49 protein-coding genes and 1 pseudogene are annotated in these 57,671 nt (G+C 50.0%); 47 read left to right on the top strand and 3 right to left on the bottom strand.

Annotated features, from left to right (window positions below; all coding sequences use genetic code 11):
* The first annotated feature begins 476 nt into the window (after positions 1 to 476).
* The 10 genes from D328_RS0109170 (at position 477) to D328_RS0109125 (ending at position 13,059) form a co-directional block, all read left to right on the top strand.
* Positions 477 to 1,940, top strand: coding sequence for a PTS mannitol transporter subunit IICB (locus D328_RS0109170; RefSeq protein WP_018884696.1), 1,464 nt, complete (start codon positions 477 to 479; stop codon positions 1,938 to 1,940).
* A gap of 9 nt (positions 1,941 to 1,949) precedes the next feature.
* On the top strand, positions 1,950 to 4,028 hold the full coding sequence (locus tag D328_RS0109165; RefSeq protein ID WP_018884695.1) for a BglG family transcription antiterminator: 2,079 nt from the start codon (positions 1,950 to 1,952) through the stop codon (positions 4,026 to 4,028).
* Positions 4,025 to 4,459: a PTS sugar transporter subunit IIA gene (locus D328_RS0109160; protein ID WP_018884694.1), complete on the top strand. Its 435-nt coding sequence runs from the start codon at positions 4,025 to 4,027 to the stop codon at positions 4,457 to 4,459. The genes D328_RS0109165 and D328_RS0109160 overlap by 4 nt, the downstream gene beginning before the upstream one ends.
* A complete protein-coding gene (locus D328_RS0109155) occupies positions 4,456 to 5,607 on the top strand; it encodes a mannitol-1-phosphate 5-dehydrogenase (RefSeq protein WP_018884693.1) in 1,152 nt (383 codons plus the stop codon). Before D328_RS0109160 ends, D328_RS0109155 begins: the two co-directional genes overlap by 4 nt.
* 287 nt (positions 5,608 to 5,894) lie before the next feature.
* On the top strand, positions 5,895 to 6,536 hold the full coding sequence (locus D328_RS0109150) for a hypothetical protein (RefSeq protein ID WP_018884692.1): 642 nt from the start codon (positions 5,895 to 5,897) through the stop codon (positions 6,534 to 6,536).
* Positions 6,537 to 6,694: 158 nt separating this feature from the next.
* Positions 6,695 to 9,205: a type I pullulanase gene (pulA, locus tag D328_RS0109145; RefSeq protein ID WP_018884691.1), complete on the top strand. Its 2,511-nt coding sequence runs from the start codon at positions 6,695 to 6,697 to the stop codon at positions 9,203 to 9,205.
* A gap of 73 nt (positions 9,206 to 9,278) precedes the next feature.
* Positions 9,279 to 9,752, top strand: a complete 474-nt coding sequence (locus tag D328_RS0109140; RefSeq protein ID WP_018884690.1) for a GNAT family N-acetyltransferase — start codon at positions 9,279 to 9,281, stop codon at positions 9,750 to 9,752.
* A gap of 221 nt (positions 9,753 to 9,973) precedes the next feature.
* Positions 9,974 to 10,606, top strand: coding sequence for a 50S ribosomal protein L25 (locus tag D328_RS0109135; RefSeq protein WP_018884689.1), 633 nt, complete (start codon positions 9,974 to 9,976; stop codon positions 10,604 to 10,606).
* 229 nt (positions 10,607 to 10,835) lie between these two features.
* A complete protein-coding gene (gene msrA / locus D328_RS0109130) occupies positions 10,836 to 11,348 on the top strand; it encodes a peptide-methionine (S)-S-oxide reductase MsrA (RefSeq protein ID WP_025679782.1) in 513 nt (170 codons plus the stop codon).
* Positions 11,349 to 11,571: 223 nt separating this feature from the next.
* Positions 11,572 to 13,059, top strand: coding sequence for a CAP domain-containing protein (locus D328_RS0109125; protein ID WP_018884687.1), 1,488 nt, complete (start codon positions 11,572 to 11,574; stop codon positions 13,057 to 13,059).
* Positions 13,060 to 13,559: 500 nt separating this feature from the next.
* Here the strand turns inward: D328_RS0109125 and D328_RS0109115 are convergent, their stop codons facing one another.
* A complete protein-coding gene (locus tag D328_RS0109115; RefSeq protein ID WP_018884685.1) occupies positions 13,560 to 13,916 on the bottom strand; it encodes a DUF1304 domain-containing protein in 357 nt (118 codons plus the stop codon).
* Between the two features lie 300 nt (positions 13,917 to 14,216).
* On the opposite strand from D328_RS0109115, the gene D328_RS0109110 reads away from it, so the two are divergent.
* From D328_RS0109110 to D328_RS0109050, 13 genes are all read left to right on the top strand, one after another.
* Complete coding sequence (locus tag D328_RS0109110; protein WP_026281090.1) at positions 14,217 to 15,140, top strand: proline dehydrogenase family protein; 924 nt, start codon at positions 14,217 to 14,219, stop codon at positions 15,138 to 15,140.
* A gap of 14 nt (positions 15,141 to 15,154) precedes the next feature.
* Entirely contained in the window at positions 15,155 to 16,345 is a 1,191-nt protein-coding gene (locus D328_RS0109105; protein WP_018884683.1) for an ornithine--oxo-acid transaminase, read from the top strand.
* A 147-nt stretch (positions 16,346 to 16,492) separates the two neighbouring features.
* A complete protein-coding gene (pruA, locus tag D328_RS0109100; RefSeq protein ID WP_018884682.1) occupies positions 16,493 to 18,040 on the top strand; it encodes an L-glutamate gamma-semialdehyde dehydrogenase in 1,548 nt (515 codons plus the stop codon).
* Positions 18,041 to 18,259: 219 nt separating this feature from the next.
* A complete protein-coding gene (locus D328_RS0109095) occupies positions 18,260 to 19,234 on the top strand; it encodes an ABC transporter permease (RefSeq protein ID WP_018884681.1) in 975 nt (324 codons plus the stop codon).
* A gap of 34 nt (positions 19,235 to 19,268) precedes the next feature.
* Positions 19,269 to 20,168: an ABC transporter permease gene (locus tag D328_RS0109090; protein WP_018884680.1), complete on the top strand. Its 900-nt coding sequence runs from the start codon at positions 19,269 to 19,271 to the stop codon at positions 20,166 to 20,168.
* Between the two features lie 12 nt (positions 20,169 to 20,180).
* Complete coding sequence (locus tag D328_RS28695; protein WP_018884679.1) at positions 20,181 to 21,152, top strand: ABC transporter ATP-binding protein; 972 nt, start codon at positions 20,181 to 20,183, stop codon at positions 21,150 to 21,152.
* Positions 21,142 to 22,008 (top strand): ABC transporter ATP-binding protein, encoded by an 867-nt coding sequence (locus tag D328_RS0109080; protein WP_018884678.1) that lies wholly within the window; start codon positions 21,142 to 21,144, stop codon positions 22,006 to 22,008. The genes D328_RS28695 and D328_RS0109080 overlap by 11 nt, the downstream gene beginning before the upstream one ends.
* Positions 22,009 to 22,138: 130 nt before the next feature.
* Positions 22,139 to 23,740 carry an ABC transporter substrate-binding protein gene (locus D328_RS0109075; protein ID WP_018884677.1) on the top strand — a complete coding sequence of 534 codons (1,602 nt, stop codon included), beginning with the start codon at positions 22,139 to 22,141 and terminating at the stop codon, positions 23,738 to 23,740.
* 14 nt (positions 23,741 to 23,754) lie between these two features.
* A complete protein-coding gene (locus D328_RS0109070) occupies positions 23,755 to 25,179 on the top strand; it encodes a M14 family zinc carboxypeptidase (protein WP_018884676.1) in 1,425 nt (474 codons plus the stop codon).
* Positions 25,180 to 25,432: 253 nt separating this feature from the next.
* Positions 25,433 to 27,091, top strand: coding sequence for a sensor histidine kinase (locus D328_RS0109065; protein WP_018884675.1), 1,659 nt, complete (start codon positions 25,433 to 25,435; stop codon positions 27,089 to 27,091).
* A complete protein-coding gene (locus D328_RS0109060; RefSeq protein ID WP_018884674.1) occupies positions 27,088 to 27,858 on the top strand; it encodes a LytR/AlgR family response regulator transcription factor in 771 nt (256 codons plus the stop codon). Before D328_RS0109065 ends, D328_RS0109060 begins: the two co-directional genes overlap by 4 nt.
* 231 nt (positions 27,859 to 28,089) lie before the next feature.
* Positions 28,090 to 29,337 carry an L-lactate MFS transporter gene (locus D328_RS0109055; RefSeq protein WP_018884673.1) on the top strand — a complete coding sequence of 416 codons (1,248 nt, stop codon included), beginning with the start codon at positions 28,090 to 28,092 and terminating at the stop codon, positions 29,335 to 29,337.
* A 433-nt stretch (positions 29,338 to 29,770) separates the two neighbouring features.
* A complete protein-coding gene (locus D328_RS0109050) occupies positions 29,771 to 30,676 on the top strand; it encodes a serine/threonine protein kinase (protein ID WP_018884672.1) in 906 nt (301 codons plus the stop codon).
* Between the two features lie 217 nt (positions 30,677 to 30,893).
* On the opposite strand, the gene D328_RS0109045 is transcribed toward D328_RS0109050, so the two are convergent.
* Entirely contained in the window at positions 30,894 to 32,972 is a 2,079-nt protein-coding gene (locus tag D328_RS0109045) for a VWA domain-containing protein (protein WP_018884671.1), read from the bottom strand.
* A 504-nt stretch (positions 32,973 to 33,476) separates the two neighbouring features.
* Here D328_RS0109045 and D328_RS0109040 point away from each other — a divergent pair.
* From D328_RS0109040 to D328_RS0108935, 22 genes are all read left to right on the top strand, one after another.
* On the top strand, positions 33,477 to 35,645 hold the full coding sequence (locus D328_RS0109040; protein ID WP_018884670.1) for a hypothetical protein: 2,169 nt from the start codon (positions 33,477 to 33,479) through the stop codon (positions 35,643 to 35,645).
* A 116-nt stretch (positions 35,646 to 35,761) separates the two neighbouring features.
* Positions 35,762 to 36,187 carry a hypothetical protein gene (locus tag D328_RS0109035; protein WP_018884669.1) on the top strand — a complete coding sequence of 142 codons (426 nt, stop codon included), beginning with the start codon at positions 35,762 to 35,764 and terminating at the stop codon, positions 36,185 to 36,187.
* A 108-nt stretch (positions 36,188 to 36,295) separates the two neighbouring features.
* Complete coding sequence (locus tag D328_RS0109030; RefSeq protein WP_018884668.1) at positions 36,296 to 36,724, top strand: J domain-containing protein; 429 nt, start codon at positions 36,296 to 36,298, stop codon at positions 36,722 to 36,724.
* 149 nt (positions 36,725 to 36,873) lie between these two features.
* Positions 36,874 to 37,416: an FHA domain-containing protein gene (locus D328_RS0109025; RefSeq protein WP_018884667.1), complete on the top strand. Its 543-nt coding sequence runs from the start codon at positions 36,874 to 36,876 to the stop codon at positions 37,414 to 37,416.
* A gap of 36 nt (positions 37,417 to 37,452) precedes the next feature.
* Entirely contained in the window at positions 37,453 to 37,977 is a 525-nt protein-coding gene (locus D328_RS0109020; protein ID WP_025680709.1) for an FHA domain-containing protein, read from the top strand.
* 12 nt (positions 37,978 to 37,989) lie between these two features.
* The gene (locus D328_RS0109015) at positions 37,990 to 38,853 is read left to right on the top strand and encodes a PP2C family protein-serine/threonine phosphatase (RefSeq protein WP_051091123.1); all 864 of its coding nucleotides are present in this window, start codon (positions 37,990 to 37,992) and stop codon (positions 38,851 to 38,853) included.
* A 109-nt stretch (positions 38,854 to 38,962) separates the two neighbouring features.
* A complete protein-coding gene (locus D328_RS28690) occupies positions 38,963 to 40,738 on the top strand; it encodes a PP2C family protein-serine/threonine phosphatase (RefSeq protein WP_018884664.1) in 1,776 nt (591 codons plus the stop codon).
* Between the two features lie 57 nt (positions 40,739 to 40,795).
* Positions 40,796 to 42,247: a hypothetical protein gene (locus tag D328_RS0109005; protein ID WP_018884663.1), complete on the top strand. Its 1,452-nt coding sequence runs from the start codon at positions 40,796 to 40,798 to the stop codon at positions 42,245 to 42,247.
* Positions 42,244 to 42,933, top strand: a complete 690-nt coding sequence (locus D328_RS0109000; protein WP_018884662.1) for a hypothetical protein — start codon at positions 42,244 to 42,246, stop codon at positions 42,931 to 42,933. Before D328_RS0109005 ends, D328_RS0109000 begins: the two co-directional genes overlap by 4 nt.
* 46 nt (positions 42,934 to 42,979) lie before the next feature.
* Positions 42,980 to 45,619 (top strand): Hsp70 family protein, encoded by a 2,640-nt coding sequence (locus tag D328_RS0108995; RefSeq protein ID WP_026281087.1) that lies wholly within the window; start codon positions 42,980 to 42,982, stop codon positions 45,617 to 45,619.
* A 67-nt stretch (positions 45,620 to 45,686) separates the two neighbouring features.
* A complete protein-coding gene (locus D328_RS0108990) occupies positions 45,687 to 46,262 on the top strand; it encodes a hypothetical protein (protein WP_018884660.1) in 576 nt (191 codons plus the stop codon).
* Between the two features lie 62 nt (positions 46,263 to 46,324).
* Complete coding sequence (locus tag D328_RS0108985) at positions 46,325 to 47,203, top strand: hypothetical protein (protein ID WP_018884659.1); 879 nt, start codon at positions 46,325 to 46,327, stop codon at positions 47,201 to 47,203.
* Positions 47,204 to 47,241: 38 nt separating this feature from the next.
* Positions 47,242 to 47,955, top strand: a complete 714-nt coding sequence (locus D328_RS0108980; protein WP_018884658.1) for a hypothetical protein — start codon at positions 47,242 to 47,244, stop codon at positions 47,953 to 47,955.
* Positions 47,948 to 49,366, top strand: coding sequence for a type VI secretion system Vgr family protein (locus D328_RS0108975; protein WP_018884657.1), 1,419 nt, complete (start codon positions 47,948 to 47,950; stop codon positions 49,364 to 49,366). The genes D328_RS0108980 and D328_RS0108975 overlap by 8 nt, the downstream gene beginning before the upstream one ends.
* A complete protein-coding gene (locus D328_RS28685) occupies positions 49,363 to 50,286 on the top strand; it encodes a hypothetical protein (RefSeq protein ID WP_018884656.1) in 924 nt (307 codons plus the stop codon). Before D328_RS0108975 ends, D328_RS28685 begins: the two co-directional genes overlap by 4 nt.
* A complete protein-coding gene (locus D328_RS0108965; RefSeq protein WP_018884655.1) occupies positions 50,268 to 50,807 on the top strand; it encodes a hypothetical protein in 540 nt (179 codons plus the stop codon). The genes D328_RS28685 and D328_RS0108965 overlap by 19 nt, the downstream gene beginning before the upstream one ends.
* 383 nt (positions 50,808 to 51,190) lie before the next feature.
* Positions 51,191 to 51,583 carry a DUF4280 domain-containing protein gene (locus D328_RS0108960; protein WP_018884654.1) on the top strand — a complete coding sequence of 131 codons (393 nt, stop codon included), beginning with the start codon at positions 51,191 to 51,193 and terminating at the stop codon, positions 51,581 to 51,583.
* Positions 51,584 to 51,603: 20 nt separating this feature from the next.
* Positions 51,604 to 54,147, top strand: a complete 2,544-nt coding sequence (locus tag D328_RS0108955) for a deaminase domain-containing protein (RefSeq protein ID WP_018884653.1) — start codon at positions 51,604 to 51,606, stop codon at positions 54,145 to 54,147.
* Between the two features lie 5 nt (positions 54,148 to 54,152).
* Complete coding sequence (locus tag D328_RS0108950; RefSeq protein ID WP_018884652.1) at positions 54,153 to 54,617, top strand: SMI1/KNR4 family protein; 465 nt, start codon at positions 54,153 to 54,155, stop codon at positions 54,615 to 54,617.
* Between the two features lie 192 nt (positions 54,618 to 54,809).
* A complete protein-coding gene (locus D328_RS0108945) occupies positions 54,810 to 55,133 on the top strand; it encodes a hypothetical protein (RefSeq protein ID WP_018884651.1) in 324 nt (107 codons plus the stop codon).
* 167 nt (positions 55,134 to 55,300) lie between these two features.
* The gene (locus D328_RS30220; protein WP_018884650.1) at positions 55,301 to 55,795 is read left to right on the top strand and encodes a hypothetical protein; all 495 of its coding nucleotides are present in this window, start codon (positions 55,301 to 55,303) and stop codon (positions 55,793 to 55,795) included.
* Between the two features lie 11 nt (positions 55,796 to 55,806).
* On the top strand, positions 55,807 to 56,229 hold the full coding sequence (locus D328_RS0108935; RefSeq protein ID WP_018884649.1) for an SUKH-3 domain-containing protein: 423 nt from the start codon (positions 55,807 to 55,809) through the stop codon (positions 56,227 to 56,229).
* Positions 56,230 to 56,511: 282 nt separating this feature from the next.
* On the opposite strand, the gene D328_RS0108930 is transcribed toward D328_RS0108935, so the two are convergent.
* Positions 56,512 to 56,862, bottom strand: coding sequence for a hypothetical protein (locus tag D328_RS0108930; RefSeq protein WP_018884648.1), 351 nt, complete (start codon positions 56,860 to 56,862; stop codon positions 56,512 to 56,514).
* Between the two features lie 121 nt (positions 56,863 to 56,983).
* Here D328_RS0108930 and D328_RS0108925 point away from each other — a divergent pair, with 121 nt between their 5' ends.
* Together D328_RS0108925 and D328_RS28675 are read left to right on the top strand one after the other, a co-directional pair.
* Positions 56,984 to 57,202, top strand: a complete 219-nt coding sequence (locus D328_RS0108925) for a helix-turn-helix domain-containing protein (RefSeq protein ID WP_018884647.1) — start codon at positions 56,984 to 56,986, stop codon at positions 57,200 to 57,202.
* A 61-nt stretch (positions 57,203 to 57,263) separates the two neighbouring features.
* Positions 57,264 to 57,671: pseudogene (locus tag D328_RS28675) on the top strand (hypothetical protein); the annotation flags it as partial.

Below are 57,671 nucleotides of genomic sequence, written 5' to 3'. Positions count from 1 at the left end.
TTAAATGTGAGTAAAGGCCCGCTGTAAGCGGGACCCTGTCGACTGCTAGACGCTATATCAAGCGTGTTGATTCCCCTTCTAAGGAAGGGAGTCAGCACGCTTTTTTGCGATGTGCAAAATTTGTCGTTTGTCTCAAATGAGCTGCTTGTGAAAAGGGCATACTTTCAGTCAGATAGGTACTGCTCCCTACAGGCTGATGTCCGGAAGTTATGCTCTTTGATTTTGAAAATGAAATCGGCTCAAGCTTAATTGATCCTTATGTATCAAGGCTTTGTGCTCCATATTTAAATGATGTCATCAAGGTTCATGACGGCAGTTGGTTTTCATTTGATTGTAGAAGATACCGTTTTCATCTACCATGAATTTAAGAAGTTAAGCATTTAGCTTTTTATTTCATTCATCTGGCACGACGTAATACCTAGTTCAAAGGTCATGATGTTGGAGCACAGATTTTACTTTTTGAGGAGGGTATCAATATGAGTTCAGTGGACGCAAAGTCCCAAAAAAGCGGAGGCATCCGAGTAGGGGTACAGAAGTTCGGCCGTTTCTTGAGCGGTATGGTAATGCCGAATATGGGGGCCTTTATTGCCTGGGGTCTGATTACGGCCTTGTTCATCCCGACAGGATGGATTCCGAATGAGGAGCTTGGCAAGCTTGTAGGCCCAATGATTACTTACTTGCTTCCATTATTGATCGGTTATACCGGTGGTACCATGGTGCATGGTCAGCGTGGTGGTGTAGTCGGTGCAATCATGACCATGGGTGTCATTGTAGGGGCAGACATTCCAATGTTCCTCGGCGCAATGGCAGCTGGTCCATTTGGTGCTTGGGTCATCAAGCAATTTGATAAGGCTGTAGATGGGAAGATCAAGTCTGGCTTTGAAATGTTGGTTAACAACTTCTCGGCAGGTATTATTGGTGGTCTGCTGGCATTGGCAGCGCACGTAGCGATTGGACCTGTCATTCAGGCCATCAGTCAGTTCTTGTCTGCTGGTGTAGCAATCCTGATGAATGCAGGGCTTCTGCCACTGGTCAATCTGTTGATCGAACCAGGTAAGGTTCTGTTCCTTAACAACGCAATCAACCACGGTATTCTCACGCCACTGGCTACAGAGCAAGCAAGTCAGTTGGGCAAATCAGTTCTGTTTATGCTCGAATCCAATCCAGGTCCTGGTCTGGGAATTCTGCTGGCTTACTGCTTGTTTGGCCGCGGAACTGCGAAATCCTCAGCTCCCGGTGCGGTTATCATCCACTTCTTCGGCGGGATTCATGAAATCTACTTCCCTTACATTCTGATGAAGCCGATCCTGATCATCGCTGCAATGGCTGGTGGTATCGCAGGTACAGCTACATTCATGATGACAGGTGCTGGTCTTGTAGCGGCTCCGTCTCCAGGTAGTATCTTCGCTTACTTCCTGATGACGCCAAAAGGCGGATATCTTCCAATGCTGGCTGGTGTAGCTGTAGCTGCAGTCGTGTCCTTCCTGGTTGCAGCGGTTCTGCTGAAGACAGGTAAGCAAAAAGAAGAGGATCTGGAAGCAGCTTCTGCAAAAATGAAGGAAATGAAGAACCAAGGCAAATCCGACAACAAGATCGTAGCAAATGATAACAAAGAAGCAGATCGTGCAGCAGGCATCGCTGCTGACAACATGAAGGCCGAAGTGAACAAGATTGTGTTCTCCTGTGATGCAGGTATGGGCTCCAGTGCGATGGGTGCATCGATTTTGCGAAAAAAAATGAAAGAAGCTGGCGTCGATGTAGTCGTGACGAATACAGCGATCAGTGAGATTCCACAGGATGCGGATATCGTCATTACGCAGCAGACGCTGACAGATCGTGCGAAGACGGTTGCACCGAATGCTGAGCATATCTCGATTGATAACTTCTTGAAGAGCCCCGAGTATGAGGCACTGGTGGAGCGCCTCAAATCCGGTTCCTGATGAGAAGCGATGAATATAACCAAGAGACAACGTGAAATTCTGGAGTTCCTGCTGCAACAGACAAAAGAAGTAACGGCTGGAGATATTGCAGCCCGTATCAATGTCAGCACAAGAACAATTCTTCGAGAACTTAGCGCAGTCGAGAAAAAGCTCGTATCCCACGGGATCGAGCTCAAAAAGAAATCCGGGGTCGGTATCTATCTAGATGCCGATCCCTCACGGCTTTCTCAGCTCAGGCAACAATTGTTTCAGGTTGAGTCTGTAGAATGGACGCCGGAGGAACGAAAGATCTATGCATTATGCGTGCTGCTAGACGACCCAGAGCCGATTAAGCTCCTGTCGATCGCTTCGGACCTCAAGGTAACCGTGGTCACGGTCAGTCATGATCTGGATGAATTGCAGTCCTGGATCGAGAAGCGAGGACTTACGCTTGTGCGCAGACGCGGATACGGAGTCGAGATTACAGGCAAAGAATCCGATATCAGGCGGGCCATGGCGGAGCTAGCTCTGGAGCATCTGGATGAATCGGATCTGTTCAGTCCAGACCAGATTGGGCAGGAATCTCCGGCGATGGAGAAGCTCATGGAGATCATCGGGCGCGAGCATCTTCTTACGGTAGAGAATGCACTATGGCAGCCGCATAGCCCGTGGCTCGACAGTATGGTCGAGAGCAAATATATGGAGCTGTTGATCCAGCTATCCGTCTCCATTGCCCGCATTCGAAAGGGCTGCCGGGTAGAGACGCTGGAGCTGAAGATCAAGCAGGAGCATGAGGCTGAAGAGGAACGAGTTCGTTCTGCAATGGTCGAACGCATGAGTACGGAGCTATCGGAGGCCCTGGGAGTGGAGCTGTCCGAGACGGAGCGAAAGTATTTCAAGCAGCTGTTCCGATTTGCAGAGAATGACTCGACGCGCTTGCTGCCGCTGGACGATCTGGAGGTGCTGGAGATCGTTGGAGAGCTGATCCGGCGAGTGGAGATATTGACGGATACGCATTACAGCGAAGACCGGCTACTGCGTGAGGGATTAATTGCCCATGCTGAACCAGTGATTAAACGCCTGAAGGAAGGGAATGCCATCCGCAATCCTCTCCTTCAACAGATCAGACGGGATTATGAGGAGCTATTCGAGGCCGTGAAGGAAGCGGCTGTTGGAATGACAGATGTGCTGCTACCGGATGAGGAGATCGGATTTCTGGTCATGCATTTCGGTGCTTCGGCGGAGCGGCTACGTCAGCTGCAAAGGGATGTAAGAGCGATTGTGGTATGCACAAGCGGTATTGGCTCATCGCGGCTGCTGGCGACTCGGCTTGGCAAGGAGCTGCCACAAATTCGCATTATTGACCGCGCTTCATGGTACGAGGCGGCCCGGATTCCTAAGGAGGACTACGATCTGATCATCTCAACCGTGGATCTTCCTCTGGAGCCAGACCGATATCTCAAGATCAGCCCGCTCCTCACGCAGGAGGAGAGCGATCGACTGCGACATTTTATACAGCATATTACGCTCAGTAAGGAAAATGGCAAGCCTAAGGCAGCAGCGGAGCCTACTCAAGGATTGGGATGGTTAATGGGGCTACGTGACAGTCTACAGGAAATCGTAAGAATCATTGAGGACTTTCAGATCTATCCGGTGGATAACCGGAACTTGGCGTTGAGGGAACTCATGCAACAGCTGTGTACCTCCGAGGTGGGGAGGGGAACCGTTCGTAATCCAGACGCTGTCGCAGAGCTTCTGCTAGAGCGTGAACGGCACGGAAGTCAGGTAATTCCTGATACGCCGTTAGCCCTCTTCCACACTCGAAGTCCGGATGTACAGCGGCCTACTCTTGCACTGTACCATCTGGAGGAGCCATTGCTGCTGGATGAGGCGCGTGATCCTGTTACGCAGATTTTGCTGATGCTGGGTCCGCGCGAGCTACCCAAGGAGAGCCTGGAGGTACTAAGCGAGATCAGCGCATTATTACTACAAGAAGAATTAATTATGCTTCTGGAGAAGGGAAGCCGGGAAGAGATCTCATCGTATTTATCTGATCGCCTGGCTGAATTCTTCCGCAGCAAACTAGAGACAGGGAGGACCATACTATGAGCATTATGACAACAGATAAGGTGAAAATGAACGCTACGGCGACTGACAAATACGAGGCGATCCGCATGGCAGGACAGATCCTGCTTGATGCGGGACATATTTCGGCAGAGTACATCGACAAAATGCTGGAGCGTGAGGAGATTGTCTCCACTTATGTAGGCAATGGGCTTGCCATCCCTCACGGCACGAAGGAATCCAAGTCCTTCATTCATTCCACAGGTATTTCCATTATTCAATTTCCACAAGGCGTTGATTTTGGTGAAGAGAAAGCTTATATGGTTATCGGGATTGCCGCCCAAGGTGGAGAGCATATGGAGATTCTGACCGGAATTGCCGTTGTCTGCTCCGACGATGAGAATATGAACAAGCTGCGCTCTGCAAGTACACCGGAAGAGATCATTGCGCTCTTCGAGAGTGAGATGGAGCTATGAAGGCCGTCCATTTTGGTGCCGGTAATATCGGCCGTGGCTTCATTGGCCTGTTGCTGTCCCGAGCGGGTTATGAGGTCATTTTCTCAGACGTCAATGATACGCTTGTCTCTGCGCTTAGCAGTCGTCATGAATATACAGTGGAGCTGGCTAATGATGCGAAGGATACAGAGCAAGTCACTAACGTAACAGCCATCAGTGGAAAAAATGCTCAGGAGGTAGCTGCAGCGGTAGCTGGAGCAGACATCGTGACGACGGCGGTGGGCGTTAATATCCTCAAAGCGATTGCGCCTGGCATTGCCCAAGGCATCTCACAGCGCTTGAATGCTGGAGCACAGCCACTGCACATTATCGCTTGCGAGAATGCGATTGGTGGCAGTCAGCAGCTGAAGGAGCATGTGTACGCCTTGCTGGATGAGGAGACACGCACCAAGGCTGAAGGTGTCATCTTCTTCCCGAATGCAGCGGTGGATCGGATTGTTCCGATTCAGCATCATGAGGACCCGCTATACGTGCAGGTTGAGCCTTTTTATGAATGGGTGGTTGATCGTTCGCAAATGTCGCCAGACCACGCAGAGATTGGTGGCGTACATTATGTAGACAATCTGGAGCCTTACATTGAACGCAAGCTGTTCACCGTTAATACCGGGCATTGCGTAGCAGCCTATCTGGGCTATGCGGCAGGCTTCTCGACCATTCAGGAAGCCATCGCGGATGAGCAGGTACTCGCGTCTGTGAAGGGTGCGCTGGAGGAGACTGGTGCGGTACTGGTGAAGCGATTTGGCTTGGATCAGGCAGAGCACGACAAGTATATCCTTAAAAATCTGGAGCGATTCCGTAACCCGAACTTGACCGATGAAGTATCGCGTGTCGGCCGTTCGCCGCTACGCAAGCTGTCACCGAATGATCGTCTGGTGCGCCCTGCGCTTCAAGCTTATGAATACGGTATTCATCCGAAGCATCTCTTGCAAGGAATGGCAGCGGCCTGCATCTTCCAGAATGACGAGGACCCGGAAGTAGCAGAGCTGCAAGCAGTTATTCAGAACGAGGGTATTGCAGCCGCCATTACGCGCTACACAGGCATTGCTGCGGATCATCCTCTGCATCAGCAGATCGTGGCGGAATATGAGCAATTGAAGCGCACGAATTAATTCATTTAAAAAAATAACATGGTTAGTCTCAAGTGACTATAGAGCTTGTGCCTGACCAAGATTTCAGCAAGCACTCTGTATGGCCCAAGCGGCATACAGGGTGCTTTTTTAATCTGAATAATCTGGTAAAGGTAATTTTAGGGAATGGGAATCAGGAAAGAAAGTCTTCAGATAATTGAGGGTAAGGAGTAGTGCAATGTGCTGAAAATAACAATATAGACACTTCATATTTTGGAATTATGCCATAATGAACGGTATAATATGGAGAATTATAGGAGGGGTCCTTATTGTTACAGCAATGGTATGATAAAATAATACGAAATCTGGCAGCGCCCTACATAGTATTATATGCACTCTTTCGATTCCTGAATGTATCCTGGATGTGGCCGGTGCTCGATACGGTATCTACTGTGCTGTACATAGCTTTGTGTACGGCCTGGATGTGGCGGGTAAGAAAGAATACGCTGCGGCGTGTGCCACAGCTATGGCTTGCCCTGATCTACTTGATGCTGCTGTTTGGGGTCATATCCTACCCATGGATGGTGCTGCCTTGGATTCTACTGTATCCACTATTGAGAAAGACTTCTGAGCATCGCTTGAAGAGGCTGGGTGCAGGGCTGGTGTATGGGGTATTTGTACTTATGATGGTTCTGGTACTGCTCGTCCATCTCCTGGCCTCGGTTATGGTATCTATTCAGGATGTTGCTGAAGCAGCATCCCCCGACGGCATTCACCTGGTTACGGTGACGCAGGTGGATCAAGGGGCACTTGGGGTCGACTTCAAGACAACATTGGGTACGAGAATACTGTATGTGTTCCGCCAATCGAGAGTGATCTCCAACGAGGATTACTATGGGGGCAAGGTGTGGTGGGAGGATCATGACAGCTTCCACGTGGAGGAACGAACCTACCATCTGTCCGAGCTGTGATGGGCTGGTGCTGAGGAGTTCGGTATAGTCCATGCATAAGTTGATGATAGGGTAATGTGTAAATACGGACTTACAGCTCGGTAGACGAGTAGCCGCTTGAAGGATTATACACGGAATTTGTTCTTTTTAATGTAGACAATTTTCTTGGTGGTGATACGATGACAAGCAATTTCTCTCTGGCTACGGCCTATACAGACCGCAAGCTGGGTCTATCCTATACAAGACAGATGAGCCATTTTAGCCTGTGGGCACCGACGGCAGATCAGGTCCAGCTCGTCATCTATGCGAATGCAGGAAGCTATGATGAAGAGGGGCAGGTAAGACAGGATGAGGGTGGCCTGGAATGGTCCATGCATCGACATGATGATGGTGTGTGGGAGGCTTGCGTTGATGGGGATTGGGCTGGCCATTACTACATGTATAAGCTAACCTTCGGCAAGCATGATATTCGTTATGCCGCTGACCCTTATGGGCGGGCGGTCACGGCGAATGGACAGCGATCTGCTGTACTGGACCTGCGCTCTACCGACCCTGCTGGCTGGTCTGAGGATCGACGTCCTGACTGTGCACATCCTACAGATGCTGTTATTTATGAGCTGCATGTCCGGGATTTCTCGGCTGATCCGGATGCGGACTTTGAAGGGGATCGTGGTCGGTTTTCCGCTTTTACAAGGACAGGTCTATGCAATAAGGATGGAGAGGCCATTGGCCTGGATCACTTGAAGGATTTGGGTATTACTCATGTACATCTACTTCCGATAGCCGATTGCCATACCATTGATGAACTGGCGGACCCTGCCCATTCTCCGCAATATAACTGGGGGTATGATCCCCAGCATTACAATGTGCCAGAGGGCTCTTATGCTAGCGACCCGCGTAATCCAGCTGTACGAATCAGAGAGTTCAAGGAGCTCGTGCTGGCTCTGCACAGGGCAGGGATTGGTGTCATATTGGATGTGGTCTACAACCATACGTATGCTTTGGAGGAAGGTCCCTTCGAGCCGATCGTACCGGGTTATTATTATCGTCAAAACCAGCATGGTGAATGGTCTAACGGCTCTGGTGTCGGTAACGAAGTGGCCAGCGAGCGTCCAATGGTACGCCGATATATTAAGGATTCGCTTCGCTACTGGGCAGAAGAGTATCATGTTGACGGCTTCCGCTTCGATCTGCTGGGGCTGATAGACACTCCGACCGTGGCAGAGCTGACCAAAGAGCTGAGAGAAGAAGTCTACGCGGGGATGCTGATCTATGGAGAGCCATGGACAGGCGGGGAATCACCACTTCAGGAAAAGACCTTGAAGGGGAGCCAGCGAGGCAAGGGTTTTGCGGTATTCAACGATCATTTTCGGGGAGCGATCAAGGGGGATAGTGATGGAGAAGGGTCCGGCTTTGCTACAGGTGCATGGGATAGAGAAGGCGAGATTATGCAAGGAGTTCGGGGAGCGATCTATGATTTTACGAAGGCTCCTTCCGAATCCATCAATTATGTCACAGCTCATGATAATTTGAATCTGTGGGACAAGATTATTACGGTGCGGCAGCTGCGCGGGCACTGTGCCTTCCCGGATTGGGATCAGGGTGAGCCGAGAGATGGCCGCTCTGCTGAGGAAGCCGTTCGGGATGCGGACCCTTATGCACTACTGGATCAAAACCAACTGATGGAGGATGAGACAGTGCGTCGCTCTTTACTCTCGAATGGCATTGTCTTGACCTCACAGGGCATCCCCTTCATACATGCAGGGGATGAAATACTGCGCTCCAAGTACGGTGATCATAACAGCTATCGCAGCGGGGATGCCGTTAATTGTATTCGCTGGACCCATAAGACGCGTTTTCGTACTGTCTTTGACTACTATGCAGGTCTGATCCTGCTTCGGCGCAGTCATCCGGCATTTCGATTGCAGTCAGCTGAGCTGGTGGAGCAGCATCTGGAGACGCTGCGTGAGAGCGATCATACCGTGGCCTACCGGTTGCACAGCTACGCTGGTGGGGATACGTGGCGAAATATTGTGGTCATCTATAACGGGTCGGATCGTGAGCAGACAATGTTCCTGCCGGAAGATTCGGAATGCTGGCATATTGTTGTGAATGAGCGGCAAGCGGGCACAGACACTTTGGACATCGTATGTGGTGATCGTGTTACGGTGCCGCGTTGGTCGATCATGGTGCTTCATGATGCGATGCCTTCTACTGATCCTGTCACCGTCGAGGAACAGGAAGGCCAAGTGCAAGTTGCCTTGTCGGCAGAAGTCCGTGTTGCTGACCCCGTTACGATAGAAGATAGAGGGCAGGATTGTCATTCCATGCTGCACCCATCTGAGAATCCACACCTCGATCTAGACCCATGCTCGTACTCGTCACCCCACCCCTATCGAACAATAACTTTGTACTACGAGCGTCCTGATCAGTCTTATGAAGGCTGGAATGTCTGGGTGTGGGGAACCGGGCTGCAGGATGGGCAGATCTCGCTGGAGAGGATCGAAGACGGGCGGGCAGTGGCCCATATCCGAGTAGCTCCTCATGTGCGCAGAGTCGGTTACATTCTCAGACTGAAGCAGTGGGAGGCCAAGGATATCGAGATGGATCGTTACATTGATATCCGACCCGATGAGCAGTATATGCAGGTGCTTGTTCGTAGTGGTATCGTACGAGAGACCGCAGTGTAATATGGGTCATAAACGGATTGTAGAATGCTAAGAACAGTCTTCGAAAGCTGTTGTAGAGGAGCGAGGTTACAGGATGAACGTGTCTTACTTGGCAGTGCAGGCAACCATTCATGATCTGGATGATCTGGTGCCATTATTCGATCATTATCGGAGTTTCTACCACCAGCCTTCGGACGTGAAGGCAGCACGAGAATTTTTGCTGGCGAGGCTGGAGCATGCGCAATCGATGATCTACATTGCCAGAGATTCGGCTACTAGTCAAGCAGTAGGCTTCGTGCAGCTCTATCCCAGCTTTTCTTCTATCTCTATGAAGAGAGTATGGGTGCTAAATGATCTGTATGTACAAGAGGACCGTCGCCGCCAAGGTGTCGCAGAGCTGCTACTGGAGCAGGCTAGAGGCTTCGCGGTGAAGACAGGCGCCAAAGGAATTGAGCTATCCACTGCTCCAGACAATGCAACAGCCCAAGCGCTGTATCATAAGCAAGGGTATACAAAGGACGATGAATTCATACACTATTTTCTAGACCTGACCAAAAAGTCGCACTAGTGCGGCTTTTTTTCGTTAAGTAGGGACTGACAAAAGCGTTCTTTCACCTCGTAAAACAATATTTTTAGGCGAATAAGGGGTCAATTTTTGAAAAAAGGGTAAGTATACTTATGGCTTGTCATGCTTATAATGCTAGCAGGCTTGCTTATAATAGCTACTATGCTGTCCTGTTACAGGATGGCGATGATCCATGTAAGGGATACCTAAGGAGGTTCAATACCATGGCTAATCAAGGAAAGAGCAATCAACTGACGGCAGAGAACAGAACCGAGACTAAAGGAGCAGCATTACGCCAACTAAGATTGAGCGGTCGCGTTCCGGCAGTGGTGTATGGTTCAGAGATGGACGGAACACCGGTTAGTGTCGATGCCAAGGATTTCAGCAAGATCATGCGTACAGGTCGTACGGAGATGTTCGATCTGGAGCTGGGTGGCAAGAAAATTCCCGTATTGATTAAGGATTATCAGGAGCAGGATGGAAGATTCCTGCATGCTGATTTCTTGAAAATATCTAAAAATAAACCAATTCGCGTAAAGGTAGCGATCGACTTCCAAGGTACGGCAGCAGGCACCAAGACCGGAGGAATATTGCAGGTACAGGAGACAGAGATCGAGATCGAGGCACTGCCAGCGGATCTTCCGTCCGCAATTGAAGTGGATATCTCGGGTCTCGATGTTGGTGACAAGCTGAGCGTAGGTGATATCAAGCTACCTGACAGAGTTACCTTGATGGCAGATGAAGCCGGGGTAATCGCTTCAGTAATCGTACCGCGCATTGCCGAGACGGAGGAAGAGTCTGAGCCTGAAGCTTCGGCAGAAGGCACTGAAGCTGAAGCGAAGCAGTCAGAAGAATAATGACTTTCCATCGCTTAAGCTCTATTGTGTAAAGGCCGGCCGGCCAGGGAAATGCTCCTTGACTGGCCTGTCTTTTTGCTATGAATGAGAACGGTCAGCTTGGAATTATGAATGGAATCCGCTTATAATGATGAAGCCGAACGGTACAATGATGAAGCCAAATGGTACAATAGTGTCCAAGCAGAATAAATACCATATCAAGTTGGAACTGAAGGAGATCGATCGTATGATACAAAAGGCAACCTTTGCCGGCGGATGCTTCTGGTGCATGGTAACTCCATTTGATGAGCTGCCAGGCATTCATGGGATCTTGTCTGGATATATGGGAGGCACTACCGATAACCCTACATATGAGGAAGTAAAGACAGGAACGACAGGCCATCTTGAGGTCGTAGAGATTACTTATGATGATGAAGTTTTTCCATATTCGAAGCTGTTGGAGCTGTATTGGGTGCAGATTGATCCGACGGACGCAGAGGGGCAATTTCATGATCGGGGAAGTCAGTATCGCACAGCCATATTTGTGCACAATGAAGAGCAACGCGTGCTTGCCGAGCAATCCAAACAAGAGCTTGTGGCCAGCGGTCGCTTCGATCAGCCGATAGTGACAGAAATCCGGCCAGCGGAGGTCTTCTACCCTGCAGAGGATTACCATCAGGATTATCATAAAAAAAATCCGAAGCATTACAAAGAAGACCGGGAGAAGTCAGGCCGTGATTCGTTCATTCAGAATCATTGGTAATCTGTAGTCAACCTATTAAAACACAGTGCTATCTACTCAGGATGCAGCTGTGTTTTTTTGCATGTCGGAGCTTGCTCAGAGCTTTGAGCGTGATGTGAAGCAGTATGTAGCATGATGTGAAGCAGCACCCAAGAAAATAAAATTTTAAAGATAATATAACAAATTTTCCCTTAAATGTCGATATACACTTAGTATTGACATAATGAAGGGAGATTTGAATTACATGGTTCGACTCAAAACAACATTTCGTCTATTGCTAGGGCTGCCGCTGGTCGGCATGCTGCTTCTGCTCTGGAACTCTTCAGTGGCACAAGCCAGCTCAGTAGACAGCCTGCTGCCTGAGCGCAGCAAGCAAGAGATTATCCAGCAGTGGAACTTATGGATGGATGATAATGTGTCTGGTCCTTTGTATACAGAGGAGCCTTCCACACGTTATCCTTTCGTTGCAGGTGCTGTTAACGAGCGTTACTTGGAGCAAGCATTGAATGCATCCAATTTCTATCGTTTTCTTACAGGGCTACCAAGTGATCTTGTGCTTGATTCCGCTCTGAACCGTCAAGCCCAGCATGGAGCTGTTCTTGTCTCTACTGCTGATTTCCTGACCCATTTTCCTCCGCAGCCAGCAGGCATGACTAAGGAATTTTTCGATCTGGGTGCCAAATCAGCTTCGACTTCCAATCTGTATGCTTCTTACAGCTCTAGCAAAAATCTTGCAGTGGAAAGCGTGCATGCCTATATGGATGATTCCGACTCCAGTAATATTGCTAATCTTGGCCATCGTCGGTGGGTGTTAAATCCACAACTGAAACAGGTTGGATTCGGTATTGCGTCGCTGATTAGACCAAACAACTCGTACGCAAGCCATTACAGTAGCATGCAGGTATTGGATACCAGCCGTTCCGGAAGGGTTAATTACAATTACAGCTTGTATCCGAACAAAGGGGCTTTTCCTATTGAAGCCTTCAATGGTAATCAAGCCTGGTCTGTACAATTGAACCCGGATGTCTTTGCGAAGCCGTCCAATAACAGTGTACAAGTAGAGATCGTTCGTTCCTCGGATCAACGCACCTGGGTTTTGGGAGCACAGCATCAGAATGGAACGGGTCAAGGGAAGGCTTTCTTTAACGTGAGCCCCGATGGATATGGCTCTGGTTATGGAGTTATTTTCCGTCCGGATGGAATCAAATCCTTGAAGGATGGGGATACGTTCAATATTCGTATTACTGGCTTGAAGAAGAAGAACGGTTCGTCCGCAGAAATCGCGTATCAGACTCGTTTCTTCTCAGTTGAGAATGGTAGTCCGGACCCTGGAGAGGAACAGCCTCCGGGAGAAGAGCAGCCACCAGGAGAAGAGCAGCCTCCGGGTGAAGAACCTCCAGGTGAAGAACAACCACCGGGCGAGGAGCAGCCAGGAGATCATCTGCCGAATCCACTGGTTCAGGTGGAGTATACAGGAGACCATACCTTGAAGATCAGAGGTACAATCACTAAGTATGCCAATGAGACATTCACCCTGCGCATTCACGGTGCTGCCCCTGAGGAGCCGTTCATTCAGACGACACGTGTTAAGCTGGATCAACAGGGCCGCTTCAGTCTGACGGTTCCTAATCTGGGTGCTCCTGAGCTCAATGTGTACCTGTCTGTTAGCGATCAATTGACATATCTGCTTAATATGACGAGCAATTCTGACGTTACGTATTCGTTCGAATAAGTATTGCTTGAATAAGTATTTGCTCAATACGGATCAGACGTTATATCGTATCTACGAATAAATATAATTTACAACAATAGCCATGAAGCTCTAAGCGCTTGCCATGGCTATTGTTATTCATGTGAAGTCTGTTAATTCAACGGATATCAGGCTTCAATCTGAAAAGGACGAGATATCTGTTGACAGATATCCCAAGACAAGTTAAAATCCTTCTAAACAGGTTGGAATTATGGTCATAACAAGTCTAAGATGTTTAAGGTGAAGGAGAGGGATTGGATGAACTGGCTTGTTCATTTTTTTGAATGGTGGGGCTCCACAGTATGGTCTAAGCAACATGAGGAGCTGGATCATAATGCATATCTTTGCTATGATCTGCTAGGTCACTCGTTTCATTAATCTCTTTCACGTCATTAAATTTCATACTAGTCTTGTATAAATTACACAGGCGTCAGACCAGCTACCAAGCTGTAGATCTGACGCCTGTTTTATTGTCTAGGGCTTTAGGTGAGCCAGACCAACAGCAATGTAATCAGTGCAGGCATTGCCTGTACGAACAGAATGGACCGCTTGGAGGTCAAGCCTCCGAACAAGCCGGCCACAAGCACACAAAGCAAGAAGAAGACCTGTATCTGCTGTCCAGTACTAGCTACCGGATGAGCCAGCCCCCATATCAGACCTGCCGCGAGAAAAGCATTATATACCCCTTGATTGGCAGCAAGCGTCTTGGTCTGCGCTGCGAACTCTGGAGTCGTTGCGAAGGCCTTGCGTGCCCGCGGTGTCGTCCAGAAGAAAGTCTCTAACAGAAATATGTACACATGAAGCGCTGCAACAAGACCTACGAATATAGCTCCCAACATACAATGATTCCTCCTATTCTTATTAAGCTTACAACATAAATCTAATAATCCTTATGGATTGCTAACAAATGGATTGCTACCAACTCATCTTGTATATATTACTCTCAACTTATATTGAATACAAGCATTAAGCTCCACAATAAATCCATGCAGCAATGACAAATAACAGAAGGCTGACAAGCCTGGTCTGCAATAAATCGGCATGAAGCCTCATATGCTGTAAGGCATAGGCTATCGCAATACGGTGATGGGCTGACACCAGTTGATAGATGGATGAACAGATGAGGGAGAAGAGGTGATCTGGAGAGCATGCTGCGCAATACGCTGCTATATTTGTCCAGAAGTGAAAGAGCCAACCGTCTAGCCAGAAGTCATGGACTGCGGCTAGGGGCAGATCGTTTTGTCGCAGGAGAGACATTGGAGGATGCTTTACAGAAGGTGTGGGAATTGAATGAACAGGGGATACTGGCGACCCTGGACCATTTGGGAGAGTTCGTGGCGAGTGAGGAAGAAGCAACAGCAGCCGCTGCGGAGGCAATCCGGAGCATCCAGGCTATTGCCGGGACGGGAGTGCAGGCCAATCTATCCGTCAAATTAACACAGCTGGGGCTTGAACTGCCGGGAGAGGTCTGCATCGCGCACATGAGGAGAATTGTCGGAGAGGCGAAGCGCTGCGGGGGCTTTGTACGCATTGATATGGAGGACTATGCACATAACGAAGCTACTCTCGCCATATTCGAGCAGCTATACGAAGCGTACGGAGGAGCTCATGTCGGACTGGTGCTACAGGCATATCTTCGCAAAACGGCTGAAGATATGGAACGATTGTCCCGGCTTGCCCCGAATTACAGGCTGGTCAAGGGAGCTTATAAGGAGGCTGCAGAAGTCGCTTACCCTGATAAGCAGGAGGTGGATGATCAATTCAAGCGGATTATTCGCCTGCAACTGGATCAAGGGCATTATGCCGCAGTGGCTACTCATGATGAAGGAATTCTGGAGTATGTTCGCACCTATGTCCACGAGCAAGGGATCTCTAACCAAGCTTTTGAATTTCAAATGTTATATGGTATTCGTCCGCAATTACAGCAGCAGTTGGCTGCAGAAGGATACAAGGTTCGAGTATATGTACCTTATGGAACCGAATGGTATGGGTATTTTATGCGCCGAATGGCCGAGCGGCCGGAAAATCTGACGTTTGTGCTCAAGTCGATATTCAGGCGTTGAAAGGAGTGGGTGGCATGGGGCGGGCAAGACAGATTATGGAGCAGACAGAGCAGCTTGGAGCACATAATTATCACCCTCTGCCCATCGTCATAGCGAAGGCCGAAGGTGTATGGGTCGAGGACCCGGATGGTCGGCGCTACATGGATATGCTAAGCGGCTATTCAGCACTGAACCAGGGTCATCGGCATCCACGAATCATTGAGGCACTGAAGCAGCAGGCGGAGCGTGTGACACTCACCTCACGTGCTTTCTACAATGAGCCACTTGCAGAGCTGCTTGCTAAGCTGACAGCCTACACGGGCAAGGAAATGATTTTACCCATGAACACAGGTGTGGAGGCTGTTGAGACAGCGATCAAGGCAGCTAGACGTTGGGGGTATCGGACGAAGGGCATAGCGGATCAACAAGCAGAGATTATTGTATGTCATGGGAATTTTCATGGCAGGACATTGACGGCAACCTCTCTATCCTCGGAAGCAGCTTATCGTCAGGATTTCGGCCCGTTCATACCGGGCTTCAAACCCATCCCTTATGGAGATGCACGGGCTCTGGAGCAGGCGATCACGCCTAATACAGCTGCTTTTTTGATGGAACCCATTCAGGGAGAGGCAGGGATCATCATTCCACCGCAGGGCTACTTGCAGCAAGTTCGCAAGCTCTGCACCGAGCATGGGGTTCTGTGGCTGGCAGATGAGATTCAGACGGGCTTCGGACGTACTGGCAAGCGTTTTGCCTGTGATTGGGAGCAGGTAGAGCCTGATGTGTACATGTTAGGAAAAGCGCTGGGAGGCGGCGTGCTCCCTGTCTCGGCGGTAGCAGCCAATCGGGACATTCTGGAGGTATTCGAGCCAGGCTCCCATGGTTCTACGTTCGGCGGGAATCCACTGGCGAGTGCCGTAGCTGTGGCTGCGCTGCAGGTCATCGAAGATGAACAGCTCGCTGATCGCTCGTTGCGGTTGGGAGAGCTGCTGCTGAAGCGATTAAGACAGATCCAGCATCCTGAGCTGGTTGAGGTACGTGGTCGTGGGCTGTTCATCGCAGTGGAGACCAAGGGGCCTGCAAGACCTTACTGTGAGCGACTTCAGCAGACAGGTCTGCTGTGTAAGGAAACGCGTGAACGGGTCATTCGTCTGGCTCCTCCGCTAGTGATTACGGAGGCGGAGATGGACTTCGCAGCCAAACGTGTGGAGCAATTATTTAGGTAGGAAGAAGCCCGGAAGTCAAGGGCTGTATAAGCAGAAATCCTGCTGGCAAAAAGCCGATTGTTCGAGCAGGAATGCAGGTATGCTCGTAGATAACGGGGACCTGCTATCATTTTGTAATCCATATTCATGGAAAGGTGGTTATAAGCAATGATCCCCTATCGCCCAGAACCCTTCACGGATTTTACGCTATCCGCACAACACATGGCCCTCGAAGAAGCCGTCAGGCTGGCACGAACAGATATAGGTCAGGTCTATCCGCTGATCGTGGGGGGCAGGCGCATTGAGACAGAGACCTTCGATTCGCTTAATCCTTCCCGTTCGGCAGAAATCGTAGGCCGTGTCTCCAAGGCTGATGCAGGACTAGCGGAGGAGGCACTTCAGCATGCAGCTGTAGTATTCGAATCCTGGTCCCGTGTGTCTGTGGAGCAACGGGCTCGACTGCTGCTGAAGGCCGCGGCAGCTCTGCGTCGTCGCAAGCATGAGTTCACAGCCTGGTTAATGCTGGAGGCGGGCAAGACCCGTGCCGAAGCCGATGCGGATACTGCGGAAGCCATTGATTTCATGGAGTACTATGCACGGCAGGCATTGGACATGAATGCGTGGGCTACGGCGAGATTGATCCCGTATTCTGGTGAGGATAACGAGCTACAGTATATTCCGCTTGGTGTAGGCGTAGTGATCTCACCGTGGAATTTCCCGCTGGCAATTATGGCTGGCATGACGATGGCTGCCGTCGTGACGGGTAATACGGTCGTGTTGAAGCCTGCCAGCGCGACGCCAGTAGTCGCCTATAAGTTCGTGGAACTGCTTGAGGAGGTGGGAATGCCGTCAGGGGTCGTGCAGTATCTCCCCGGAAGTGGCGCGGAGATTGGTGATCTGCTGGTATCTCATCCTTTGACTCGCTTCATCTCTTTTACAGGCTCCAGAGAGGTGGGGCTACGGATATTCGAGCAATCCGCCCGGACAGGGCCGGGGCAAAAATGGCTGAAGCGGTTCGTGGGCGAGTTGGGTGGCAAGGATGCGATTATCGTGGATGACTCAGCTGACCTGGAGGCTGCCGCACGTGCAATTGTGGCCTCGGCCTTTGGCTTCTCGGGTCAGAAGTGCTCCGCTTGCTCACGGGCCATCGTACATGCTGACGTGTATGATGTGGTGCTAGCACGCTGTACGGAGCTTACACTGGCCCTTCAGGTAGGAGATGCTCTGGACGCTAGCAGCTCGCTGGGTCCTGTTATTGATGCTGCGGCCTACAACAGCATACTGAAGTATATTGAGCAGGGACATATGGAGGGAAGGCTCGTTGCAGGTGGGGGCAAGGCCGGGGAGGGTGGCTATTTTGTAGAGCCTACGATCTTTGCCGACGTACCTCCGACTGCTGCGCTGATGCAGGAGGAAATCTTCGGACCGGTATTAGCCTTTAGCAAGGTAGATAGCTTCATGCAAGCCCTTGAGGTTGCTAATGGGACAGATTATGGACTGACTGGGGCCGTATTCTCCCGTAATCGCGACCATCTGGAGCTGGCACGCAGGCAGTTCCATGTGGGGAATCTATACTTTAATCGCAAATGTACAGGGGCGCTGGTCGGCGTACACCCTTTCGGCGGCTTCAACATGTCAGGTACAGATTCCAAAGCGGGTGGACCGGATTATTTACTGCAGTTCACCCAGCTTAAGCTGGTATCCGAACTATTATAGGGATGTAAAAAAGTATTGCGTCTACTCGGGTGTGTAGAGTAACCGAGAATGGACGCTTGCCTTTCTGCAAGTGTATATCTTCATACAATGAAATCTCCGGCAGCCCACAATGTCGGGGATTTCGCTATGCACAGAAAAGGCTGCTGCAGACGACCCTCGCAAGGGCTGCGCACTGAACCTTGTCGTTATATCCATTTCGGATCGTAAGGAGGAGAACACTTGGTTACCTATGTATCAAGAAGGCTGGCGACTGGAGCGCTGGTTGTGGTCGTTGCCATCGTATTGAATTTTATACTGACCTACTTGGCTCCTGGAGACCCCATCCGTATCTTGTCCGGAAAGGATAACCCATCACCGCAAGCCGAAGCAGCTCTTCGCGACAAATATGGATTGGATCAGCCCATTACGACACAACTGGCATATTATGCCGCCAATCTGCTACAAGGTGACCTTGGGGAATCTATGCTTAGCGGAAGGCCTGTAGCTGAGATGATTCGTGAACGTGTGGGACCAACGCTGCTGCTGACACTTACTACAGTGATATGCTCGCTCGTGATCGGTACTGTCCTCGGCATGTATTGTGCGCGTAGGTCAGGCTCAAGACAGGATTCTGTCATTTGTGCCTTAACGTATGTATTCGATGCTATCCCCACATTTTGGTTAGGCATGATGAGTATTCTATTGTTCGCATCCACACTGCAATGGCTACCAACGGCTGGAATGGTGGATATGCGGACCGAGCATGAGGGCTTCACATATGTCTTGGATGTATTACGTCATTTATGCTTACCTGCCTTGACCCTGATTTTGGGTAATGTGCCGTATTTCTTTAGGATTGCCCGTGCTTCCGCTCTTCAGGTCATGACCGAAGATTATGTCCTCATGCTGCGTGCAACAGGGATGAAGGAGAGTCGGATTTTTCACAAATATGTATTGCGGAATGCTCTTCTTCCTACTATTCATCTCTTTGGGATGAGTCTGGCCTTCATTGTTACAGGAGTAGCTATGGTGGAAATCGTTTTTTCTTGGCCAGGTATGGGAAGCTTCATGATGAACGCCATTTCACGCAGGGATTATCCGTTGCTGATGGGCTTATATTTGATATTGTCCATATCGGTCGCCGTCTCCATGCTGCTGATGGATATTGTAAGCGCGTGGATTGATCCCAGAATACGTTACAGTCAATCCATATGAAGAATGAAGGAGGGAAGCATGACATGCGGGCTGTATGAACTGCATTGCTGCCTCTCAGCGAAGTGGACAAGCTGGACCTCCACAGGGTTTGCATCGCAGAGTGCTGTTGCAATTTCGTCGTATACTGCAGCTTCGACTGGGGCTGATGGGTCTGAGCATCATTCTGTGCATGGCAGCAGGTGCGCCATGGCTGGCCACACATGATCCATTTGCTCTAGCTGATGAACTGATCGCTCCCCCGGGACGTGAGCATTGGATGGGTACAGACGGACTAGGACGGGATATCTTTAGTATGCTTTTGTATGGCGCACGAACCTCATTACTGATTGGGCTAGTGGCGGCATCCGTCTCTGCTGTAATCGGAACCGTCGTTGGAGGGTTAGCAGGCTATTATGGAGGACGGATCGATATCGTGCTGTCGGAGCTGAACAATCTGGTTCTGATGCTTCCAACCTTCTTCCTCGTGTTGATTGTGGTTGCGATGTTCGGTGGAAGTATGGTCCATTTGATGCTCGTTATCGGTCTCACTAGCTGGGCCAGCAATGCACGGATCATGAGGGCGCAGACCCTGTCGCTAAGAGAGCGAACCTTCGTGTTGAGCCTGATAGCCATTGGGAAGAGCCGTGCTGCCATTCTCTTCAGACATATTCTACCCAACGCTATAGCTCCTGTCCTGGTCAATACCACCACAAATATTTCTGTAGCCATCGTTATGGAATCGAGCCTGAGCTTTCTGGGGCTAGGGGATGCTGGTGCCATAAGCTGGGGACGGATGGTGTATAGCGGACAAGCCTATTTGACTACAGGCTGGTGGATTTCAATAGCTCCAGGTCTGATGATCATGCTGACAGTCTTATCCTTTTATCTGATCGGAGATGGTCTTCAGCGGCTGCTAAATCCGAGACAGGAGAGCGGACCGTGGGGCGAAAGATAGGGGAGGAGATGAGTGACATTGCTGCAGCTAAAGGATGTGTACGTGTCCTATCACATGGGTACCAGGGCAAGTACTGCTGTGGAGCAGGTCTCGCTCAAGCTGGACGAACAGGATTCCATCGGAATCGTGGGAGAATCAGGTTCAGGCAAAACAACACTAGCCATGGCCGTGCTGCGTTTACTACCACAAAAATCCACGCAAGTAGAAGGAGATATACGGTTCCAAGGAATGGATCTTCTTAGAATGTCTGAGGAGCAGCTGGCTCGTATCCGTTGGAAGGAGATCGCTGTTGTGCCCCAGCAATCCATGAATGTGCTTAGCCCGGTGCATCGCATTGGATGGCAAATGTCAGATATTCTACGGCAGCATGAACCCGGGTTGAGCCAAAAACAGCTCAAAGGCAACATCATGGATTTACTGAGTCTGGTACGGCTGTCCAGCTCAGTCTATTACCAATATCCCTACGAGCTATCTGGAGGGATGCTACAGCGTGTCTCCATTGCACTTGGTCTTATGCACAGACCGAAGCTGCTCATTATGGATGAAGCCACTACGGCGCTGGATGCAATTACGCAGGAGTATATTCTGCAGATGCTATTGCAAATGGAGCGGGCGCACGGAATATCCCGAATGATGATAACTCATGACATGTCGGTCGTGGCGACATCCTGCAACAACATAGCTGTGATGTATGCTGGACGGCTTGTGGAATACGGATCTGTGACCGAGGTGCTTCAGAGACCCCTTCATCCGTATACACAGGATTTGATAAATTCACTGGTTTTCGCTCACGGCATAGACGAAGAGTGTACTCCACGTACAATGCATGGGGCTATGCCTGAAATACTTACTGACATGGATTCATCACCTCGTGGCTGCGTATATGCTGGACGCTGTTCGTATGTAACTTCCACATGTCTAGAATATCAGCCGAAGGACCGGTGGTATTCCAGCACAAGGCGGGTGGCTTGTCATGGAATATAACGAGCCGACATTACAAGATACAGATCGACGAGTCATTTTACAGGCATTTCACATCACGAAGGTTTTCCGATTACGTAATAAGAATAGTCTGCTGTCGTGGGTGGGTGGAGGAAGCAGGGAGAGCATGAAGAAGCTGCTATGGAAGAAGGCTTTGGAAGGGGTTAGCTTCTCGCTGTACGAGGGAGAGATTCTTGCCTTGATCGGGGAGAGTGGGAGTGGCAAGTCTACACTTGCCAAGCTACTGGCTAGACTTGATCATCCCAGCGCGGGCTGGACTGAGCTGGGAGGTGAACCCGTACCAGTCGTCTATCGCAGAGATCGACTGGCGTTCCGACGCCGGGTACAGCTGATTTTCCAAAATCCATTTGATACCTTCGATCCGCGGCTTAACATAGCTGCTATTCTGCTAGATGCTCTAAGGCTTCACCAAATCGGTGCCAGTGATGACGAAAGGCTTCATCAATGTATTGACCATATGAAACGATATGGATTTAACCCTGCTCATGAGTATATATACCGTTACCCCCATGAGTTATCTGGCGGTCAGCTACAGCGTATCTCCATTTTACGCTCTATGCTGCTTCAGCCGCAGGTGCTGCTTGCAGATGAGCCATTCTCCATGCTCGATGTATCCATCCGGGCGGATATGATGCGAATGCTTGTGAACCTTGTCCGCAGTCAGCAGATGAGCATGATCTTCATTAGTCATGATATCCGAGCTGCCCGCTGGCTGGCTGATCGCGTGGGAGTCATGAGCCAAGGCCGGATCGTGGAGATCGGCTCTACCAAAGAGGTGTTTGAGACGCCGAAGCATCCCTATACGCAAGCGCTGCTGTCTGCCGCTGGACTTGGATGAGCTTGAGCTCACAGATGGAGCAGGAGCATACGATCATGTGACGATGCGACCGCTGTACTGCAACTTTTTTCAGGATGGATAGCCTTGAATGGCTCTATGTAATGCTAATAAAAGGAGTGAGGTCTTGAGGATGGGAGCATTGACGATTCGCAATTGGCTGGTAATTGGCATGCTTGTGCTTGTGGCAGGCTGCAGTAGTGGGGGCCCAAATGATGAAGCTGGTGAAGTTAGACAAGATGAAAAGTTAGCTGGACCAGGCCGGAGTAACACCGTGGTTGTTGGGATGCCGGGAGAGCCACAGACGTTCAATCCAGATGCGCGTCCAGATGACTATTTCTATGCTCCTGCTCAAAATATCTACAGCCGTCTTATTAAATTGAATAATAATCAAGAAATCATTCCTGATCTGGCCAGGTCATGGACGGTATCTAAGGATGGCAAAGAAATCACTTTCGAGCTGCAGGAGGGAGTCGTCTGGCATGATGGACAGCCGTTCACCTCGCAGGATGTAAAATTTACGCTGGACTCGATTATGGAGCAAAAGGGTGCAGCGGTTGACAATCTGAGTAGCCTTCAATCGGTCCGTACACCAGACCCACACACAGCTATACTCACCCTGAAGCATCCAGATGCAACCTTTCTCGGCTATCTGGCATGGTATGCTACATTCATTATGCCTGAGCATATTTATCAGGGCGAGCAATGGGATTCAGGTACCCGCATTTCTCCTATCGGTACAGGGCCGTTCAAATTCAAGGAATATACGCCAGGAGTCAAGCTGATTCTGGAGCGCAATGAGCAATATTTTGGTCAAATTCCGTCCGTTGACCGTCTGGTATTCTCCATTATGCCTGATCCTAATACTATGGTACAGGCGTTCTACAACGGTGAGCTAGATATATTCGGTACAGATCCACCCATCACGGAAGTCACACGCATGGAGGAACGCGGGGATATTAACATTACCAAGAAAGTCTTCCCTTCCAGGTATTATCTCGTCTTCAATACGGCAAAGCCTCCGTTTGACCAGCCAGAGGTCCGTCAAGCTATAGCATACGCCCTGAATAACGAGGAGATTGTTAACAAAGCAATGAAAGGACAAGGGCAGGCATCGAGTTCCTTCCTGTCACCTGTGTATGCATGGGCGCTGAGCGAGCGGTATAAGCTCCCTGAGTACGATCCGGCAAAAGCACATCGAATGCTGGAGCAGGCAGGTCTGAAGCCGGATGCGGAAGGCAATTACTTAACAATTAGCTTTAAGCTGTTTCAGGACGGGACATTTTCGGATATGGCGATGGTTATTAAGGATCAGCTTCAGCAGGCAGGCATTCATGTTCAGATCGAGGTGAAGGAGTATGCTGCTTGGCAGGAGGAAGTGGTTCAAGGCCGCAATTATGATATGAGTATGCTGGGAGGCTATCAAGGTCCGGATGTAGGGGCCATTGCCAATCGTGTCAGCACTAGTGGCTCGAACAATATTATGGGATATAGCAATGCAAAATTGGATGAGGCACTCCAACAGGCGGCATTGCTCACTGCTCCAACGGCACGCAAAGTTCATTACGAAGAGGTACAGAGGATATTGTCTGACGATATGCCGATCTATCCAGTCTCGGAGTGGATAAGCATGAATCCGGTGCATGAATACGTCAAGGGAGATCCAGCTTCTGCAGAGGCAGTAGGATATACAGGGTTCAGTGAATACAACTATGTGCGCATGATACAAGATTAAAGGAGACGGACCGTATGGTGGATATGAAGCGGATTCTGGAAGGTGTACCTGATTATCAGGCCTTTATGACGGTGGATGAGCTGGACGCGAGTACCCGTAGGTTAGCTGAGGAATACCCAGATGTGGTCAAGGTTTTCGAGGCGGGCGTGTCAAGACAAGGTCATCCCATTCTCTGTATGCGCATTGGGAACGGGGGACTGAATGCACTATGCTTCGCATGCCCTCATCCTAATGAACCCATTGGGGCCATGAGCATAGAATATTTTTCACGTCTGCTGGCAGAGGATCAAGAGCTGCGGGAGGAACTGGGGTATACGTGGTACATGATCAAATGCATTGATCCTGATGGGACAAGATTGAATGAAGGCTGGTTCAAGGGTCCCTTCAATCTGTACAATTACATGCGCCATTATTTCCGCCCAGTCGGCACCGAGCAGGTGGAATGGACCTTTCCGGTGAAGCATAAGACCTTGGACTTTGACAGCCCGTTACCTGAGACAGAGGTGCTCATGAGACTTATAGAGGAAACACAGCCCAAATTCATGTATTCCTTGCACAATACAGGCTTTGGGGGCGCCTATTGGTATTTGTCTGAGCCTATGCCGTCTATATTCGAAGCTTTGTATGGGGCAACTCACAGGCAGCAGGTACCCATTAGTATGGGGGAGCCCGAATCGCCCTCGGTTATCGAGTATGCGCCTGCGATTTATCATCATTTAAGTGCCGGACAGGCCTACGATTATTTGGAGCAATATGGCGGCGATCCTTCGGCGTTTGATTGTGGTACGAGCAGCGCAGATTACGTTCTGTCGCAAACAGGAGATTGTGTGACGCTCCTAACAGAGCTGCCTTATTTTTTTGATCCACGGATAGAAAATGTGAAAGATAGCGAGATCACAAGGGTTGAGGCCATCCGACAGCATGTTGAACAGAGTCAGAGGGAGCAGCAGAACCTGGAGGATATTCTTAGGAATGTACGTCGATTGCTTCAGGAACACAATCCATTCGCGAAGCTGGTGGAGCAAATATTGCTGCAGGGTGGTCAAGACGGTGCGGCCAAGCTGAAATGGGCCGAGAATCTCCCGGATGCCTATCGTCCCGCGACGGTATCACAGCTGTTCACTAGCCTTGAGGTGGCCTCCTTTTATTACGGGCTTGCTCTCGGTCTGGTTATTCGTGCCTGTGAATTCGAGCTAGAGCACCTATCTCGTGGCTCCTTAGAATCTTGTGCAGATGAGGCAGCTCTTCGGGCACTAACGACAGCGAGGCAGAAGGGGCTAGAGAAGCTATGTGAGCTGTGCGAGCAGCTGGAGCAAGCTATGGATTACACAGTCATTCCGATTCAAAAGCTGGTTCGCATTCAGATTGAATGCGGTCTGATTGTATCAGCAGAGGTACGGCATAAGCATGAAGGTTGGAGCACCCAAGAGTATAAGTAATTAATAACATATCGTCAGAAGCTCTTCACAGTGAGCAAATATCGAATATACTCTAAGGATAATACTAGAATAGTAGAAGGCTCTCACTTTTAAACAAAAGTCATCATATTAGCATAGCTATAAAGCATAACTAAAATAGGCTGGTCCCTAGCGTTCTGTTCATGCTATGCTTGAGTACGGAAGAAGAAGCCCGTTCCCGACACTACTGGTCAGGGACGGGTTATTAATTGTTGATCCGGGAGGCATCCTTGTAGTGAATGATACATTGGAAATGCTGCTGAAATTGTTCGAGCGGGCCGCACTGCTGCTCATTTGCTTGTTCTTCATGACCCGTATTCCGCGATTCAAGGAGACCCTGCAACGGGACAAGCATTCGCCTGGGGAGCTTGCGATTCTGACGGCTATCTTTTGCGCGTTCGCCTTGTTCGGTACCTATTCAGGCATTGAAGTAGAAGGCTCGCTCGTGAATGTCAGAATTATTGCAATCATGTCGGGTGGTATTTTGTTCGGTCCTTGGGTGGGAATCATGACTGGACTTGTCTCTGGAGTGCATCGTTACTTGATTGATATTGGAGGAGTGACCTCGATCCCCTGTCTGATTACGAGTATCATGGCCGGTCTGGTGTCTGGTGTCATTAATCGACGTGTCCCAAAAGAACGACGCTGGATTGCAGGAATCGCAGTAGGGATGGTCTGTGAGGGGCTGACTATGCTGCTGATCCTGATGATGGCAGAGCCTTATTCGTTAGGTCTGGACATTGTGTCCAGAATTGGTCTACCGATGATTATCGGTCAGGTTAGTGTGGGTTTCATCGTGCTCCTCGTGCAGAGTGTGGAGGGGGAGAAGGAGATGATTGCGGCGAGACAAGCCAAGCTTGCTCTGGATATCGCGAATAAGACACTTCCGTATTTCCGGTCCATCAACAGTGAGTCACTGCGAACCATCTGCAGTATCATTAAGCAGGATATCATGGCTGATGCAGTGGCCATCACGGATGCCCATAATGTATTGGCTTATGTAGGCTTCGGAGAGGAGCGCTACCAGAATGGTCATCAGATCGGCAGCGACGTGACCAAAGCGGTCATTCGCAGTGGTCAGATCGCTATCCATAATCATATTGCCGACGATCAGACTCCGCAAATCCAATCGTTGCTGGTCATTCCGCTGCAGGAACGAGGAGAAGTGACGGGCACACTCAAAATTTACTACAAGAAGGCTTACCGTATCACTTATCCGCTGCAGACGATGGCTGTGGGTCTATCCCAGATCATATCGACCTTGATGGAGGTATCTCGTGTGGAGCAGATCAAGGCGGAAGCGAACAGAGCGGAGCTGAAGGCGCTGCAGACGAAGATTAATCCTCATTTCCTGTTCAATGCGCTCAATGCCATCGCTGCGACGACTCGTACGAGACCAGACAAGGCCCGTGAGCTCATTATTAATTTGTCTGGGTTCCTGCGCTATAATCTGGAGCTGACGGATGAGCGCATTGACATTCAGGTTGCGCTGCAGCAGGTCAAGGATTATGTAGAGATTGAGAAGGCTCGCTTCAGCAGGCTGGAGGTTGAGTACGACCTGGATGAGGTGCATGTCCAGATCCCGAGTCTGCTTATTCAGCCGCTCGTGGAGAATGCCATCAATCACGGGATTCTGAAGAACAGAGGACCAGGATCTGTGAAAATATCCGTCAAGGAGCATGAGAATCATGTGCGCATCAGTGTTCAAGATACAGGAATCGGCATCCCAGAGGAGGTCATCACCAACCTCTATCAGGAGCAGGTGCCTACACAGCAGATTGGACTGTACAATGTGCATCAGCGGGTGAAGCTCATGTATGGGGAAGGACTTGCCATTCGACGTCTATCGCCTGGTACCGAGATTTATTTTGACATTCCAAAGGAGAATTCATGAGAGCGATTATTGTAGAGGACGAGAGACCAGCCCGCGAGGAGCTGGAATACCTGATCAAGACGCACAGCAGTCTGGAGATAACCGCCTGTCTAGAGGATGGGCTTGATGTATTGAAATACCTGCAGGATCATGACATCGACGCCATATTTCTTGACATCAATATTCCCTTCCTCGATGGAATGCTGCTGGCAAGCCATATCAGCAAATTCGCGAAGAAGCCCTATATCATTTTTACTACTGCATATAAAGAGCATGCGGCCCAAGCCTTCGAGCTGGAGGCCTTCGACTATATTCTGAAGCCTTATGATGAGAAGCGAATCGCAGCGATGCTGGCGCGACTGGAGAGTACCTATGCACGTGACCATGCCCTCTTGCCTGAATCAACAGCCGAGGCGGCTCTGAAAGGAACGGCTCAACCTGAGAAGGGCGGAATGGCATCTGCCCGCATGAATCTGTGGAAGAATGAGAACATCATTGTGACGGACATTGATGAGATCTATTATGCAGTTGCTAGCGAGAAGGTCACGCTTGTCTACACCCGGAACGAGGAATTTACAATGCCGATGAGCATTTCCGAGTTTCATGGACGATTGCCACAGGGAGTCTTTTTTCGCTGCCATCGCTCCTATTCCGTGAATCTATCCAAAATCCGTGAGATCGTACCCTGGTTCAATCATACCTATCTGCTACGACTGACAGATCTGAAGGCGGAAATTCCGGTGAGTCGCAGCAAGGCGAAGGAGTTCCGGCAGTTGATGCAGCTCTGAGTGCATTTCATTCCTGATTTGTGGCATTTCATGCGTCAGACAGTCGTAGCTCTTGCTTCAGCGTTATACTGCGAAGGTAAGAGGAATTCGGATACGTGATGATGCATCATCCAGGATAAGCGATGATTGACGAGATTTTCACGGGAAATGATACCGCATTCAGCAGTCATGCAATCAGGGATGGAAGCATTCCTCTTACGAACCGAATTTTGTCGGAAAGAGGAGATGGCTATGACATCCAAGCAAGACAAACGCTGGTTGATAATACTTGGGACGATTATTGTGCAGATGGGTCTGGGCACCATTTATACGTGGAGCCTGTTCAATCAACCGCTCGCTGACCAATTCGGCTGGGAGCTTAGCTCCGTGGCCATTACATTTTCCATTACGAGCTTTGCCCTGGCATTCGCAACGCTGTTCGCTGGCAAGCTTCAGGAGCGTTGGGGACTGTCACGTCTGATTCTCACGGCAGGACTGGTGCTTGGTACCGGACTTATGCTTAGCTCGCAGGTGTCCTCACTGCTCGGCTTGTACCTGCTGGCAGGAGTAGTCGTAGGCTATGCCGATGGAACCGCGTATATCACGACCTTATCGAATCTCATCAAATGGTTCCCGGATCGCAAGGGACTCATCTCGGGTGTATCGGTGGGGGCTTATGGCACAGGAAGTCTGTTATTCAAATATATTAACGGATCCCTGCTACAGCAGGTGGGACCTTCGCAGGCCTTCTTGTTCTGGGGGCTGATCGTGACGGTGATGATTGCAGGCGGTTCATTCCTTATTCGCGAAGCTGCTGTGGCGCCTGCAGGTGCTCCGGGTCAAGCCGCGGTCGGTCGGAATTATACGGTTAAGGAAATGCTGCAGACGAAGCAGGCTTATCTACTGTTCGTCATCTTTTTCACAGCCTGCATGAGCGGCCTGTATCTCATTGGTGTCGTGAAGGACATCGGTGTCAGTCTGGCGGGTCTGGATGTGGCGACTGCTGCAAATGCTGTAGCTATGGTAGCTATTTTCAATACCTCAGGTCGCATCATTCTGGGTGCATTATCTGATAAGGTTGGTCGTATGAAGGTAATCGCAGGTACGTTACTCGTTACCGCCATTAGTGTAGGGATTCTGAGTACCGTACAACTGAATTTCGGACTGTTCTTCGGCTGCGTGGCGGCTATCGCCTTCTGCTTCGGTGGTAATATTACCGTCTTTCCAGCTATCGTGGCAGATTTCTTCGGCCTGAAGCATCAGAGCAAAAATTATGGCATTGTGTATCAGGGCTTCGGACTTGGCGCACTGACGGGGTCTTTTCTGGCAGCCTGGCTTGGTGGCTTCGTGCCTACCTTTACAGTAATTGCAGTACTATGCGTGATATCCTTCGTCATTTCCCTATTTTTACAGCCTCCAGGTCAGCGAATACAGCCTAAGGAGAGCCGGGGGAAATCTGGAGCCCTGCGCCGGATGAGACCCGATACGAAGCTGGGATAAGGCAACTAGAGATAGAATAAGCGACAAGAGTAATATGTAGATATATAGATGGAGAACATAACAAGTATGTCGAATGAGCGGAAGTGTGGAAATTCAGGAGCTGCTCCCGGAGGCTTTAAGCCCGAGGGTGTAGCTTTTTTGTATACTAGTGGAGGTTGAGGCACAAGCTGTCATCATGCTACAGACTTCACCCCCACTAAAAAAATTAGCTTAAACTGCCGAAAAAGAATAAGGATGAATGGTTCCATTTCACACCAAAATTGTACCAAGAAAATTTATTGATATGGCAATGCGTTTATTTATGAAGCGGCGATTGTCAGATAGTATTGCTTCCGCTGTAATTTTCCCTCTTGACTTCCCGGAAGCTGGATGAAAGAATTTGAGATAACATCAACGGAGGTCAACATCAAATCGCCAAGCGGGAGGACGTGGAATGAATCTGGAGTTGGAAGGGAATGCACTTCCCCGAAATACAAAGCTTCGTCATACATACCAAATACGCTCGGTGCTGTCAGTCAGTGAGTTGTCGATCATTTATACAGCTAGAAGGCTGAAGGATCGGGAGAAGGTCATTGTCAAAGAATTCTATCCGAACGCTCTGGCTGTTCGAAGTCAGGACAAGCGTACGGTCAGCTGTCCCTCACTGCTGCTGAAACCGAAATATGCTGAGTTTCTGCAGCACTTCCTGCAGGAGCCTGAAATTCTGCATAGCCTGGAGCATCCGGGAGTTGTCCAATACATCGACCATTTTGAGGAGAACGGTACGGCCTATTGTGTCATGGAATACTGCCCGGGTCATACACTGGATGAATTGATTCGTCTGCAAGGCAAGCAAGCTGATGGAGCCTTCCTATACAACACCTTGCTGCCGTTAATTGATGCGCTGGACTACGTTCATTCCCAAGGCATCATTCATCGTGACATCAAGCCAGGGAATATTATGGTTCGTGAAGATGGTCAGGTGAAGCTACTGGACTTCGGCTCGGCTGCTCGCTATGAGCGCAAGGAGCATCCGATCTTCACCTCAGCAGGCTTCTCGCCATTGGAATTCTATTCGAATCGTTCCCGTCAAGGGCCAGTATCGGACATATACAGTCTGGCTGCCACGATGTATTACTGCTGCAATGGCTCGCCGCCGCCAGATGTCCCTGGTCGGCTGTTCAAGGATAAGCTGGAGCCTATGCGAATGGGCGTGTCTCCACTGCCATTCGTCATCCGGCGTGGCCTGCGTCTGCAAGCAGACAAGCGCTTTCGTTCCCTTCGATGGTTCAAGGCGGCGCTGCGCGCTGAGTATCTGCTGCATAGAGGTAGTCCGCGACGTCTGATTTATCGGGGCTGACTCATAAGCCATCAAATGGCTGCTTGGGTCAGCCTTATTTTTACGTAGGATATACGTAGTTTTTGGGCGGACGCTCCCGTTTTTCCACAATCAGTCCGTACTCTCCACTGTCTACAAATGACTAAAAACGCAGAGCAGCGATTCTCTAATAACGGGGAATCGCTGCTCTGTTGACGTTTTACGCTTTGACCCTTGCAATTCGCTCTGCTAGAGCAGGTTATCCTGTCTTAATCAGGATTCCATCCGTATACACATTGGTATTGGGCTTGATAGCCTTATAACGCAACTCAATCTCGGTGGCGCCATCCTCGAAGGTAATATAAAGCTTGTCATTGTATAACAGGACGAGCTTCTTGTTGCGCGCGATTAAGGCCTTGCCATGCTGGACAGCACAGCGAGTATCGTGCTTAAAGATCAGCGAGCCGTCCTTGCCTGCTGTGAAGGTAATACGGGCCGCTTCAGGCAGCGGTTCATGTACATCCAGCAATCTGAACAGCTCCTGCAGCGTCACGGTACGTCCAGGGAAGGAGGTAAGCGGCCAAGATTTGACCGGAATTTCAATTCCACTGGCCGTTGTCAAAAAGTAACCTTCGAGCCTACCGGCGAACTGCGGCTTGGGCCGCAAAAATATATACAGGGCCACAGCAGCAGCTGCTGCAAGGGCTGCAATGATGCTAATGAGCTGTATCGTTGCATACTCGGACTTAACGTGCAATTGAAGAACCGCTGTCGTCGAAGCTCCCTCCGTGTCTGTTGCCGTAATCTCAATGCGGTCTCGACCGGTAGCTGCGAGCAGCAGCGCTGTGCCCGAGATAGACGGCTTTAGCGACGAGCTCTCGCCGGAAGCTGCCAGGGTATATGTTAAGCTATCCTGATTCGCATCCTGAAAATACTCCGATAGCTCAACACGGGCCAAGCCGTCCTGCGTCGTAACAGAAGTATTCAGTTGATCCGACGCGACTGGAGTTGTATTAACGGCAGTGACTTGATGAATCGTGCTATGTCTGTACAATTGCGGGCTATCCAGTTGAATCTGCCACGTATATTCGCTTGAACGAGGGAAGGTATAATCCACTGAGAAGCCCTCGTTCGTAAGTGTCATAGGAATTCGCTCGCTTGTTGGGGCAGCATCCGATGCAGTCGTATTTGTAATGATTAACTCTGCTTTTGCTGCCTTGTAGAGCGCTTCATCCTCTAGTCTTTGTCCCTCCTGATTCAATATATCCAGGGCAAAGGTTGTGGGGGCCCCTTTTAACAGCTCTTTGTTGCTGTTGCCATTAGCACCAGAGACATCAGTCCCTGAGCTCTTGACATAGGCATTGGCCTCCAGTAGATAGTTCCCCAGCAGGTTGATCTTGATCAGATCGCCACGCTGACCACGAACCTTGAGACTGAGCTGGCCAGGCTTGGGGCGTTCAATCTTCAGAATCGTATAACGATCGGACAGGTAGCGCCGGATGTTATCCGAACTGGCATACAGCTGGGCTTCACCTATGGGATGCTCAGAGAGCAGGATGAGATTAGCCTCCTCCATACTGGAATCCGGGATATTGACCGTAATTTCCTGTAATGCTCCTGTGGCTGTAATTCCCGCTATAGGAACGAGCTTGGAGCGAATTTGGTCGGCGAAGATGTGATTAAATATCTCAGGCAGATCATCCGCGCTGCTCGTAATAAATGACTTGCCGCCTGTCTCAGTGGCAATGCGTTCCAATTCCTCACGGTTGACGGTTCCCGTATGGTTAAGTCCAATTGTGTAGATGGGATATTGGTTCCGCTGCGCTGAATCAATAACGGAGCTAACATCCTTGGCCGAGGCAGCTTTGGTTCGTGGTCCTGAGCTTGGCCCGAAGTCTGTCTCTCCGTCAGAGAGGAGAATCAGAAACGGCTGTCGTCCGTTTTGCGTGCCGGATACAAGCAGCTCAGCCCCCTTTTTCAAGCCCAGTCCAATATCGGTGTAGCCTGAGCGATTGAGAGTCGCGATCTCCTGCTGCAGTTGATTTTTGCGTGAGGTTACGGCAATGGAGGTTAGAGGTCTGGAAGCCACAATCCGGTGATTGTAGGCAACGAAGCCTACCCGGGTGCGGTCCGCATCGCTCATGTCCATGAACATGTTGATTACCTCAGAGGCGATTTCGTCATGATCGGTTTCACGCATGGAATAGCTGGTATCCAGCACGAATACAGCATCATAACCGGAGGAGACAGTATCTGCGTGAGTCTCTTGTGGCCATAAAATCATGCTGCCTGAGAAAAAATAAAAAAACAGTAAAATAGTCACAAACCTCTTTTTCATATTTGTAAACTCTCCTTCCTGTAGAATAAAATCCCATTTACCCCTAAAATGTCCGAAACCCCTTACAGACAAAGGAATTGAAAAAAAGTAAGTAATTAATTCATGTGAGAATTACTATATTTGATTCCAAAATAATCCTTTGATAAGAACAATAGATAACTATCGGCAAATTGTTCCATGAAGTGTAGATGCATCATTAGATTCAGTTCTTATCGACTAGTAGTTATTCGTAATTAGGCAGTAAAATGAGTATTTTTACCCTGTTTCAAGGAGAAATCGCTGAAATTGACAAAAAAATAGGTCCTCCGTTATATTACGTTTCACACGAGGAAGAAACTGGAATGGAAGGATTGGTAGGTTTTACTTACTAGTGTTAAGGACCTTCGGCCAGCTTTTCTATGAAATCACAGAGAGGGGAGGAGGCATGACGGCGCAAGACAGACCACAGGTCAGGCCCTGCCTATTAGGACCTGAGGGTTGGACTAGCCAGATTGCCGACTGCTTATGGAGATTATCTATCAAACGAACCGAACGATGCTATTTGAGGAAATTAATCCAGAGAAACTGGATTTGATTACGATCGTCGGGGATGTAAAGGGCATTGACAGCTTAAGTGATGACAAGATTAAAGAAATTAACGAGCACCTCCTGGTCCGTAGCTTTGATGAATTTTTGGACAAGTTCTCGCCGACGGTATACTCATTTTTTAATGCTGCCAATCAGAAGGTTGTGTATACGCTTAAAAAGCCGGAGGGGATTGACGAGGATAGCATCTCGGAGATTCGGGTCAATCAGAGTAATGATTTCCTGAAAATGCTGTTCACCCTGATTGATACGAAACGTAGTCAGGGCATTACGAACGTAGATTTCAAGTTCGAGAATCTGCTCGATATGATCTCCCCGAAAAAGGTCATGGACGATATCCGTCAGGTCCGCAAGGAGATCCATTATCTGTACGGACAATATGAGCAGCTGGACGATGGTGACCCGAAGAAGCTGGATATGGGCGATAAGCTGAACGGTATGTTCGAGGAAGCCAGTCAGAATTACAACAATGTCATGGCTATGCTTCCGCTGGCCATTGAGGATATCAAGACCCGGCTGCTCCTTGGTGGAGCGCAGGAGGACAATAGCGGTGAAGCCATTCAGATTGGCGTCCTGACCATTGGTGAGGGCGGCGAGCTGAAGATCGTGGAGGCGCCGAAGGCAGACAGCACCGAACTGATGCTGCTGGATGAGAACGGAACTAATGGATTGACTGAAGTATTCGCAGATGACTATAGCTCGATTACCGAGACGCCATCCGACTATGTGAAGGATCTGGTCGTGCGCACTTTTGTACCGTTACCTGCGGTGCAGAACAAGGTCGATACGGCCATCGAGGTACAGAATTACAATACGTACCTGGAGTTCTACAAAAATGCCAAGGATGATTTTGTCAAAGCCGTTAAGCCGTTGGTAGAGAAGATACTCGGTGTGAAGATGTTCTTCGACCAATATGCAACCAAGAACAAAGGGATGCTCCCTGCGATGCTTATCGCGAATAACAAGCCAGATATGCTGGTCAAGAGCAGCAATATTCCGCGTCTGGAGACTTATCTGAATACCGTTAACTCCAAGAATGACTTCTCCGACACGATCTGGTTCGGTATTGTACCTTCGATCGAGATGGAATCCATCGGCAAGGTGAAGGTATCTCGTGAGCGCTTCAAGGGTAATGAGAAGGTCGTCAAGACCGGAGGCTACTCGATGGAGACGCTGTCGATGCTGATGCAGGTCGTTCAGGAATACAAAATTCAGATGTTCTTCAACTTCGAGTCGGGTGAGGACACCACGTTCAACAGCATGGCCACCTCGGGCATCGAACGCTACATTGACAAGTGCGCCCCGCTGGTGCGCCGGGAATACAGTGAGTTCGCCATTCCGTGTGTACCGAACTTCACGATTATTCCGAAGGATAAATCGGGGGTCATCATTGATAGCAAAATGATGCAGACGGATACAGGCGTCACCCTGTCCAAGGAGAAAGAGGACATTCTGAAGCTGTGGATTGAAGGCGTCTATGTCGGTGCTGCCTATGTGGCTGCAGGTCTTGTCGCTGCTTATCAGTGTCCGGAGTATCTGCGAGAATCCTTCAGAACCGTGAACAAGAACTTCCCTGGCGTTCGCTTCGATATTGAAGCAGGAGACAACAGTCTACGTACCGTAACGACCATGGCGAAGGAGATCACAGGCTTCACGAACAGCATTAAGGATGCGATCAACCGCAAGAACTTTGGCTTCGTATTCTCCTCGGAGAATGCTCAGCTGCAGGATAAGGATATCCGTCGTATTACGGTCTATAAGGCCAGAAGCATGGCGCTGTCCGAGGACGGCTTCGATTCTCTCTACAAAACACTGGTCAGCACGTATATAGAGCGGATTCTGCGCTATCAGACTGGTGATTTCAAGCATGAGAATATCGTCCGCTTCTTCAGCAACAATCCGAGTAGTCAGAAGAGCAAGTGGCTGTCGAACCGCGGTTCGGTGAACTCGATCATTCAGGACGGAGACGATATGAGCTTCGTGATTGATGAGAAGAGCAATCTATGCCACATCGACCTGGTCTTCAACGGTAACGTGAAGAACCTGGAGGTCATGATTACGAAGGGGACCAGCGCTGTTAGAGCATGATCCGTACCTTAACCAAGGTGTTAAAGGCAATGCTATCACGGCTTGCCTTTATACATAAATCGAGCGGTCCTTCCGCTCACATCCATTTAACGAAGAGAATCAAGGAGGCCAAACACATGGGATTCAGATTGAAGGTTGAAGGTCAAGAAACAATTGAGCTGGGCTTGGACAACATCAAGACCGTTGTCTATGACACAGACACACCAGATGATTCCAACGCCCGTTCCACAGATGTCGGCTCTACGCTGCGCATCAGCGGCAAGATCATCACAGCTACAGACGGTGACAGTGCAGACGATACGATGAAGCTGGCCTTGTGGTCGCTCGTTCCTGCCGAGAAGGCAGATTGCTACCGTAAAGCTACGCTGGAAGTCATCGCTGCGGACCAAGTGGTTCGTAAAATCTACTTCCCGAATGCATTCGTTGTAGACTACAACGAAAGCTTCGGAGATGAAGAGGGTGTAGGTACCTTCTCACTGTACATCAAACAGAAGAAGGACAAAACCGAGCTGGCAACCATTGACGGCGGTTATCCGGTATAAGCAAGCTCAGCCGGAAGGCGATAACATGAGAGGCCGCAAGGCCTCTCATGTTGTATTGCCGAGTATACAGCATGATGACCAATGACAGAGAGGGAGTAGACAATTCATATGGACAATTACTATGAGCTGCTCGGTGTCAGCCGGGGTGCTTCGGCGGCGGAGATCAAGAAGGCCTACCGTCAGTTGGCCAAGCGCTATCATCCGGATACCAATCAGGGAAGCCCGGAAGCGGCCCGCAGGTTCAAGCAGATACACGAGGCCTATGAGACCTTGCGTGACGAAGCTTCGCGGCAGGCATACGATGCCAAGCTCAAGGGTAGCTCACACCAGGAACGTGAGGAGAAGGCAGGATCGAGGACGGATAGTCGGACGAAGGCGCCGGATTTTAACCCTGGAAATATGCAGGCGGATTTTGAACGCTTCTTCGGCTTCCATCCGAAGACAGGTGAGGGTACTCCGGGCAAGAAGGCTCCCAAAAAGGAAGCGAACCCGATGGATGTATCCGACCTGTTCAACCGCTATTTTGGTAAACGATAGCAGGCGGTGCCTGATCCCGATGCAAGGCTAATATCCATAGCACCGGGCTGATGGTACAGCGATAGTGTAGCAACTGAAGCGACGTTGAAGCAGCGCTGGGACTTAGGGGAAGCTGTCGATGAGCTCAGTAGAGATGGAGGAAACAATCAGTGCAAGCAAGCAGGAGCAGATGGATTATAGGACTAGATATCGCTGTGTTCGTTCTGCTGGCAGCTGTAACGTTTTATACCTTTTTCAGATCAGGCTATGTTGGTCTCAAGATCGGGGTGGCTACCGGTGCCATACTCTGCACGCTAGTCTATCTCGTAGGTAGTATGGTTACAGTAGTACCTGCCCCCAAGCCCGAGAAGCGGGTAGTCTCCAAGCTCGTACAGTTGGACGATGAGGGGGAGCCCGTCAAGGAGTGGTATATCCAGGGCGAGACCGCATTATTGATCGGAAAGATACACGCCAGCAGCGAAGTGGATATTGATCTGTCAGACAGTGAGTATGCCTCGCTGATCAGCAGTGAGCATGCCGTATTAAACCGGGTGGGTGAAAAATGGTTCGTTGAGGATACCGATTCGGCAAACGGTACAGGACTACGCGAGGCCAACAGCAGTCTGACAGATAAGCTGGAGAGTGGAGAGCCACGGGCCATCCACCCTGGTGATCTGCTGTTCATCGCGAATACCCGCTTATTGATCAAGTAAACACATATCTGAGATAGACAGGAGCAGGATACGAAGATGAGTTTGACAAGATGCCCCAACGGACACATGTTCAGCACACGCAAGCATGGAACCACGTGCCCTTACTGCAATTCGGTGGTGAATCAGGCACCTCCAGCCGAGCCATTGCGCCAAAATCAGGGTGCCCCTGGTGGAGAAGACAAGACGATGCCATATCTTGGCGAGACGGTGGGCATTCACCCGGTCACAGGCTGGCTGGTATGTATAGAAGGTGCTCAGATCGGTCAGGATTACCGGATTATGGCTGAGAAGAATTTCATCGGCCGGGCAGAGGAAATGCACATCCGCGTCATTGGTGACAATACCATTTCCCGCAAAAATCATGCCGTGATCGTCTACGATCCCAAGAAACGCAATTTCTACCTGCTGCCGGGAGATTCCTCGGGGCTGGCTTATCACAACAACGAAGCGGTCTACTCTCCGGCAGAGCTAGCCGCCTATGATGTCATTCAGCTTGGGCGAAGCAAATTCATATTCATTCCGCTCTGCGGCCCTCATTTTGAATGGGAGAACAACAATTAGGACGGAAGTGAGATCGTGCAGGAATTGCAGGGATTAAGTCCATATACCGTGGTTCTGATTGCAGGCGTGCTGATTCTGGTACTGCTGCTGCTGCGCTGGAGCATAGCGCGAAGCAGGCCGAAGCAGATGCCTCCAGCCGAGGAGAGTGGCGTACAGATCGGGAATGGCCAGACGATCGGCAGTCGGAGCGAGCAGGACGATTACTTTGCCAGCATGACCACCCCGGTAGGCACGCTGGCGCTTGTCGCTGATGGAATCAGTGGCATGGCGAATGGCCGTATGTCGAGCACGCTCGCGGTGACCACATTCATGAAAGAATACGCCAAGGTGACAAGACCGGAGGAGATCATAACCTATCTTGATCGGACTGCAGGGGTCGTGAATCGCAATATCTTGCAGCAGCTGAATGGTCAAGGGGGTGGCACAACGCTTGCTGTCGTGGTACTGGTCGGGAACAGGCTGTATTACGGTGCAGTGGGTGACAGCATGATTACCATTTACCGGAACGGGGAGTTCGTACCTGTCAATTCCAAGCATACAGCTGAGGTGCTGCTGGAAGAGAAGGTGCTGGCTGGACAAATGACAGCTGAGGAAGCAAAGGACAGCCCGGTCCGTTACCATCTCATCAACTATTTGGGGTATGAGGGATTCAGCAGTATGGAGATTGCGGATACACCGCTGGAGCTCCTCCCAGGTGATCATGTGCTGGTATGTAGCGATGGCATTCATGAAGCGTTAACGGAAATTGAGCTAGAGACAATTATGCGTAAGGGGTTACCACCGCAGGACAGCGCGGAGCAGATCATTGAGGCTGTACACCGCAAGGGGCTGAAGCATCAAGATAATGCTACGGTCATTCTGCTAAGTGGTGGATGAAGAGACAGCTAGGTGAGCATTTTGCATCTATTCGACTGGGGGCTCCAATCCATTCTCATGGATGCTCGCTTAAGATGATGCAATGCTGAGCTGAAAGACGGAGGTATACATGCGCAAGGAGAACAGTGATTTTCAGACCGCCTTCGTATCCGAGGCTGGCTCATATCTGGATAACCGAGATTATTTTGCCTATATCGAGCTGGATGATATGGCCTGCTACGTGCTGGCTGATGGACTTGACTCGGATCAGGAGCTGCGAAGCGCCGAGATGGCAGTCAAGACGATGCTGGAGAACTTCATGGAGAAGCCCTCCATGTCACGGCGGCGTATGGCTCGTGCTCTGCAGGAGGCCCAGGAATGGCTGCAATTCGAGAGCCGGAGAGTTCGATTGAAGACCAGTCTGCTGATGATTGTTACCAATTACAACAAAATGGTCTACGTCTCCTGCGGTCATGTGCGATTGTACCATTTTCGTGCAGGACGCTTGAATTTTCGCAGTAAGGATCATAGTCTGGCCCAGTCGATGGCTGATGATGGACGCATCCCGGAGGAAGCAACCAGCACGCATGAGGAGCGTGGCAATCTGCTGGAATATGTGGGTAAGCCGGGGCGAATTCACGGCACCTTCTCCAAGAAGTCACAGCTAGCTGACGGGGATGTGCTTCTGTTAGCTACACCAGGGATGTGGGAGGGCGTAGAACTGGCAGAAATGCTGGGAGCGCTTGAGCAATCAAAGGATGCGACAGAAATGACCGACACCCTGGAGGAGGTACTGCTGAGCAAGCAGCAGCGGGTGGTCAACAACTATACAGCGGCAGCGATCTACGTTAATAAAGTATTTCAGGAAAAGAAACGGGATGTGCGTAAGCTGATCAAACGAATTGCCATTGCGCTCGTCGTCCTCTTGCTCCTGGGTGGTGGTGCTACATATATGGCGATCAGACAGGCTGCGCAGAAGGCCCAGGCGCTGGAGGATATGGTTGAGTCTGCTCTTCAGGGTGATGAATACGCTCGCAACGGCGATTATTTGAAGGCAGTCAAATCCTATAGTGAAGCCCGAAATGCGGCGATCAAGATTAATGACAAGGTACACAGAAATCTGTATGGCAAAGAGCAGAAGGTCTCGCAGACACTGGTGGACGGAGATGAATATGCAGCAGATGGGGATTTCGAGAAGGCCAAGTCGAGCTATGAAAAAGCCTTGAAGGATTCGGCCCTGTATCCACCATTTCAAGGCGAGGACATTCAAAAGAAGATTGACCAGTTGGATGGCTTCGCCAAGGTAGCAGCGCTGCAGAAGGAAGCCGACCTGAAATTCCAGGGCGGCAGCTATCAGGAGGCACTTGAGCTATACCAGCAAGCGAATCTTGCAGCTACGGAGACGGAGTATACGGCGGCGCAGAAGGAGCTGCAGACGAAGCTCGCCGATACGGAGGGTAAGCTGAAGGCAATCAATCAGGAGGTCAAGGAGATTCAGGCGGGCAAGCTGGAGGCCAGGGCCGAGCGGCTGTTGAAGTCCGAGGACTATGCAGGAGCGGTGGATGCCTACGCAAAGGCGCAGGAAATCTATCAGGAGATTGGCAAGCTAGAAAGTGTGCTGGCGATGGAGCGCAGTATTGCCAAGGCCGAGGACAAGGCCAGTGCTGCAAGTCAGGCCATGTCTATGGATGCAGGAGCTGGGCTCGATGCAGCGGCAAGTCCGGGAGCCGGGTCACAGGACTTGGGAGCACAGGCTGCATCTGCTGCCAGTACCGGTCCTGCTCATACGGGAACGAGTCAGACGTCTGGGGCCCAGAGCGATTCGGGCAATTCTGGAACCACGGGTACGGGGGAAACAGGTGGCAAGCAGGCGGCTTCGGACAATCAAGCTGCTGTGGATAATTAGTCATCTGCAGAGGCGAAGCGCCTGTACAATCTTTAATTACGAAAGGAGGCCTATCGGGTGAAGGAGCTGGTACAGGAGCGACTTGGCAAGATGGAGGATTTGGAGCAGCGTCGTCTGCTCAAGGATATGATGAGTGGCGTGTTCCTGCATCTCGTGGAGTATCAGGAGGAGATGATTCGCAAGCTGGAGGAGCGAGTCTTCGAGGAATTGGAGAATACGGAGGAGAAATTCGATATCCATGTATCGCTTAGCTCCCGCGAAGACTACGATCCGATTCACGAATTCCTCTATCCGGTGCTTCCGGCAGATGCAGAGCCGCGGCAGCTAGACATTAGCGGTGTGGCCTCCGTCGTGCGGGAAGGCGGCGAGCTACGTCTATTCAGTGTATTTCTGGAGCTGGAGACCGAACGGATTCAGGAGCTGCTGGACAGTAATGTGACGTTTGAAGGAACGCTGATTACGGATGAGGGGCGTTACCCCCTCGCCATCAAGCTGAAGCGCAATGTGGATTATGTGACAGAGATCGAGAACCTGTACCATATCTTCCTGCAAAACGGGATCCCCTGGAAGACCATTCATCACCCCTATGCCTACAAATTTGTGGATTGCATACTGATTGGCGGAGAAGGAGAGCCCTCTCCACATGAGGAGATTCGGGAGATTCTCGTCTCGCTGGGAGATTACGAACCGTATAAACGGCTTGACCTCATTCCATTGTGGAATATTGAGCGCCTGGAGCTGAAGAATACGGGTTTTCCGGTTCCAGCCATGGATCGGGTGAACTTTGAGCACGTGCTGTCCTTGCGTAAGACGGGTACAGAGCATGGCTATCTGATTCATGCGGCGGCGGAGGATATCCGTTATGTGAAAAGATCAGCAGAGGAGCTGACGATTGTCACACCTCTCGAGAAATCCGGCCTGTGGAGGGTGTTGAAGGTCACCAAGCCGATGACTGCGCGCCTCAGCAGGTACACCTACCCGATGGTCTCGAACAAGCGGCAGGACAGCTTCATTGGACGCTATGCCAGCAAGCAGGCCGTATCGGTGCGAGCGAAGGCTGAGATTGCACGCATCGTGAATTCGTTCGAGGCTGCCCGAGGCTTGAGTCTGACAGGGGTGCGAATTCTTCCACCAGAGCGGATAGCTACGGGAAGATTCGTGTCAGAGTCCAGCAATAATAGCAGGGGCTACAGGTCTGTGAATGCCTCAGCAGACCGTGGAGGCTCCATGGACGACAGTAAAGTCAGCCAAGGCATTCGGAGTGTTGACATGGGCAACGCCGAACATGAGGAAGGGCATCGCGGCTTGACACGTACCTACGCATTGAACCCATTCATGAGTGATAATGTGCGTTCCGAGCAAGGCAAGCAGGTGATGATGCTCAGCTTCCAGCGGAGCGAGGCATCGCTCAGTGTGCCTTATTATCTACTGTCAGATCTGATGAGCTTCCTCGTATCTGAGGTTCAGATGCATTTTCCCGAATACAAGTGCGAAGGGGAATGGACGTGAATTACATCTGGGATGTGCTGCTCAAGGCAAGGAAGGAGCAGATGGACGACAGTCGGCTGCGCTTTGTGCCGGCAGTTAGCTTCTCTCCTTACATGGAGCTGAGTCTGGAGGATCTGAACGCGACCGTACCCGAGCAGATCGTGGAGATCAATCCGTATTACCGATTCTACACGATATTTCGTGATTTGTTCCCTGCTGACGATGCAGGCTATGCAGAGCTTCGGGAGACGCTGTTCGATATCGTAGTGCATTTTCTGGCTGAGGCAGATCTGATGCAGGGGATGAATCGGCGTGAGTATCATATCCGGTTCGTGCGCCGTGATCTGTTGCACGGTATCTTCGGCGAGCGGATTCAGCAGCATTATGCGCAATTGGATGACCATGAGCAGGATGCAATAGCCGAAGGCTTGCTGCGACTGTACGAGACAGGAGAGGCTGTCCACTTACTGAAGCAGACCCTGCGCCGGATCTTTCCACGCTCCATTATCTATGCTCATTGCCACGACCGGGATGAGCTACTGATCTATATCGGTCAGGAGGAGAATATTTCGAATCGCACCAAGGTGGAGCTGCTGCTGGATTTATTTCTGCCTGCGCGATTTGACCTGCGCATCTATTGGAGCCATCATTTCGGCATTGTCGGTGAGGATGACACGATGAAGCAGGATGCGATTTCTTTGTACTGATTAGCTGGAGAGTAAGGCAAGCAGGAGAGAAAGGACTTGTGACATGATGAACGGACCATATACATATCGCCTCCACCATACCAAGGAACCTGAACAGGTCCGCCCTGCCGTCAAATATACAAGTGCGGAATTGGAGCAAATGACAAGCTTCCAGCTACGGAGCATTTGTGAGAAGGAGCGTCTGGTGGAGGGCCTTGCAAAACGTCTGTCTAGAGACGAGCTAATCCGGATGATTCTCAGATTCCGCAATGCGGAGGAGCGTCTCTATATCACTCGTCCCCAATCCGGTGGATTCGAGCGACTGGAGACGGTCCTGCGCAAATACGGCAACGCCAGTCAACAGCCTAGCGAGGGAATCAGAGTACCGGCGAAGATCACTTTATATGAAGGTGTCACACTGGGACGACTGGATCAGGTTCGGATCGAATCCGAGCTGCCTTGGCTTGGTGAATCCAATGTGCTGCTGACCAATGCGACAGGCGAGCTCTGCGGTATTCTTAATCTGGTAAAGGATCAGCAGCGCAACGGTGTGTACTATCTGGAGCGGGATAGCGACGCAGAGCTGCGGCGTACAGCGAATCAGAACTATAGCCTCTGGTTCCTGCGCAGGCAGGATTCAGAGTATATGTACAGGGCCTATTACGATAACAGGCCACTACTGCCTCTGAATCTGCACGGTGTACGTGTCCCTGTTGCAGAGCTATCCATTCGTGGTACTGAGGCAACGGATGCGATTCTCGCTATTGACTTCGGAACCAGTAATACGACGGCAGGTGCTTACCTGGATCATTCGTATGTATCCAATCCCTCTGCTGCCCGTGTCAAGCTGAATGCCATTAATTATGTAGTCTTTCCCGGACGTGGTGGGAAGGATGGTGCATGGATTGAGGTGCTACCAACAGCAGTCAGGGTCGCCGATTGCTCGAATCCAGAGCATGTTGTATATGAATTCGGCGAAGAAGCGTTGCGCTCTGGTGGTGTGTCAGGCAGCAAAGCAACCGTAATACGGGGCATCAAGCGCTGGGTGAATGATTACGAGAAGATCGAGGAACTGATGGATGCTGAAGGCAATACGGCAACGGCCCCCCGCAGCGAGATTCTGGCATCATTCGTCCGCTATGTGGTTGCCGCCGCTGAGCAGCAATTCAAATGCCGATTCAGGCATCTTCATTTCACGACACCCGTGAAGCTTAAGCCCCAATTCATCACGATGTTTACAGACATCCTGCCGGATTATCATATTGAAGCCGAGGATGCGTTGGATGAAGGGCTGGCAGTGCTATATAACACGCTTGCCGAGCAGATGGATAAGGGAACCTTTGCCGATGGCGCAGAATATCAGGCGCTTGTGCTCGATTGCGGGGGTGGAACGACGGATATGTCCTCCTGTCGCTTCCGTATCGAAGACGGCAGAATCGCCTATAAGCTTGATATTCACACGACTTATGAGAATGGGGATACGAATTTTGGCGGTAACAATCTGACCTATCGGATTATGCAGTTCATCAAGATTGTGATCGCAGGCTATTATGCGACAGAGACGAGGCTGCCGGATACAGATATTGATCAGCTCATCGGAATTCCGTCGGGTGATCTGTATCGCCATGTAGACGAGTATGGTGTGGAGGCAGTGTATGCGAATCTGGAGGCACGCTACCAGGAGGCAGAAGCGATTGTGCCTACGGCCTTCAAGCATTACGAGCATGCGACGCGGGAGGAGTACCAGCGTGTGCTTGGGAATTTCCACTTGCTATGGAGTGCGGCCGAGAATATGAAACGGGAGTTCTTCCTGCGGACCGGGGTGCTGCGTAGTCGCTTCGAATCAGAGCACATTGCGTCACGAGAGACTGATCTGAACATCTCGGTGATGGAGGGCTGGCTGGTCTCGGTGCTGGAGAATGGACGCTTTCGGGATGAGTATGGCCTGCCAGATGTCGTGTTCAACATTCGGGAGATCCAGCAGCTGGTGAAGGCAGATATTTATAATGTCGTACGCAAGTTCCTGGACGACTTCTATATGACGGGACGGTTGCAGCATTACTCGATTATCAAGCTGACAGGCCAATCCTGCCGGATTGATGTATTTCGTGAAGCGCTGAAGGAGTTCGTGCCTGGACGCAGCATCGAATTCAGGCAGCGGGCCGAGGATTCCAGTCAGGTACCAGAGCTGAAGATGGCCTGCCTTCGCGGAGCTATTCGATATCTGAATGCGAAGAAGATGGGGATGATCGAGCCTCGCATTACGAATCATGTACCAGTCATTCCCTACACGGTGTCCGCTTGGGCTCATACTGGTCAGGAGAAGCAGCTTATTACGGGTCTTGAGGGCCATCGTGTCCGGGGCTCCATCTCCAGACCATCCCATGTCGGAGAGGTAGAGTTCTTCCTGACCTCCAGCGGTGGAGCGCTGCGACAGCGCCATGTGTACCGGGAACGTAAGCAGGAATATCGTCCTCTTCCTTATGAGGAGATCGCCCGTCAATACGGAGAGGATATTCCACAGGATGAGACGGATACGATCCGAAACGGGGAGACGAAGTATTTTGTATTCGCAGGAGGGAGCAGTTGGGGCTTCTACGTGGTACCTGTGGCTCGCATTCAGGATCAGCTGCATCTTGGAGTGCAGCAGTTCTGTCCGTTTGAGAATGATCTGTCGGAGCTGGACTTTTTTGATGGTACGAAGTAGCGGCTGCAATCAGAACGGGATAGAGCTCCAATGAATAGGACATAGGCAAGAAGAAGGAGGGATTACGTTGTTGGCATTACAACGCATCTTTTTACGTTCTTTTATGAGATATATGCATAAGAGCTTTCATCAGCCTGCCCCACGTGGGCAGAACGGGGAACTGATTTTGCGCAGGAACTGGCTATGGCGTGCATTTTTGTTGATCGGCTTGATCGCATTTTTGTTCCTGGAGTTTGCAGGATTACCTTGGTTGACGGCAGAGATGACCAGCGCTGAGGATCAACAAATCATGAAATATCTCAACTATCTGATCTTTTACGGCCTTGCGTTGATATGTGTACAGCTGCTGCTCAATCTGACCAGCAAGACGATTATCAATGAATCCAGTGTGACCGTGCAGCGCTTGTTCCAGAGTCGAACGGTAATGTTCGAGGACATAACAGAAGTGGCGTATGCTCGGATGTTCGGCGGACAGTTGGTGTTGAGTGACGGTACTAGCAGCTTGAAAATTCCGCTTGAAATGACAGGCATTATGGAGGCAATGGACTTACTCCGTCGCAAGCTTCCCCAGGAGCAGACGCAGAAGCTTGATGCCTTCGTGGATCAGAAAATGAAGATCTATGAGCAGGTATTGGCTGCATAAAGCGGGCTATACTCACATTTGATCTGATCGAGCTATTAGGCCACCAGAAAGGAGGGAACAGCATGCTGGTGAACAGGTCCCCACGCTTTGAGAAGGGGAGAATACTCAAGACCGAGATGCTGGAGAATCTGCGGGATTACCCGCGCCGCTTCCTCGATATTCGCTATGAGGAATATTCGGATGGCATCATCGCAGGTATGAAGGTATCCGTCGAGCACGATCACTTGATAATCGGTCGGGGGATTGTTAAGCATGATGGACATTTATATCTGCTGGAGCAGGCCTATGAGTTGCCATATGCTGCAGCGAATGGCTTGTCGATCCTCAAGGTACGCTTTCACGCACAGCAAGCACAGCATGATTTCGTGACTCGTGAGGCCGAGATTGTACTGACGAATGGTGCGGAGGAAGCAGATGGAGAGAGTGGCAGAAGTCAGAGCCGGGATCCGGTCAGGGGGCTGGAAAATGTGAATCTCCCGCGTAATCCAACGTCAGAGCCTGGTAGCAGTTCAATTGCCAATGAGATAGAGCTTGGACGGTTCAAGCTAAAGGAAGGGGCCACACTGCGCTCGGATTACCAGGACTTCGCAGACATGGCGACTGAATTCAACACATGGAGTGCTATCCGTGCTCCTTATGCTGCCTGGGAGCAGCCCACCTTACGACCGGAGATAACGAGTTGCTTCGCCACGGAGCTGCTGCGTTGTCGATCGGCTGAAGCGCTGGATACCTCCTTCGCGCTGCTCTGCCTGAATAGTGAGCGGGTACAGCGTGAGGCAGTGCTCCAATATCTCGGCAGTCGTGGCGGGGAATACCGGGATTATACGAACGGGGAGATGCATCGGCAGCTGGTATTAATTTTACAGGAGGTATCCCGAGGCGGGCGAGGTCAGGCGCGTTGGTCCGGGCAAAGTGGGGTCAATCGGATGATTGTGGATTAGGCTAGTTCATTTAGATGAAGTTAGAGGAGGAGACGACCGTGAAATTCAAGGATGAAGAGATTTTGGCCATGATGCAGGAACTGGAGAAGCAGACAGAACCGAATAGCATTGAGCAAGGGACCATACGAATCGGAAATGAGGAATACAAGTTCGAGGAACGAGCATTCTTCGACGAGGCCTTGTGGGTGCTGGTTCCCGAGAGCTTTCAGCCGATGCCGCTATCTATGCAAAAGCTGAAATATCCATACGAGCAACGTCCCGAGATCGTTCTGACGAATCCGACGGGCACTGTCAATCTTACCTTCAATCGTGTGGACCAGCAGCTGCAAAATGAGTGGGTCGTGAAGCTGACGAGTGGAATGAAGAATATGCTGCGGAAAATGAGTCCGTCCAATGTCTTCTACGAGCAGAACGTGGAGGATGTGCGGGGCAAAAAAATCGGTTATTTCGATTTCAAAAGCCCCGGTATGGACGAGGCACTTTATCAGCTCATGTTCTATCTGGAGCTATCCGGGGAGACGCTGATGGGCAGCTTCAATTGTTCATATCGTCAGCATAAGGATTGGCGAGAGATTGCTGTGCAGATCGTACGCTCCATACGGACACCCGATTCAGAAGCGGTTGGAGATGAGACAGCGGAAGGCAATCAGAAGAAGAACGAGGGTTCAGACATAAGTACAAATCAAAATGCAGCGAAGGATGGGATCGACACCAAGAACAATAGCCGTGCAAAGGAGGGGAATTATGAGTAAAACGCAGACCATTTATACGAGTGCAGATCTGTTGGTACAGCCTTATGCATTTGAGCATGTGCTGGATATGGAGTTGCACAAGCAGCCAGGAGAGCATGCAAGATTTCGCATTCGTGGTGTCATATCCGAGAAGAATCTGGATCAATATGTGGAACGGGCAGATGAGGATGAACAGATTGAGGTTCGCCTGAGAGGTGAGGGCACCAACATCCCATTATTTCAGGGAATGGTCACGGATATTTCCGTGCGAGTAGTCAATGGAGTACGAGAGCTATCTATCGAAGCGATCAGCGCTACCTTCCGCATGGACATCGAGAAACGCCGTCGTTCGTTCCAGAACACAGGCCAGTCGTATAGCCAGCTCTTCACGCAGATCACATCGGCATACGGGGGAGCTGAGGTTGTAGATTCGGCTTCGGACGGAGCGGCGGTTGGTGAACTGGTTGTGCAATATTTGGAGACGGACTGGGCATTTATCAGACGAGTAGCCTCTCGTCTGCATGCGCCCCTGCTGCCCATTTCCATGCAGCCAGGTCTGAAATACGTTATCGGAATTCCCGATCTGGGAGAACCGGTTCAGCTGGACGAGCATAATTATCGGATTCAGAAAAACCTGGAGGAATACAAGGTACTGTCTAACAACGGAGTGAGCGGGTACCAGGAGAACAATGCCCTTAGCTATGAGGTTACCAGCCATACGGTGCTGGAGCTGGGAAGTGCCGTTGTATTTCGGCAGCGGCAGTTGTATGTGGCTCAGGCGGAGACTCGGCTGGAGGGTCAATTGATAGTCAGCCGCTATGTACTGCGGGATGCGGAAGGAATGAAATGCCGGACGAGCTATGCTTTTGGTCTATCTGGCGTATCCTTGTTCGGTAAAGTCAAGCAAGTCGCTAAGGATCAGGTGCAAATTAGTCTGGATATCGATCGGGGCTCTTCGACAGCAGGAGCCATGTGGTTCTCGTATTCTACGGTCTATTCCTCACCGGACGGAAGTGGCTGGTATGTCATGCCTGAGGTTGGCGATCAAGTGCGTCTATATTTCCCGGATGAAGTGGAGCAGCATGCCTTCGTGGCCAGCTCGGTAGACCTCTCCTCCTCTGATCCGGTCAAACGGGGAGATCCTTCCGTAAAGAGTATCAGTACAAAATACGGCAAACAACTCGTTTTCACGCCTGGTGCCGTGGAGGTCATTAGTAATGACAAGCTGCTGATGCGTCTGACGGACGAAGGCGGCATTGAGATTATCAGCGATAAGAAGATTGTTCTCAAGGCGGAAGAGGACATTGAGCTGACGAGTGGCACCAAGATTTTCATGGAAGGAATGAATGGCATCCAGTTCAAGCAGGGCGGCGCAGAGCTGAACATTATGGATGACGTGAAGCTAAGCGGAGGCAAGGTGTATATCGAATGAAAATTATGGATCGGGATACTGTCCTGGAGGCATTCCTGCAGGAGCATGTGCTGGAGCGCTGGGTAGATGACATACCCCAAATTGAAGAGAACTTTTTTGCACAGCAAGAGGAGATTGAGGCTTCATTGCTTGAGGCCGTGACAGCGGTCTGTGAGCGGGCCGTTGCTTTGCAGCAGGAAGGACGTAAGGGGAGAATTCGTTATCTCTATATTTCCTGGCTGCGCACCCGTCTGATGGGTGGAGAAGGAATGTACCGCATTGATGCTTATGATGGGCATTGGCTGCTAGATCGGGTAGAGTGTTCGACCTTGTGGTCAGCAGATTTTGTATTCGAGCCCTTGTTCCGCCGGATGGAACGGTGGGAACAGACGATCAAGGGCTACGCCCGCCGGATGACCATCATGGATCTGGAGCAGATCGGTCAGATTGAGGCGGTCAAATATCACCATCTTGCCGTGTCTTTCCTGCATAGCATGGTCCCGCTGTTCATTCATAGTGAAGCCTTGCAGAAGCTGGACAAGGAGCCAGGCTTCACGATCTTTGCCGGGGAGTACCGGGATGAGAGCGAGCCTTTATGCCGGTGGGTACTGGAAGACGAGCTTGATCAGGAAGAAGCAGAGGCTAGAGGAAAACAAGCCCAGTCAGAACAAGCCCAGTCAGAACAAGCCCGGTCAGAACGAGCCCAGTCAGAACAAGCCGGGTCAGAACGATCTCAGGCAGAACGAGCTAAGACAGCAGATCGTATGTCACGCCATACGCCATCAGAAAATGAGGCCGTGAATCCAGCAGCCATGAATCATTCTGCCGCAGATCAGCCTTCACGAAACAATAGTGCAGTATATCCTTTGGAGCTTGGGCAGATGGAGTTAGAGGATGCTGTAGGGAAGGAGGAGCGAGGCACATGGATTATTTCCTCCTGAAGCAGGATTCGCGCTACACCGATGTCCCAGTACTGGAGAACATTGCGGACAAGGTAGATCTGTGGAATCTGTCGCAGCTTGAACCCGCTCACTTGGGATCAAGACCGCTCATGCTGAAGATGAAATCAGGCAAGAACAGTAGTTTTCTTGATCTGCTGGAAAGTGCCTTGCCGCTGATGTCGGAGCGTCTGATGCGCATGCTACAGGCCTATGGTCGAGACACGGTTTTCAAGCCTGTGGCGCTGATCGATATGGAGCAGCAGGTGATGAAAAATTACGTCGTACCCTTTCTGCCCTACGTGGATGCTCTGCATCCATCCAGCGAGTGGAATATGGACCAAACGGTGCTGCGGCAGATTGTATTGCAAGAGGAAGTCGTTCGAGACTACCCAATCTTCCGTATTCAGGAGGGACGCCAGCAACGGCTTATTGTGCGTCTGGATGTGGCGGAGAGTATGTTGCGGCGGGATTTTACCGGGCTTACTCTTACGCCCTTACAAGTGAAGTCACTTGAGGCATAGCAGGATGTATGCGGTGAGGATACTGGCTTAAGGCGTGCATAGCAAAAGACGGATTGGGGACTGCTTTTGCTGAACGTAGATGGCGCTGGTGCTTGACCAGACCAAATGTGAGTATAGAGCCGCTGCAAGCGGGGATCCCTGTCGACTGCTGTTAAGCTTGCTGTTCTTTGAATGGGATAACAAGCGGATGAACAGCAAGCTTAAAGGCAGACACTTCGTTTCTCTAGGTCTTCCCCGCTCTCCGCTACGACTACGATCTTTAGATCATTAATCGTCAAATCAGATTCGATCAAGGTACGAATCATCGGGATATCTATGATGACAGCATGTGAAACGCTCTAGCTAAAGCTGGCCGAGAGGTCTTAGAAAGGAGCATGAATCGGATGGGGGAAAGCCAATATTACATCGTTCGCGGAGCCTGTATGGCGTGTGAGTATGGAAGTCACAAACGCAAGCTGAATCTGCCTGTAAGTCACGGAGCCTTTGTGAAGGATCGGCCCATGATGAATGAGGATGACTATGGTCCTGAGAATATCTCCTACTTCGGGATTTGTCAGAACCCGGACAATCCAAGCACGGAGACGATCTATCTCGTGTCGGAAGAGGGGCAGCAAATATCGGGCAAGCCGTGCAAGCCGATCTTTCCAGAGAAATGGAACAATACCAAGGAAACAACGCGGGTGGAGGGGAAGCCAGCGCTGACCAGTGAATCCTACCAGCAGTGCATGTATATGGGCTACGTCGGATTCATGACGACTGGCCAAGAGGATGAGTAGGGGAATCGAGGTGGAGCACCATGATAGGATATGAGCACATCCGGGTACAGTCGCCATATCCCCTACAGCACCTAGAGCATGTACATATCCAGTGGAAGACCGGGGAGCACGGGCGTATACGCCTGACCGGGACAAGCCCGGACAGCGAGCAGGTGTCCGCAGCATTGCAGGCGGCTGCCGACGATACGTTATATGTCTATGCACAGCAGGGAGAACAGGAGCTGAGCTTGTTCAAGGGACTGGTGCAACGGGTCGAGGTCATGCACAGTCAGGGGATCTATACGCTGACCATCGAGGGCGTGAGTGCTTCGTATGCGCTGGATGTCGAGAAGCGCAAGCGGACTTTTCCAGAGGAGCAGCAGACGTATAGCGCCTTGATCGGGAAAGTGCTGCAGGCTTATCCGGGCAGTGATATGATCTATCACACCGGAGGCGGCGAGGCAGTCGGGGAGCCGATATTGCAATATGAAGAGACGGATTGGGAGCTGTTGCAGCGTCTGGCGAGCCGCTTACAGGCCGTCGTCGTCTGTGATATATTGGAAGCAGTGAGTCCCAAGCTGCACTTCGGCATGCCAGAGGGAGCATCACGGGAGCTACCACAGGACGTGGCGTACACGGCACGCAAGAATCTTAAAGCCTATCATCTGGCAGGTGGCTTGTCCTCCGGGCTGCATGATACGGATTTCTTTGAATACGAGCTGACCACCTCGGAGCGGTATGCGCTGGGAGAGCAGGTCAAGTTCCGGCAGCAGCCGTTCGTCATTCGTGAGCTGCGAGCGGAGCTGGAGCAGGGCGAGCTGCATTTCCATTACGTGCTGGCCCGACCCGACGGAATCCGCCGGGAGACGCTGCGCAATCCGCTCTTGCGGGGCATCTCGCTGGAGGGCGAGGTGCTGGCTGTCCGCGGCGAAGAGGTCAAGCTGCGCCTGGAGATTGATAAGGATGATGGCTTGGCGGAGCCGCATTGGTATCCATTCGCTCCGCCGACGGGGAGTGCGATGTACTGTCTGCCACAGGTCGGAACGAAGGCAAGTCTGTATTACCCGGATGCAACGGGCTCCGGTGCGCTGATTGTGGGGACGGTACGCAAGAATGGCGGTGAATCTGCCAAGACAAGCGACACCAATACGCGATACTTCGGGACCGAGCATGGTAGTGAGCTGAAGCTGGCGCCGAGCCATGTGAACCTGCAAAAGGACCCGGAGGGTGCGATGCTCGTCAGTCTGAACGACGAGACGGGGATTGAGATTACCAGTCCTGGTAAGCTGACGATGACCGCCGAGTTGGAGCTGGAGCTCTATACGCCGCAGCAGATCATTCTGGGCAGTGAAAGCCAGATCTTGGTCTACCGCGGAGAGAGCGAAGCAGGGCTGGTGGTGGAGAGCGAGTACCACCTGCTGGGCGAGAAGGTGTGGGCTGACGGCAGCGACCGGACGAGCTATCCGCCGTTCGACGATGAGCCTGAGCTTGGCGAAGAGCCGGAGCCGGACCCGCCGTTCAACTGGGGCAAGCTGGTGAAGAATGTGCTGGTTGGCTTAGCAGTCGTCGTGGCTGTCGCAGCTGTGGCGGCCCTGACTGTTGCGACACTGGGAGCAGGCCCGATTCTGATCGGAGCGGTAGCCAGTGGTGCGTTGATTGGGGGCGCCATGGGTGTCGGGATGATGGCCGTATCGGATATAGCCCGGGGCGAGGTTAGCGACATGAGTGACTATGCGTTAACCGGGCTAAAGGATGGCTTCATTGGAGCAGCGAGTGGTGCGATCTTCGGACCTGGAGCCGCCATCGGAACATCGTTTGCCCGAAAGGCGGGCATGGCTGGAGCAGAAGGCGCGTTCAGTAGCATTATGGACCAAGTGCTGCGCGGGGAGAAGATTAATTGGAGTACTGTAGTCAAGGATGCAGGCATCGGAATGCTTACCTTGGGCGTGCTGGATAGTAAGGTGGGTCAAAAGTTCACTGGCTTTGTGGGCAAAGTCGGTAATAAAGTGACTCCAAAATGGCTGAAAAATGGAGTTGCGAAAGCAAACGAGGGCTTTGAGAATGTAGTGGACAAGCTCAGTGATGCTGGTAGTAAGCTTGGGAAGAAGCTGAAGGAGGCAAGTGAAAATCTGAAATTGCCTTTTGGTGTGAAAAGACATTTTAGAGAAGCTACACAAGCAGATAGAGAGCTTGTCGATTACCTAAGAAAAAAATATAATGCTGGAAAAAAAAGAAATGTTGCGGCTGCAAAAGGTAAAATAAATGGTGAGGAGATTGATTTAGAAAGTGTTAGTGGAGAGTTTACAGCCGATGACTACTTTAATAAAGGCAACTTTAGGCCTCCACAACCGGAAGATTATCACTATGAAGGTCCAATTAGTGATTACACAAGTCATACTGAACAAAAAATTGTAGAATATTTAAGGCTCAAGTATAAAGATAACCCCAAGGTTGCCGGGATGATTGAAATTATTTCTGAAAGGCCATATTGTGATAATTGTATTGATTTGGTTGACCAATTTCAAAAAGAGTTTCCGAAAATCAAGGTTATTCGTGTTGAAGTAATTCCAAAGATGGGGGAGTAGAATTGATGAAATATTTAAATGAACTTATTACTCATCTGAAAAATGATAAAATTCCTTTGATTCCTTGTACGCAGGATGAATTAAATGAAGTTAATAAACTGGTAAGTACAAATAAATTACCTGAAGCTTACATTGAGTTTCTTGAAGTTATGGGGGGAGGAACAGAGCATACTTTCTTACGAGGAGAATCTTGTTTTATTGATGAGTTGCTTGAACTAAATGAATGGGGAGAAGAATTGTTAGAAGAAAATAGTGTCCCATTAAAGCTAACCCCTAACGATTTTGTGTTTTGGATGAGTCAAGGATGCATGTTTTGTTTCTTTAAACTAAATGAGGGTGAGAATCCTCCTGTTTATTTTTATTCAGAAGGAAAGAAGAAAGAAGGTTTCTATAAGATTACTGATACATTTACGGAATTTTTAGAACGTAGGTATTTAAAAGATAAGTATATTTTTACAAAAAAATATTAATATAAGTGTTCTTAGGGATTTATTTCGGAGAAGAGTGTGTCTTTGTATAATCTGTTATTGCACCTATAGTAAAAGCTTATTTCACTCAAATTTGAGTAGAAATAAGCTTTTACTTTTTGACCCAAAAGACTAGAAAGTCAATATCCTGACTTATGCACATATGTCACATCGGCGTACGGTGGAGCCAATGTCGTGGATACCGCTCCGGGCGGAGCGGCGATCGGTGAACTGGTCGTGCAATATTTGGAGACAGACTGGGCATTTGTCAAACGAGTAGCCTCCCGGCTACATGCGCCTCTACTTCCCATCTCTATGCAGCCAGGTCTGAAATATGTCATCGGAATTCCCGATCTGGGAGAACCGGTTCGGCTGAATGAGCATAATTATCGGATTCAGAAAAATCTGGAGGAATATAAGGTACTGTCTAACAACGGAGTGAGCGGGTACCAGGAGAACAATGCCCTTAGCTATGAGGTTACCAGCCATACGGTGCTGGAGCAGGGGGGTTCCGTTTAAGGGAACCACATGGCTCCTGCAGTCGAAGAGCCACGATCAATATCCAGCACGGGTGGCGGAGAGGCTGTCGGGGAGCGGAAGCTTTTGAACTCGCGCCAGAACTGTTAGATGATTATACAAAATCAATAAGAGATGGAAGTAGATATGGACCGGATTTTAAACCAGCCGTGGCGAGTGTTGCAGTTGATGCTACTAAAACGTCTCGTGCTGGTTTTGGAGCCAGTGGAATTTATCAAAATAATCCAAGTATTGTGAACATTGAACTGAAGAGTCCAAATGAATATGTAGAATTCTATAGGCAAAAGTTAACTGACGACTATATAGATGAACTAGTGGCTTATAATCCATCATATTTTTCAGGAAGGAATATAAAATCCGTTAAAGAAGAGATGGGGAAATTAAGAGATTTAATTCAAAAGACAAAAGATGAGGCAGCTTCTAAGGGGAAATATTTCAAGAATAATGAGTTAGAACCGAGCATGCAAAAGAACTGGCTTGTGGAAAATTGTGCTGAGGTATGGGCGGTTAGAGATGCTATTCTCCAAGGTGCAAAAATTGAAAATCTTGTGTTGAGATCCGTAACTGTTGAAACGGGCCTTGTTAAAGCCTTTTGTAATAATTGTAGAATAACGTTTGGAGATTTTATGAACTCAATGGATTAGGAGAGATTTAGTTGAACATAAGCAATGAAACTTTGAAGATTTTAACTGATTCAGGATGGTATGAAGGAAGGAAAATTGATATAAAAGAATTCAAAGATAATTTGGAGGAAAATGGTTATACCGTTTTTCAATCAGTAAAGGATTTTATTGAAGAATTTGGAGATTTAGTTTTAAAGGACACTATAAATGAAGAAGTTCATGATACAAGTGTGAAGTTTACTAGTTACTATGCTAACGGTAGTTTCAAATCAGAGGAAAATTATGCTCAAGAAAGATTAGTTCCTGTAGGGAAAATTGACAGTGATTATTTGATATTGTTTGTTTCTGAAAGTGGAAAAGTGTATTGTAGTACTGGAAAACTGGGGGACTCTGCGATGGAAGCATGGGAGAATTTAATTAGTGGCAATGGGGGAACTCCGTGGGGGGAATCTTAGTTTACACTGTGTAAACTAGCAAGCTATTTAATTAACTTTTTTATTAGACGGATTGTAATATGAAGTATGACATCTACCGGGATAATTGGTAAATTATCAAGCTAAGCGTGAAATCTTTCAGGTGATGTAATATTGACTTTCTTTTGAGCTAAAAAGCCTATTTCAACTCAAGCGAGATGAAGTAGGCTTTTATTTTGCTCTTACGCTTTCCGTTTCTTCGACAAGTTTGCATACCACACATCCAAACAACCGTAGGCAAAACTAAAATTTCATGAATTGCTCTTATCCAAGCGTTGTATTGATACTTAAAAAAATATCTCCTGAAGACAAATTGCTAAGTTCTCCAATTAAAAAATCAAGTGCATTTATGTGTCTCAGTTTGAGAATAATTTCTTCTGTGTAGCTTGATTTAATTTGAGTAATATCTGTAGCTAGAACAAGTCCCGCACTATGTGGATCATCGAAGTATAAATAAGAATGAAAAGAGGCTTTTAGGACTTTACGCAACCACAAGTAGCTATCTGTCACATATACAGCATAATGCTCATGAACAAGGTAGCCAAGTGTTAAAGCATATTCTAAATCCTTCTCATCATAGGGACCTAAAACAATACAAATACGTTGTTGTATCACGAGGAAGTCACCCTTTCTATAAAAAATATGCTTTATGTACGCATAAGCGTACGTCATCTAATTGGATTATATCGTACGCTTATGAGTACAGTCAACATGTAAATGGAATGGGGGATTGGAAATGAAACAAGTGAGGATAACCCTTGGGAATCTGTTAGAGCAAAGAGGAATGAGTATACATGAACTATCTTTACGAGCAGATGTCCGCCGGGCAGCGATATCCGAACTCGTGAATGGCAAACGAGAAAATATAAATTTCAGGCATATTGAACAGATCGCAGATGCTTTACATATTACAGATATCCGTGAAATTATCACTTTGGTTGAAGTGAACGAGTGAGCAAATATTATTTCTAAAAAGAAGGTAGACAGAGGGAGCATCACGGGAGCTGCCGCAGGACATGTCCTATACGGCACGCAAAAATCTCAAAGCTTATCATCTGGCAGGTGGCTTGTCCTCGGGGCTGCATGATACGTATTTCTTTGAATACGAGCTGACCACCTCGGAGCGGTATGCACTGGGAGAGCAGGTAGAATTCCGGCAGCAGCCGTTCGTCATTCGTGAGCTGCGGGCTGAGCTGGAGCAGGGTGATTTACATTTTCATTATGTGCTGGCCCGACCGGATGGAATTCGCCAAGCGACGTTGAGGAATCCACTTCTGCGGGGCATTTCGCTGGAGGGCGAGGTGCTGGCAGTTCGCGGCGAAGAGGTCCAGCTGCGCCTGGAGATTGATAAGGATGATGGCTTGGCGGAGCCGCATTGGTATCCGTTCGCTCCGCCGACGGGGAGTGCGATGTACTGTCTGCCA

Source organism: Paenibacillus massiliensis 2301065 = DSM 16942, assembly GCF_000377505.1.
GTDB lineage: Bacteria > Bacillota > Bacilli > Paenibacillales > Paenibacillaceae > Paenibacillus > Paenibacillus massiliensis.
Note: the sequence above shows the minus strand (reverse complement) of the source record. Positions and strands in the feature narration are given on the sequence as shown.

Coding starts and splice junctions, on each gene's coding strand:
- D328_RS0109050 (WP_018884672.1), top strand. CDS start 29,771: ATGAATCTGGAGTTGGAAGGGAATGCACTTCCCCGAAATACAAAGCTT.
- D328_RS0109045 (WP_018884671.1), bottom strand. CDS start 32,972: ATGAAAAAGAGGTTTGTGACTATTTTACTGTTTTTTTATTTTTTCTCA.
- D328_RS0109075 (WP_018884677.1), top strand. CDS start 22,139: ATGGGAGCATTGACGATTCGCAATTGGCTGGTAATTGGCATGCTTGTG.
- D328_RS0109030 (WP_018884668.1), top strand. CDS start 36,296: ATGGACAATTACTATGAGCTGCTCGGTGTCAGCCGGGGTGCTTCGGCG.
- D328_RS0109040 (WP_018884670.1), top strand. CDS start 33,477: ATGGAGATTATCTATCAAACGAACCGAACGATGCTATTTGAGGAAATT.
- D328_RS0109165 (WP_018884695.1), top strand. CDS start 1,950: ATGAATATAACCAAGAGACAACGTGAAATTCTGGAGTTCCTGCTGCAA.
- D328_RS0108985 (WP_018884659.1), top strand. CDS start 46,325: ATGCTGGTGAACAGGTCCCCACGCTTTGAGAAGGGGAGAATACTCAAG.
- D328_RS0109055 (WP_018884673.1), top strand. CDS start 28,090: ATGACATCCAAGCAAGACAAACGCTGGTTGATAATACTTGGGACGATT.
- D328_RS0108960 (WP_018884654.1), top strand. CDS start 51,191: ATGGGGGAAAGCCAATATTACATCGTTCGCGGAGCCTGTATGGCGTGT.
- D328_RS0109080 (WP_018884678.1), top strand. CDS start 21,142: ATGGAATATAACGAGCCGACATTACAAGATACAGATCGACGAGTCATT.
- D328_RS0109140 (WP_018884690.1), top strand. CDS start 9,279: ATGAACGTGTCTTACTTGGCAGTGCAGGCAACCATTCATGATCTGGAT.
- D328_RS0109060 (WP_018884674.1), top strand. CDS start 27,088: ATGAGAGCGATTATTGTAGAGGACGAGAGACCAGCCCGCGAGGAGCTG.
- D328_RS0108995 (WP_026281087.1), top strand. CDS start 42,980: ATGAACGGACCATATACATATCGCCTCCACCATACCAAGGAACCTGAA.
- D328_RS0109135 (WP_018884689.1), top strand. CDS start 9,974: ATGGCTAATCAAGGAAAGAGCAATCAACTGACGGCAGAGAACAGAACC.
- D328_RS0108955 (WP_018884653.1), top strand. CDS start 51,604: ATGATAGGATATGAGCACATCCGGGTACAGTCGCCATATCCCCTACAG.
- D328_RS0108925 (WP_018884647.1), top strand. CDS start 56,984: ATGAAACAAGTGAGGATAACCCTTGGGAATCTGTTAGAGCAAAGAGGA.
- D328_RS0109125 (WP_018884687.1), top strand. CDS start 11,572: ATGGTTCGACTCAAAACAACATTTCGTCTATTGCTAGGGCTGCCGCTG.
- D328_RS0108965 (WP_018884655.1), top strand. CDS start 50,268: ATGGATTATTTCCTCCTGAAGCAGGATTCGCGCTACACCGATGTCCCA.
- D328_RS0109160 (WP_018884694.1), top strand. CDS start 4,025: ATGAGCATTATGACAACAGATAAGGTGAAAATGAACGCTACGGCGACT.
- D328_RS0109070 (WP_018884676.1), top strand. CDS start 23,755: ATGGTGGATATGAAGCGGATTCTGGAAGGTGTACCTGATTATCAGGCC.
- D328_RS0108975 (WP_018884657.1), top strand. CDS start 47,948: ATGAGTAAAACGCAGACCATTTATACGAGTGCAGATCTGTTGGTACAG.
- D328_RS0109020 (WP_025680709.1), top strand. CDS start 37,453: ATGAGTTTGACAAGATGCCCCAACGGACACATGTTCAGCACACGCAAG.
- D328_RS0109035 (WP_018884669.1), top strand. CDS start 35,762: ATGGGATTCAGATTGAAGGTTGAAGGTCAAGAAACAATTGAGCTGGGC.
- pulA (WP_018884691.1), top strand. CDS start 6,695: ATGACAAGCAATTTCTCTCTGGCTACGGCCTATACAGACCGCAAGCTG.
- D328_RS0108950 (WP_018884652.1), top strand. CDS start 54,153: ATGAAATATTTAAATGAACTTATTACTCATCTGAAAAATGATAAAATT.
- D328_RS0109115 (WP_018884685.1), bottom strand. CDS start 13,916: ATGTTGGGAGCTATATTCGTAGGTCTTGTTGCAGCGCTTCATGTGTAC.
- D328_RS28690 (WP_018884664.1), top strand. CDS start 38,963: ATGCGCAAGGAGAACAGTGATTTTCAGACCGCCTTCGTATCCGAGGCT.
- pruA (WP_018884682.1), top strand. CDS start 16,493: ATGATCCCCTATCGCCCAGAACCCTTCACGGATTTTACGCTATCCGCA.
- D328_RS0109170 (WP_018884696.1), top strand. CDS start 477: ATGAGTTCAGTGGACGCAAAGTCCCAAAAAAGCGGAGGCATCCGAGTA.
- D328_RS28685 (WP_018884656.1), top strand. CDS start 49,363: ATGAAAATTATGGATCGGGATACTGTCCTGGAGGCATTCCTGCAGGAG.
- D328_RS0109155 (WP_018884693.1), top strand. CDS start 4,456: ATGAAGGCCGTCCATTTTGGTGCCGGTAATATCGGCCGTGGCTTCATT.
- D328_RS0109105 (WP_018884683.1), top strand. CDS start 15,155: ATGGGGCGGGCAAGACAGATTATGGAGCAGACAGAGCAGCTTGGAGCA.
- D328_RS0109090 (WP_018884680.1), top strand. CDS start 19,269: ATGAACTGCATTGCTGCCTCTCAGCGAAGTGGACAAGCTGGACCTCCA.